We start from the raw sequence: 57671 nt of genomic DNA on the forward strand, positions 1-57671 counted from the left end.
TGGTCAAGATGCCGGGGCTGTTCCTCGTGGGCTTGCGCGTGCTCGCGGATTACGCGCGCGACGGGGTCCAGACCGTGACGGTCAGGTTCACCCGCGCCTTCGGCAACCTGGAGACGATCTTCCTGCCCCGCTACCGCCCCGAGCTGCTGCGCGACGAACGGGAAGAACTCGCCGTCCGCGCCCTTGTCGACCTGGTCAATCCCTGCCTCGAACTGTGCGAGGCCATGGTGAACAGCATCATCACCCAGGAACAGGCCGAGATGGTGGCGGCACGCGCCGGCACCCTCGCCCGCTCGCGCGAGGAGCTGGGGTTTTTCGCCGGGCTGCTCAGCCGTTTCGTGGCACAGGAAGAAACGTCTGCCGGCCATGATTTTCCCGCCATCGGCACCTTCGGCGCGCCGGGCCTGGCCGAAGACCAGACGCCCTATGGTTATTCCCGGATCGGCGGCCCTGTGGCTGCCGGAATGATGGGCGACGAACCCGACCGCTGATACGGTCGGGATCCCCTTCGGAACATTTTCCGGGCACCTGTCCGGCCGCCGCTCGTGCGGTGACCGCAACCGCCGGACCAACGGATGCGCCGGCACTCCACATGATATTGCCGGTTGCGCGCGGGCAACTTCCCTGCAACACATTGATTTGCGGGACTTCCCAAAGGCTGACCCGTGGTAAAGAGTGAAAGTCTGATCGGTATTCCGCTTCCTGTTCCGGGAAAACTGCGACCGGCCGCCTTGTGGCCGGCCCCCGTAACGGGCGGCACAGCCTGCGCCCTGGATATCAGAACAAAACATGGCGCCGCTGCACCGGTCCGGGACTGGGACAGTGTTGTGGGGGTATCTTTATGGCAATGCAAAGAAATATCGGCCTGGTCGGGCTGACCTTCGTCGCCGTCGGCGGCGTTCTGGGGTCCGGCTGGCTGTTCGCGCCGCTGGCGACGGCGCAGCTTGCCGGGCCGGCCGCGATCCTGGCCTGGCTGATCGGAGCGATCGCCATGCTGCTTCTGGCGCTGGCCTTCGCCGAGGTGGCGACACTGTTCCCGGTCGCGGGCGGCATCGCCCGGATCCCGCAGTTCAGTCACGGACGCCTGATGGCGATGCTGATGGGCTGGACCGCCTGGGCCGGCTATTGCACCACCGCCCCGATCGAGGTCGAGGCCGCCCTGCGCTATGCCTCGGACTGGCTGCCCTGGATCCACAGCGGCGAAAAGGGCGGCATGACCCTGCCGGGCCAGATCACGGCGGCCGTGCTGCTGCTGCTGTTCACTGTCATCAACGCCTTCGGCGTGGCCTGGTTCGCCCGGATCAACACGGCGATGACCTGGTTCAAGCTGGCAGTGCCCGCGATCTTCATCGTCATGATCATCGTCGACAAGTTCGATGGTGCCAATTTCACCCAATACGACGGCTTTATGCCCTATGGTATGTCCGGCGTCTTTGCCGCCGTCGCCACCGGCGGTGTGGCCTTTGCCTTCGTTGGCTTCCGCCATGCCATCGACATGGCCGGCGAAACCCGCAACCCCGAACGCAATATCCCGCTGGCGCTGATCCTGGCGGTGCTGATCTGCCTTGTCATCTATGGCGGCATCCAGATCGCCTTCATGGGCGCCATCGGCCCGTCGGACGTCACCGATGGCTGGAAGTCGCTGAAATTCGAATCCGACCTGGGTCCGTTGGGTGCGCTGGCCGCGGCCATCGGCCTTTTGTGGATGGTCAGCCTGCTGAACGTCGCCGCCGTCGTCGCACCGCTGGGTGGTGGCCTCGTCTCGACCGGATCGAACGGCCGTCTGGCGATGGCGATGGCCAATAACGGCGTCTTCCCGGCGATCTTTGCCAAGCTGAACGTCTTCGGCGTGCCGCTCTGGGCGCTGCTTCTGAACTACGTGATCGCCCTGATCATGATGTTCACCATGCCCTTCGGCGAAATCGTGGCCCTGAACGGCGCCGCCATCACGCTGTCCTTCGTGTCGGGCCCCATTGCCGTGCTGGCCCTGCGCAGGCTCGCCAGCCGGTACGAGCGTCCTTTCAACATGCCCTTCGCCAATGTGCTGGCGCCTCTGGGCTTCGTCATTGCCTCGCTGATGGTGTTCTGGTCGGGATGGGAGACCACCTGGCGGCTGCTGGTGCTGCTGGTCCTGGGCGTGATCCTCTTCGCCGTCCGCCTGGCCGTGATGGGCAAGGAAGACCTGGAACCCGCGGGCGTGATCTGGTTCCTGCCCTATATGGGCGGCATATCGGTCGTGTCCTACCTGGGCATCTATGACGGCGGCATCGGCGTCATCACCTCGCCGCTGGATTCGATCCTGGTTGCCGCGATCGCGCTGGGGTCGTTCTATCTGGCGATCCAGAACCGCATCAAGCAGGAGCAGTTCGACATCTTCATCGCCGAAGAGGAACGGAACCAGATCGAGGAATACGGCAGCGCCGACCAGATCGAAGGCTTCGGTCACCACGCCAAGGGCTAAACGTGCCTCTCTGCAATGACCCGCGCGGGCAGCCCCTGATCAGGCTGCCCGTTTCGCGTTCAGGCCGCAGGATCGAACGGCGCATCCTGCCCCGGCACCAGCAGCGCCTGATCGGTGCAGAAGGCCTGCAGCGCCCGCACTTCGGCCGAGCCCGGCAGGATCGCCGACTTGTCGATGCCGATCAGCGTGACCACCGCCTGTGCCTCTTCCTGCCAGTCGAGAACCGGTCCCGCGATGGCAACAAGACCCGGGATGAACCGCCCATCGACGGCCGCGAACCCCTGGGCGCGTACCCCGGTCCGCAATGCCACCAGCCCTTCCGGGGACAGGTCCATGTCCGGAAGAAGCCCCGGATTGGCCACGGCACGATCTACCTCGCGGGCAAGTTCGCCCCGGATCGGGGCCTCGGGCGCCCACGTCAGGAAGGCCCGGCCGGTGGCGGAATTCAACAGGGGCAGCGTTGTGCCCAGGCCCATGGAGGTGACGGTCGGACTTTCCGTCCGCTGCCAGCGCACCACCGTGGCCCCCGCCGTCCCCCAGACGGCGATCAGCCCGGTCATGCCGGTATCGGCGCAGAGGCCCGGAAGCGCCTCGGCCGCGCGCGAGACAAAGTCGTGCCGCGCCAGGGCCGCCAGGCCCAGTTCTGCGGCGCCCGGGCCCAGATCGTACTTGCCGGACTTGCCGGCCTGTTCGGCCAGACCAGCCGCCAGGAACGAAGCGAGGTATCGATGCGCCCGGCTGGGCGGGACGCCCGCGGCACGCGCAATTTCCGACAGGCTGGCCGGACCGCGCAGACCCGCCATCGCCTTCAGCAGGCCCAGCGCCGCATCCAGCGCCCGGACGCCGCCGCTCGCATCGGTGTCCTTCTCGTCAACCATTCCCTCTCCCTTTTTCTTTTTGCTGGTCGGAAGCCGTTGTGCATCACGCAACCCGTTCGGTAAACCGCAAGTTGCACACGGGCGAAGCCGCCGCAGGGTGCGTGCTTTGCACGCACCGCCCCGCACCCCGAGGAGCCGGCATAAGAAACGGGGAAAAGCGGCTTAGAGGCGGCCGAGCCAAGGTCCTTTCAAAGGTCCCTGGCGCGGGAGGCGCCGGTCGTCCTATGCCTGCTGGTGAACGGCACCGACCTCGGCCCGCAGGATCCGCGCGATCAGGGCGCAGTCGTCCAGCGAAAAGGTCAGCGGCACCCGAAGGTCGACGATCCCTGCCAGCACCCGGTCGGATTTCGGCATCTTCTCGGACGGGGCATAACGCCAGTGGTCATAGCGCGAGGTAAAGCCCGCCGGATCCTCGGCCCCGAACCATTTCAGTTCCACGCCCCGGGCGCCCGCCCGCTTCACGACTTCGCGCACCTTGTCGGCCGCCCAGTCCAGCAGAAGCACCTGAAAGGACGAGCCCACGTAAAACTCTTCTTCCGGCCGTTCGATGACCGTCAGCCCGGGCGTGCCGCGCACACCGTCCTCCAGCGTGCGGTAGCGTTCGTTCCAGCGCGCCACCTGGGTATCGAGATCCCGAAGCTGGGGTCGCAGGATCGCCGCCCGCAGGTTGTCCATCCGGCCCGACACATTGGGCGTATCGTATTTCACCCGCTCGAACACCTCGGGGCCCGGCATGGCCGGATGCGCATGGTAGAACATGTAGGACCCCGAGAGCAGGACTGCCCGCGCCGCGATCTCCTCGTCGTCGGTGACCAGAAGCCCGCCTTCGCCCGAGTTCATGTGCTTGTAGGTCTGGGTCGAATAGCACCCCACCGCCCCGTGCCGCCCCGACGGAACGCCGTTCCAGGACGCCCCCATCGTGTGGGCGCAGTCCTCGATCACGATGACATCCGCCGCGTCGCAAATCGCCATCAGCCGGTCCATGTCACAGATATGGCCCCGCATGTGGGACAGCATCAGCGCCTTCGACCCGGTCAGGGCGATCTTCGCCTCTAGGTCTTCCAGGTCGATCACCAGATGTTCGGTTACACCGACAAAGACCGGCACCCCGCCCATCGAGGCGATGGCCCCCGGCACGGGCGCCAGCGTGAAGGCATTGGTCAGCACCGGCTCGCCCGGCTTCACGCCCACGGCCCGCAAGGCCGTGGCCAGCGCATATCCGCCCGAGGCCACGCCCAGGCAGTATCTGGCCCCGGTATAGGCCGCGAATTCCTGTTCCAGCAGGGCGGCTTCCGCCACCTCGCCCGCGACCACGTTGTAACGGTGCAGACGCCCGTTTTTCAGGATGCGCAGCGCGGCCTCGATCCCTTCGTCGGGGATCGGTTCCTGCTGGGTGAAGATGCCGGTGAAACGCTCTGTCATGGGGCAGTGATGCGCCCCGAACCGGCCCGGGTCAATGGGGCACGGGTGTCGCAAGCGGGGCATCGCGCGGCAAATCCGGGCCTGTAACGAACCCGCAGGAACATGTCGCAATCGGAACAGAATCGGCCGGGACCGGAGCGCAGGTTTCGTCCCATGGACCCTATTTCGCTTATCCACCGCCTCCGCTGGGAGGACCTGCCCGCCGATGTGCGGGCCCGCGCGCCGCTGGCGCTTCTGGACCTGATCGGCGTCGCCGCCGGCGGTCTTGGCACAGACATGTCGCGGATCGCCCGCGATCACGCGGCCGCCGTATTTGGCGGAACCCGCCCCATCCTGTTTGACGGCCGCACCGCCAGCGCGCCCGGCGTCGCGCTGGCCGCGGGCATCACCATCGATGCGCTGGATGCCCATGACGGGTACAACCCGTCCAAGGGTCACATCGGCTGCCCGTTGATCTCGGGCATCCTGGCCATCGCGCCGGACGGGCTGTCCGGGGCCGAGGCGCTGGCCACGCTGGTCATGGGCTATGAGTTCGGCGCCCGCGCGGCCGAGGCGCAGCACGGCACGGTTCCCGACTATCACACCACCGGCAGCTGGGGCGCGGTCGTCGCCGCCGCCGCCGGATCGCGGCTGGTCGGGCTGGACGACGCCCACACGCGCGAGGCGCTGGGGATCGCCGAATACCATGGCCCCCGCAGCCAGATGATGCGCTGTGTCGACGAACCGACCATGGTCAAGGACGGTCCCGGCTGGGGGGCGATGGCGGGGATCTCGGCCGTGCTGCTGGCGCAGAACGGCTTTACCGGCGCGCCCGCGATCACGGTGGAACAGGCGCCCGAATACTGGACCGGGATCGGCAGCGACTGGCGGATCTTCCGGCAGTATTTCAAGCCCTACCCGGTCTGCCGCTGGGCCCAGGCCCCGGTCGAAGGCGTGCTGGCGCTGAAACGCGCCCACGGGCTGACCTCGGAACAGGTGGCCCGGATCAGGGTCGAAACCTTCCACGAATCCGTCCGCCTGGCCACCCGCAGACCCGTCACGACGGAACAGGCGCAGTATTCGACTTCCTTCCCCTGCGCCGTGGCGCTGGTTCGCGACGGGATCGGCGCGGCGGACGTGATGGGCGACAGCCTGACGGACCCGGAAATCCTGCGCCTGTCCGACGGCATGATCTTCACCGAGGACGATGCCGCCAATGCCGCCTTCCCCCTGACCCGCCTGGCGCGCGTCACGCTGGAACTGCACGACGGCACGACCCTGACCGGCGACTGGATGCAGCCCCGCTGGGACCATGACGCCCCCCCGACCGACGCGGAGCTGCGGACCAAGTACCATTCATTGGCCGATCCGGTACTCGGGCAGACCCGCGCCTCGGCCATCGAGGCGGCCATCGACGCCCTTCCGTCGACCCCGTTCTCGGCCCTGACCGACCTCCTGAACAACGCCCCGGACAGCAAGTAAGCGGCCCTAGCTCCCACAACATCACCCCGGTCATGACGGGCAAAGGTGCGTGCAAAGCACGCACCCTACGAGGCGCTGCAGCCGTCGGGCTTCCGTCAGTAGTCGCGTGGTTGCCCACGCGCCGTCCCGGTCCTGACTGGCAAAGGTGCGTGGTTGCCCACGCACCATGACCGACGTCACCCGATCAGGCGCACCGCCAGGGCCGGCAGGTCAGCATAGTCGTCCAGAAGCGCCTCTGGCTCCAGCGCGGCCATGTCCGGGCCCGCCGGCCCGAAGGTGACCAGCACCGACGGCACGCCCGCCGCCTTTGCGGTGTTGCGGTCGGTGTCGCTGTCGCCCACCAGGATCGACCGCGCCGGATCGCCCCCGGCCCGGCGGACGGCCTCTCGCAGGGGTTCCGGGTCGGGCTTACGGACCGGCAGTGTATCCGCGCCAACCAGAGATGCGAACGCATCCCGCACGCCCAGCCGCTGAAGCAGCAGGTCGGCCAGGGCCTCGGGCTTGTTGGTGCAGATCCCGACCTTCAGCCCGTCGGTCACCAGTTGCTCCACCGCCTCCATGGCGCCCGGATACAGCACCGTGTGATGGTCGATCGCCTCGGCATAGGCGTCCAGCAGGGTCTGGTAATAGCGGTCGGTCTCGGCCTCGATCCCGCCGGCCTCGTGACCCACGCGCGTCAGCCCGGTGCGCAGCATCATCCGCCCGCCCCGCAGCGCGACCTTGGCATCGGCCACCGGGTCCAGCACGTCGCCCAGCCCCATGTGGCGAAAGCAATGATTGGCCGCGGCGATCAGGTCGCCCGAAGTATCGGCCAGCGTGCCGTCCAGATCGAAGATCACCGTTGCCATACTATTCCCCTTGCCCATAGGCAGATCCCCGCCCGCGCCTGTTACACCCCGCAACTCAGATTGATCGGCGGGTCCCTTGCCATTGATTAACCGGCGGTTAAAACCACCGAAAGCGAAACGCAAAGGGTTTTCAGGTTCATGAACATCGCCCTCGTCCTTCTTGCGGCCGGCAAAGGCACGCGGATGAATTCAGACCTGCCGAAGGTGCTGCACCAGATCGCCGGCGCGCCGATGCTGGCACACGCGCTGCGCACGGGGCAGGTTCTGGAACCCGCGCGCACCGTCGTCGTGGCTGGCCACGAGGCCCGGATGGTCGCCGCAGCCACGGCCGAGATCGACGAGGATGCCACCGTCGTCCTGCAGGAAGAACAGCTCGGCACGGCCCATGCCGTCGACCAGGCCCGCACGGCGCTGGAAGGCTTTGACGGCGACGTCGTGGTCCTGTACGGCGACACGCCCTTTATCCGGGACGAGACGCTGGAGCGGATGATCGCTGCCCGCTGCAGCCATGATCTTGTGATCCTGGGGTTCGAGGCCGCGGACCCAAAGCGTTACGGCCGCCTGATGATGGACGGCGAAAGCCTGGAACGCATCGTCGAGTTCAAGGACGCGACCGAGGAAGAGCGCAAGGTCACCTTCTGCAATTCGGGCCTTGTCGCCTGTGACCGCGCTACGCTCTTCGCGCTGATCGCCGCCGTCGGCAACGACAATGCGGCCGGCGAATTTTACCTGACCGACATCGTCGCAATCGCCCGCGCCCGGGGCCTGAAGGTCACCGCCGTCGCCTGCGACGAGTCGGAAACGCTGGGCATCAATTCCCGCGCCGAACTGGCCCAGGCCGAGGCCGTGTTCCAGGCCAATGCGCGCGCCGAACTGCTTGATCTGGGCGTCACGCTGACCGCCCCCGACACCGTGTTCCTGTCCTATGATACCGTCATAGGTCGCGACGCAGAGATCGAGCCGAACGTCGTCTTCGGCCCCGGCGTGACGGTGGAAAGCGGCGCGCGGATCCGGGCCTTCAGCCACCTCGAAGGCTGCCACGTGTCGCGCGGCGCCATCGTCGGGCCTTACGCGCGGCTCCGCCCCGGCGCGGAACTGGCCGAAAACGTCCATGTCGGCAACTTCGTCGAAATCAAGAACGCCACGCTGGACGAAGGCGCCAAGGCCAATCACCTGACCTATATCGGCGATGCCTCGGTGGGGCCCCGCACCAATATCGGGGCGGGCACCATCACCTGCAATTACGACGGCGTTTTCAAGCACCGGACCGAAATCGGGGCGGACGTCTTCATCGGGTCCGACACGATGCTGGTGGCACCCGTGAAGATCGGCAACCGCGCGATGACGGCAACGGGCGCCGTCATCACCCGCGATGTCGAGGCGGACGCGCTCGCCATTGCGCGGGTGAAACAGGAAAACAAGCCGGGCCGCGCCAGCAAGCTGTTCGACATGCTCCTGGCGCGCAAGGCCCGGGAAAAACAGTAAGAACAACAAGGAGCAGCCCCATGTGCGGGATCATCGGCGTTCTGGGCGATCACGAGGCAGCCCCCGTCCTGGTCGAGGCGCTGAAGCGCCTTGAATATCGCGGCTACGACAGTGCCGGGATCGCGACTGTCAACCATGGCCACCTGGACCGCCGGCGGGCGGTAGGCAAGCTGGTGAACCTGTCGGACAAGCTGGTCCACGAACCGCTGGCCGGCAAGGCCGGGATCGGCCACACCCGCTGGGCCACCCATGGCGCACCGACCGAGGTCAACGCCCACCCGCATCGCGGCCGCACCGTGGCGGTGGTCCATAACGGCATCATCGAAAACTACCGCGAGCTGAAGGAAGAGCTGGCGGCGCTCGGCACGGAATTCGTGACCCAGACCGATACGGAAATCGTGGCTCTCCTGGCCCAGCGCTACGTGGATGAAGGCGCGGAACCGGTCGACGCGGCCTTCCGCACCGTCGACCGGCTGAAAGGCGCCTTTGCGCTGGCCTTCCTCTTCGACGGATACGAGGATCTGATCGTCATCGCCCGCATGGGCCCGCCCCTGGCCATCGGTCACGGCGACGGAGAGATGTATATCGGATCCGACGCCGTGGCGCTGGCGCCCCTGACCGACCGCATCACCTATCTGGAGGACGGCGACCGCGCCGTCATCACCCGCGCGGGTGCCGAGATCCGCGACGCCAAGGGCGCGCTGGCCAACCGCGAGATGCGCCAGGTCCGCCTGGACGCCACACGCGTCGACAAGGCCGGCTATCGCCACTTCATGGCGAAGGAGATCGACGAACAGCCCACCGTCGTGGCCGAGGTGATCAGCCACTATGTCCCCTCGGGCAGCGACGAGATCATCCTGCCCGACGACGGCATCGATTTTACCAAGGTGAACCGCCTGGTCCTGTCGGCCTGTGGCACCGCCTTCAATGCTTGCATGACCGCCAAGTACTGGTTCGAGAAGCTGGCCCGTATCCCGGTCGAAATCGACATCGCGTCGGAATTCCGCTATCGCGAGCCGCCGCTGGTGCCGGGAACGGTGTCGGTCTTCGTGTCGCAATCGGGCGAAACCGCCGACACCTTGGCCGCCCTGCGCTACTGCGCGGACAAGGCCGACCGGATCGTCGCGGTCGTGAACGTCCCCGAAAGCTCCATCGCGCGGGAAAGCGGCCTGGTGCTGCCGATCCATGCCGGGACCGAGATCGGCGTCGCCTCGACCAAGGCCTTCACGGCGCAGCTGACGGTGCTCTACCTCCTCGCGCTGAAGGCCGCTGCCGACCGCAAGGCCCTGAGCGGGGAACAGGTCGCCGACCGCCTCTCCGCGCTTCGCGGCCTGCCGGCGGTGATGAACGCCGCGCTGGATCTGGGCGATGCGGTCCAGCGGATCGCCATTGCGGTATCCGAAGCGCGCGACGTCCTCTTCCTGGGCCGTGGCACGATGTATCCGCTGGCGCTGGAAGGCGCCCTGAAACTGAAGGAAATCAGTTATATACATGCCGAAGGTTACGCGGCCGGCGAACTGAAGCACGGCCCCATCGCCCTGATCGACAGCAACGTGCCTGTGGTGGTCCTGGCCCCCGGCGACGACCTTTTCGACAAGACCATGTCGAACCTGCAGGAGGTGGTGGCCCGCGGCGGCAAGGCGGTTCTGATCTCGGACGAGACGGGGATCGCGCAGGCGGGTTCGGGCGTGTGGATGTCGGTGCCGATGCCGAAAGTGCATGGCGATCTGACCCCGATCCTCTATGCTGTGCCGGCGCAGCAGCTGGCCTATCACACCGCGGTGGCCAAGGGCACCGATGTCGACCAGCCGCGCAACCTCGCGAAATCCGTGACGGTGGAGTGACACCGGGGAGGATCCCATGGCCAAGCAGTTCGCAACGATCGAAGACGCGCACAAGCGTTTCATCGAAGACCAGTCCATCTTCTTCGTGGGCACCGCCGGTCCCGAAGGACGGGTGAACGTCTCGCCCAAGGGGATGGACTCGCTGCGGGTCATGGGGCCGAACCGCATCCTGTGGCTGAACATCACCGGATCGGGGAACGAGACGGCAGGTCATCTCAGGGAAATTCCGCGCATGACGCTGATGTGGTGCTCCTTCAACACCCGGCCGCTGATCCTGCGCACCTACGGCACCGCCCGGACGATCCATCGCGCCGATGCCGAATGGGCGGGCCTCGCCGCCCATTTCCCGGCCCATCGCGGCGCCCGCCAGATCTACGACCTCGACGTCGACCTGGTGCAGACGTCCTGCGGCTATGCGGTGCCCTTCATGGACAATCCCCGCCACCGTGACACTCTGGACCGCTGGACCGACGGTAAATCCGACGACGACCTGCACGCCTACTGGGCAGAGAAGAACACTGAAACCATAGACGGCAAGCCCACCGGCATCCCCGTCGTGACCTGAAACAGAGGTGCGTGCCACAGGTACGCACCGTGCCGCGGCCACCGCCCCGTCCCACCGCAATCGATCCGCTCTCCCGCCCATCCCTTCTTCGGTCTCCAAATACCTCGGGGGAGGCCGCCCAAGGGGCGGACGGGGGCAGAGCCCCCTAAGAACGCTGCCCAGATGCCAGACATCGCCCCCTATCTCGCCCAGCTCGAAGCTCTCGCCGACCAGTCCCAGGCCGACGCGCTGGCCGCCTATCACAAGGCCCCGCGCCGCTATCTCGGCATCCGCGTTCCCGTCGTGACCGAGCTTGCGAAGACCTGGCGGCAGGATCTGACGCTCGACGACCGCGTGGCCCTGGCCGCCGCCCTCTGGGACACGAATATCCACGAGGCGCGCGTGGCCGCCGCCAAGCTTCTGACCCAGGCCCGCATCCGCCCCGACGACGCTGTCTGGAACCTGACGCGGGGCTGGGTCCCGCAATTCGACGGCTGGGCCATCGCCGACCATGCCTGCGAAGCGATCCGCCGCCGGCTCGAGGCCGCGCCGGAGCGGCTGGACATCGTGGAAACCTGGACGACCTCGGACCACATGTGGACCCGCCGCGCGGCGCTGGTCGCCACCCTGCCCTGGGCGCGCTATCCCAATCCGAAGCCCGCCCAGTTGCAAGCCCGCGACCGTATCCTGGGCTGGGCTGCCGCCTATGTCCCCGATCGGGACTGGTTCATCCAGAAGGCCGTCGGCTGGTGGCTGCGCGACCTTTCGAAACACGATCCCGACCGCGTACGCGCCTGGCTCGGCGCCCATGGCGACGGCTTGAAACCCTTCGCCCGGAAGGAGGCCGGCCGGTATCTGCCGGATCCCGAAAGTCCGGCCTGAAGCCGTATCCGCGGCGGTGCTTGGGTAACCACGCACCCGACCGGCGGAGGGGCCGGGATTGGCGATGCAGGACTCTGGGCCATGGATCTGGGCCATGGAAAGGTGTCCCGGTCCTATGCCGGGATTGCGATGAACAACACCATCGGTGCGTGGAAACCATGCACCCTACCGGATGGCAGGGCTGCGATGGGCGTTGCGGAAACCTTGGCCGCGAGCCCGGTCGCGGAATGATACGGGGATCAAGGCCGTAGGGCGCGTGGTCCCCAAGCACCGCAAACCGACCTGCCCCGCGAACCGAAAGGCCCGTGGTCCGCGAGTCAGAGCGGATAGACGTCCAGATCCACCAGTTCGGTCAGAGGCACCTGAAGCACCTGCATGGTCTGAAGCGAGATGCGGCTGCCCGCCGTCGCCGGTCCGTCCAGCGGCTTCAAGGTCACCGTCGCCTCGACCCCGCTGTCCACGGCGATGATCCGGCCCTTGCGTTCGGTCTTGACCAGCGGCGTTTCCAGCCAGAGGCCGGTCACCGACGGATCGCCCAGGCCCGCCACGGTGCGCTGTGCCCCATTTGCGGGCGGCGGCGGGGGCGTGCCGTTGACCGGTGTCACGGCCGGCGTCGTGCCCCGTGTTTCGACCGTCGCGGCCTGCGCCCCGGTCGTGCCGGCGGCCGCGATGCCCGTCGCATCCGCGGGCGCGCCGACGGCGTCCTGCTTCTTGCCCAGGCCGATCCCGGGCAGGCTGATCGGACCGCCGACAGATTCGCAGCCCGCGACCAGCGACACGGCCATCAGGATCGGAAGGATTCGCAATGCCCGCCCCCCTAGTCGAGCGGCGTGCCGGCGGGCGGAACCGCGGTATCGGGCGCCATGTTGAAGGCCTTGTCGGCCTCGTCCATTTCCTGGTCGACGGTCGATTCTTCGGCCCGGGTCACGGGCTTCGGGGCTTTTTGCGACGCGCCATCCTCGGGCGGGGCGCCGATGTCGTCGGGGGATTTGCCCAGGTTCAGCTTGGGCAGGGTGATGGGCCCCAGGCCATCCTCGGCCCAGGCGGGAGCGGTCCAGAACGCCAGCGGCGCAGCCAGGACAAGCAAAACGGGAATAAGGCGCGTTTTCATGGGCGCACCCTAATCCGCCGCCGCAGTGCCGGCAATCGCGAAGGCCGGCAAGTACGCAGGAATGCGCCAGCCCCTTGTCGCTGGACCGTTGCGGCTATACCTCTGTGCCCATGGATCCTATGACGCCGGCCCCTCTTATCGACCCCTTCGCGCGCGCGATCACCTACCTTCGGGTCTCGGTGACCGACCGCTGCGATTTCCGCTGCGTCTACTGCATGTCGGAAAACATGACCTTCCTGCCGAAGAAAGAGCTTTTGACGCTGGAGGAACTGGACCGGCTGTGTTCCACCTTCATCCGCCTGGGCGTAAAGAAGCTGCGCATCACCGGGGGCGAACCGCTGGTGCGCCGCGGGATCATGACCTTCTTCGGTGCGATGGGCCGCCACCTCGACTCGGGTGCCCTGGACGAGCTGACGGTGACCACCAACGGCTCGCAGCTGGAGAAATACGCGGACGACCTCTTCGCCGCCGGCGTGCGGCGGATCAACCTGTCGCTGGACACGCTGGACGACGACAAGTTCGCGGCGATCACCCGCTGGGGCCGCCTGCCCCAGGTCCTGCGCGGCGTCGACGCGGCGCAACGGGCCGGCCTTCGGGTCAAGATCAACGCCGTGGCCCTGAAAGGCTTCAACGAGGAAGAGCTGCCGCGCATCACCCAATGGTGCGCCGAACGCGGCATGGACCTGACCTGGATCGAGGTCATGCCCATGGGCGATATCGGCAACGAGAACCGCCTGGGCCAGTACTGGTCCCTGCGCGATGTCCGCCGCGCCTACGAGGACCACTACACCGTCACCGACCTGGCCGAACGCACCGGCGGGCCCGCGCGTTACGTGCGGCTGGAGGAGACGGGCCAGAAGATCGGTTTCATCACGCCGCTTTCCCATAATTTCTGCGAAAGCTGCAACCGCGTGCGCGTGACCTGCACGGGCGAGATCTTCATGTGCCTGGGCCAGGAAGACCGCGCCGACCTGCGCGCGCCGCTGCGGGCGCATCCGACCGACGACGCGCCCCTGGAACAGGCGATCCGCGCCGCCATCGGCCTGAAACCCAAGGGCCACGATTTCGACTATTCGCGGCAGAGGCTCGACGGGCAGATGACGCGGCACATGAGCCATACGGGCGGCTGATGCCGCGCCCTGCCCGCCCGCACCCGACGGCACTGTTCCGTCTTTACCGGGTGGTCGCGGCCTGCCTTGCCCCCTTCGCCTTTCGCAAGGTGTCCGCGAAACTGGAAGCGCACGGCGTGCCACTGGTCCGGCAACGCGAACGGCTGGGCCTCGCCTCGGTCCACAGGCCCGACGGCCCGATCCTGTGGTTTCACGGCGCGTCCGTTGGCGAAAGCGTGTCGGTCCTCAGCCTGATCGCGGAAATGGGCAGGCGCCTGCCGGACTGGTCCTTCCTGATCACGTCCGGCACCGCAACCTCGGCCGAGATCGTCGGCAAGCGTCTCCCACCCCGAACCCTTCACCAGTTCGCGCCGCTGGACGCGCCGGGACCGGTGAAGTGCTTCCTGGACCAGTGGCATCCCGAAGCGGCGGTCTTCGTCGAAAGCGAACTCTGGCCCGTCACCCTGATGGAAGCCCGCGCGCGCGGGCTTCGGCTTGGTCTGCTGAACGCCCGCCTGTCGGAAAAGTCGCGCGCAGGCTGGCTGAAACGGCCGAAGACGGCACGGATGCTGATGGACGTCTTCGACATCCTGATCGCCCAGAACGCCGAAATGGCGGGGCATCTCCGGGACATGGGCGCCGACCCTGCCCGGATCCGCACCGGGGCCAACCTGAAATCCGTGGCTGCCCCCCTGCCTGTCGACGACGACACGCTGAACGCCCTGCGAACGGCGCTGGACGGCCGGCCGGTCTGGGCCGCCTCCTCGACCCATCCGGGCGAGGAGGAAATCGTGCTGGCCACCCACGCGACCCTGCGCGCCAGATGGCCCGACCTGTGCCTGGTCCTGATCCCCCGCCACCCGGAACGCGGCGACGCGGTCGAGGCGCTGGTGCGTGGGGCGGGCCTGTCGGTCGCACGGCGGTCGAAGGGCGAAGTTCCGGGTCCGGAGACGGCCGTCTACCTGGCCGACACCCTGGGCGAGACCGGCACCTGGTACGCGCTTTGCCCGATCGTCTATATGGGCGGCGGGCTGGTGCCGGTCGGCGGTCATAACCCGTTCGAACCGGCCCGCGCCGGCGCGGCAGTGCTGACCGGCCCGCAGGTCTTCAATTTCACGGAAACCTTCGCGCCCCTCCTGGCCTGTGACGGTGCCCTCGAAGTGGCCGATGGCGCGGCCTTGACGGCGGCGCTGGCCCGCTGGCTCGACGATCCGGCCGCATTGGCCAAGTCGCGCGAGGCCGCCCGGGGATTTGCCGCGGCAACCGAAGGGGCGCTCGATGCGGTGATCGATCCGCTGGTCGAGGCATTGGCTCTGGATTCCCGACAGGGCCAGGGCCGCCTGGGTGCTCTGCCCCCGCCCGCCCTTAGCGCGGCCTCCCCCGAGGATATTTGAAGACCGAAGAAGTCTGGGGCGTCGCAACATCAATAGACAGCGGCGCTGCGCGTCAGCGCGCGCGAATGGCCCGCTCGATACCCGCGTCAACGCCGGAAGACCCAGAGCGTCCGGGCCTTCTTCTTTTCACAAATACTCCCGCCGGAGGCATCCGACGGCAACACCTGGTGCGCGGCCGGCAAGGTCATCCGACCGGCCGCGGCAGCCTTAGGGTGCGTGCTCTGCACGCACAACGCCCTGTCACGCGGCAGGCATCCGCGCCTCGACGATGCCCGCGTACCAGCTGCAGCCCGCCGGAATGGCCTCGTCGTTGAAGTTGTAGTCGGGCGTGTGGACCATGGCCGTGTCGCCGTTGCCGACAAGGATATAGGCGCCGGGGCGTTCTTCCAGCATGAAGGCGAAATCCTCGCCGCCCATGACCTGGGGGGCTTCGTCGCAGGATCCGGCCACGGCGCGGGCCACATCGGCGGCGAATTCGGTCTGGTCCTCGGAATTCACCATAACCGGGTAGTTGCGCTTGTAGGTCAGGTTGATCGTGCCCCCGAAGGTGGCGGCGATACCGGCGCAGATCTCGGTCATGCGGCGCTCGGTCAGGTCACGCATGCCGGGCGACATGGTGCGGACCGTTCCCTTCAGCTCGACCGATTGCGGGATCACGTTGAAGGCCTTGGTCCCCGTCTCGAAGGAGGTGACCGAGACGACGACCTGGTCCACCGGGTCGGCATTGCGGCTGGCGATGGTCTGGATCGCGGTCACCAGATGCGCGGCCATCACGGTCGTGTCGACCGATTCATGCGGCTCGGCCGCATGGCTGCCCTTGCCCACAAGGTCGATGGTGAAGATGTCGGTGGCGGCAAAGAAGGCACCCGGGCGGATGGCGAAGCTGCCCGTTGGCATGCCCGGCCAGTTGTGCATGCCATAGACCTCCTGGATGCCCCAGCGGTCCATCATGCCGTCCCTGCACATCTCGCGGCCGCCGCCGCCGCCTTCTTCCGCCGGCTGGAAGATCACCACCGCCGTGCCGTCGAAATTGCGCGTCTCGGCCAGGTATTGCGCGGCGCCCAGCAGCATCGCCGTGTGGCCATCATGGCCGCAGGCATGCATCGCCCCCGGCGTCTTCGAAGCATAGTCGAGCCCCGTGGCCTCCAGGATCGGCAGCGCGTCCATGTCGGCCCGCAGGCCAATGACCTTGCCCGCGCTGTCTGTCTTGCCGCGGATCACGCCCACGACACCGGTCTGGCCGATGCCCTCGACCACCTCGTCGCAGCCGAAGGCGCGCAGCTTTTCCGCGACCAGGGCAGATGTCCGGTGGGTTTCGAACAGGATTTCGGGGTTTTCGTGGATGTCACGGCGCCAGGCGGTGATGTCGCCGTGCAGCTCGGCAAAGCGGTTCTTGATCGGCATCTGTCAGTCCTCAGGCAGCCGGCATCCGGCGTTCCACCAGTTCGGAGAACCAGGAACAGCCGGCCGGGATGGCTTCGTCATTGAAATCGTAGGCGGGGTGGTGCAGGCCGGCGGTATCGCCGTTACCCAGGAAGATGAAGGCGCCGGGGCGTTCCATCAGCATGTAGGAAAAGTCCTCTCCCCCCATGATCAGGGGCGCCTCGCCACAGCCGCCAGAGACGGAGGTCGCGATTTCGGCCGCGAATTCGGTCTGGTCCGGGGCGTTGATCGTGACCGGCACGTAACGGTGATAGGTCAGTTCGGCCTTGCCGCCGAAGGCCTCGGCCGTCTTGGTGATCACCTCGCCCATCCGCGCCTCGATCAGGTCCTGGAGTTCCGGCGAATGGGTGCGGACGGTGCCACGCAGTTTCACAGTCTGCGGGATCACGTTGAAGGCATGGGTCGCCGTGTCTACGGACGTCACCGACAGCACGCCCTGCAGGATCGGATTCGCATTGCGCGAGATGATGGTCTGCAGCGCCAGGATGATGTGGGATGCGATGATCGTCGAATCCACCGTTTCGTGCGGTTTGGCGGCATGGCCGCCGCGGCCCGTCACATCGATGAAGAATTCGTCGGTCGCGGCCAGCATCGGGCCCGAACGGATCGCGAACTGGCCGACCGGCAGGCCGGGCGTGTTGTGCAGGCCATAGACCTCGTCGACGCCGAAGCGGTCCATCACGCCTTCGTCCATCATCGCCTTGGCGCCTGTGCCCAGTTCCTCGGCCGGCTGGAACAGCAGCACCACGGTGCCGTCGAAATTCCGTGTATCGGCCAGGTAGGCCGCGGCCCCCAGAAGGATCGAGGTATGGCCGTCATGGCCGCAGGCATGCATGGCTCCGTCGGTCCCGGACGTGTGTGCCACGCCCGAGGCTTCGAGGATCGGCAGCGCGTCCATGTCGGCGCGCAGCGCGATCACCTTGCCCGACGTATCGGTCCTGCCCTTGATCACACCGATGACACCGGTCTGGCCCACACCTTCGATCACCTCGTCACAGCCGAACCCCCGCAGTTTTTCGGCCACGATCCCGGCAGTGCGGTGAGTTTCGAACCCGATTTCGGGGTGGGTATGGATGTCGCGCCGCCAGGCCGTGATTTCGGGCAGGAGGGCGGCGAACTGGTTCTTGACCGGCATGGGTCGTCCTTTCAGATGGGCCGTCAGGCAGCGGGCATGCGTCGTTCGACCATTTCGGCGAACCACGAACAGCCCAGCGGGATGATTTCGTCAGAGAAGGTATAGGCGGGATGGTGACACATCGGTGTGTCGCCGTTCCCGATGAACATGTAGGCGCCGGGCCGTGCTTCCAGCATATAGGAAAAATCCTCGGCCGGCATCATCGGCGGGGTGTTGTCCTCGACGGCCGCGTCACCGACCACGGCGCGCGCCGCCTCGATCGCATATCCGGTCTGGTCCTCGTGGTTCACGGTCACAGGGTAGCCGCGGTCATAGAGAACTTCGGCCGTAGCGCCAAAGCTGGTGGCGGTGGCTTCGGCAATCGCGCGCACCCGTTCCTCGACCAGGTCGCGGACGGAATTGTCCAGCGTCCGGACCGTACCCTTCAGCGTCACCGTGTGGGGAATGATATTGTAGCTGTCGGTGTCGGACATCATCGTCGTGATGGTGACGACAACGGATTTCAAAGGGTCCACGTTCCGCGCCGCAATCGATTGCAGCGAGACGACAATCTGCGCAGCCACGAGGTTCGTGTCGATCGCCTCGTGCGGCATGGCACCATGGCCACCCTTCCCCGTCACCACGATGTCGAAACTGTCGACCGACGCCATCAGCGACCCCGACCGGATCGCGAACTGGCCCACAGGGACGCCCGGCATGTTGTGCATGCCATAGACTTCCTGCACACCCCAGCGGTCCATCAGCCCGTCCTTGACCATTTCCAGGCCACCGCCACCGCCTTCTTCGGCCGGCTGGAAGATCAGGACCACGGTGCCGTCGAAATTCCGTGTCTCTGCCAGGTACTTGGCGGCGCCCAGCAGCATCGCGGTGTGGCCGTCATGGCCGCAGGCATGCATCTTGCCCGGGATCTGGGACGCGAAGGGCACGCCCGACGCCTCGTCCATCGGCAGCGCGTCCATGTCTGCGCGCAGGCCGATCACGCGGCCCTTTGTATCGGTCTTGCCCTTGATGGTCGCCACGACACCGGACTGGCCGATGCCGGTGGTGATATCCTCGATCCCGAACGACTTCAGCCGTTCGACCACGAAGGCCGTGGTTTCCGGCAGGTCGAACATCAGTTCCGGGGTTTCGTGCAGCGTATGGCGCCAGCCTGCGATCTCGTCGGCCATTTCGGCCAGCCGGTTGCGGATCGGCATGTCAGTGTCCTTTCAGTCTGGAAAGCAGCTTCTCCATGAAGGCCTTTCCGGCATCGAACTGTTCGATGGTTATGAATTCATTGGGCTGGTGGGCCTGGGCGATGTCGCCCGGTCCGCAGACCACGGCCGAATAGCCGTGATTCTGGAAATGCCCGGCCTCGGTCCCGTAGCTGACCGCGTGGGTCGCATTGTCGCCGGTGATCGAGCGCACCAGTTGCTCGGCCGGGCCGTCTTCCTCGGGGCGCAGGCCCGGGACCCGGAAGAACGGGTCCAGCTGGATGGATGTCGTCGGCTGTTTTTCCTGCATCGTCTTTTCGATCTCGGCCACTTCGGCCTCGAACCTGGCCTTCCAGTCGTCGATGCTTTCCGTCGGCAGGACCCGCATCTCCATCGCGAATTCGCAATCCTTGGCAGTGATGTTGCGTGCGGTCCCACCTTCGATCAGGCCCACATGGAAGGTGGTGAAGGGCGGTTTGAAAAGCTGCGCTGCCGGACCCGGCTCCTGCGCCTGGATCTCCTCGTTCGTGGTGTTGACCCAGTTCAGCAGGCGGCCCGCTTCCAGGATCGCGCTGACGCCGTAAGGCAGCAGCGAGGAATGAACCTCGAACCCGTGGACATGGACCTTGTAGCCGGTGCCACCCTTGTGGGCCGTCACCGCCTCCATCATCGACGGCTCGCCCACGATCACGGCTTCGGCCTTGGGCAGGACGGGCGCCATCGCCTTGATCAGGGGTTCAGCGCCGATGCAGCCGACCTCCTCGTCATAGCTGAGCGCGATCTGCAGGGGCCGTTTCAGGTCGGCATGGGCGGCTTCGACCAGCGCCCAGATCGACAGGGCGTCGAACCCTTTCATGTCGGTGGTGCCGCGGCCGTAAAGCTTGCCGTCCTTCTCGACCACCGTGAAGGGATCGGTGTCCCATTGCTGCCCGTCCACCGGCACAACGTCGGTATGGCCCGACAGGACGACCGCCCCTTCCTCCCACGGGCCGACATGGGCAAACAGCGCAGCCTTCTGCCCGTCCTCGTGATAGTGGCGGTGCGCCGTGATGCCATGCGAGGCGAGGTACTCCTCGACCCAGACGATCAGGGGCAGATTGGTATCGCGGCTGACCGTCGGGAACGAGACGAGGGCATCCAGGATCTGGCGGGGGCTTAGGCGGGCGGATGCAGTATTCATTGGACGTCTCTGGATCAGTAGCCGCTGTCCGTGGTCAGGATCATGTGACCGGGCGCGACCTCGTTGTAGAGTGATCGTTCCGGCCGGTAATCGGTGCCATGGATCGGCGACGGAATCGGTTTGAAGTTCAGGTCCTTTTCCGTCTTGCGCACGCTGGGATCGGCCACCGGAACCGCCTTCATCAGCGCCTTGGTATAGGGGTGCTGCGGGTTCTCGAAGACCTGTGCCCGCGACCCGATCTCGACGATGCGGCCCAGATACATCACGCCGACAGTATGGCTGACCCGTTCAACGACCGCCATGTCGTGGCTGATGAACAGGAAGGACAGGCCAAGATCCGCCTGAAGCTCCATCATCAGGTTCAGGACCTGCGCCTGCACCGACACGTCCAGCGCCGATACGCTTTCGTCCGCCACGATCAGCTTGGGGTTCAGGGCAAGCGCCCGGGCGATGGCGATCCGCTGGCGCTGGCCGCCCGACATCTCGTGCGGGTAACGGCGCATGAAGCTGCGCGGCAGCTGCACCCGGTCGAACAGCATCGCGACGCGGTCCTCGATTTCGGATCCGGAGGCGATATTGTAGTTCCGCATCGGCTCGGCCACCTGGTCGATCAGCTGCATCTGCGGATTAAGCGACGCGAAGGGATCCTGGAAGATCATCTGCATGTCCAGCCGCGCCTTGCGCAGGCCTTCGGCATCCAGCGCCATGATGTCGATGCCGTCCAGGTCGATCTGCCCGGATTGGGGTTCGATCAGCCGAAGGATCGACCGGCCGGCCGACGATTTGCCGCAGCCGGATTCGCCCACCAGCGACAGCGTCTGTCCTCTGTTGATCGAGAACGAGACATCTTCGACCGCGTGGACATTCGCAACCGTCCGCCGCATCAGCCCGCCCCGCACGGGGAAACGGGTGACCAGGTTCTTGACCGTCAGCAGCACATCTTCCGTGCCGGGGATCGGCGCGATGTTCTGGTTTTCCACGCCCAGCAGCTTCATCGGCTCGGGCGCGGGCTTGCCCGTCATCTCGCCCAGCTTCGGAACGGCCGCCAAAAGCGCCTTGGTGTAATCGTGCTGCGGGTTGTTGAAGATATCCGCGACCGGGCCCTCTTCCACCTTGCGGCCCCGGTACATGACGACGACGCGGTCGGCCATCTGGGCCACCACCGCCATGTCGTGGGTGATGAACATCACCGCCGTACCGGTTTCCCGCTTCAGCCGATCCATCAGCGCCAGGATCTCCGCCTGGATCGTCACGTCCAGCGCGGTGGTCGGTTCGTCCGCGATCAGAAGCCGCGGCCGGCAGGCCATCGCCATGGCGATCACCACCCGCTGGCGCATGCCGCCCGACAATTCGTGCGGATATTGCTTCATCCGCCGTTCCGGTTCGGGGATCCGGACCTCGCGCAGCAACTCGATCGCGCGGGTCTCGGCCTGGGACCTGTTCATTCCCTTGTGGACGCGCAGCCCCTCGGTCAGCTGACGCCCCACGGTGAAGACCGGATTCAGGGCCGTCATCGGCTCCTGGAAGATCATTCCGATCTCGTTTCCGCGAATCTCGCGCATGACATCTTGATCAGCCTTAGATAGATCAAGTTCCTTGCCATTTCCGCGATCGAAAAGAATGCGGCCGCTTTCAATTTCACCGCCGCCGTATTCGATCAATCGCATCAGGGACAGCGACGAAACCGATTTGCCCGAACCGCTTTCGCCAACAATGCAGACGGTTTCGCCGGGGTTCACATCGAAAGAAACATCCTCGACGCCGACGACCTGTCCGTCGCGGGTTCCGAAGACGACACGCAACGCCTCGATCTGGGCAATCGGGGCGACGGGCTGATCGAGCATTTCGGAACCTCCGTTCGGGAATAAGGCCAAATCCGCGAAAACCGGTCGTCGAAACGACCCGGTACGGGGACCCGTTCGCGGACGCTACGCGCGGTTTCGGGGCGGTGTCAAACCCTGCCCCTGCGGCCGCTGCAGCTGCAGCATGCTTTCGCTACGGTAGGGCTTGCTTTTTCGACAGCATCTGTTTCGATGCTTCAAGACCGGGCAAACAGGGGCGAAATTGGCATGCGGTTGCCGGGAAATTCCGCAATTCTCATTGATACGGCCCGAATCCGCCTCTCCGGTACGCAAAGACGCCCGCCAACGAGCGGGGGGATGCAATCCATCAAAACAACCACAGGGAGTCTCTTCATGAAACTTAAGGCCCTCCTGCTCGGCGCTGCAGCCGGCGTGGCACTGGCCAGTGCCGCCGCGGCCGAGCGCGGATCGGACGGCACTGTCAACATCATCTATTGGCAGGCCCCGTCGATCCTGAACCCGTTCCTTTCGGGCGGCACCAAGGACGTCGAAAGCTCCAGCCTGATTCTGGAGCCGCTGGCGCGGTATGACGAAAAGGGCAACATGGTGCCCTGGCTGGTCGACGAAGTGCCGACCGTCGAAAACGGCGGTGTGTCCGAAGACCTGACCACCATCACCTGGAAGATCACCCCGGGCCTGAAATGGTCGGACGGCACGCCCTTCACCTCTGCCGACGTGAAGTTCACCGCCGACTACTGCATGGATCCCGATGGCGGCTGCGCCCAGGTGTCGAAATTCGAAGGCGTGACCAGCGTCGAAGCCCTGGACGACCTGACCGTCAAGGTGACTTTCGCCGGCCCGACCCCCTTCCCCTATGGCCCGTTCGTCGGTGGCGAAAGCCCGATCCTGCAGATGGCCCAGTTCAAGGACTGCACCGGCGCACGCGCACCGGAATGTACCCAGCAGAACTTCAACCCGGTCGGCACCGGCCCCTTCGTGGTGACGGAATTCCGTCCGAACGACGTGATCCAGCTGAAGGCGAACGAGCACTATCGTGACCCGGCCAAGCCCGCCTTCGCGACGGTCAACTTCAAGGGCGGCGGCGACGCCACCGCGGCGGCACGTGCCGTCATGGAAACCGGCGAGTTCGACTATGCCTGGAACCTCCAGCTGGCGCCCGACGTGATCGCCAAGATGGAAGCCGGCGGCAAGGGTGTGCCCGTGGCAGGCTTCGGCCCGCTGACCGAACGGATCATGGTCAACAACACCAACCCTGACCCGGCGCTTGGACCGGACGAACGTGCCGTCCAGCGTCCGCACCCGATCTTCAAGGATCCGGCCGTCGCCAAGGCCCTGTCGCTGGCCATCGACCGGCCGCTGCTGGTGGAAATCGGCTATGGCCAGGCCGGCAAGGTCACCTGCAACCTGGTGCCCGCGCCCGACGTCTACAACTCGACCACCTTCGACTGCTCGACGCAGGATATCGCCGGCGCCAACAAGCTTCTGGACGATGCCGGCTGGGTCAAGGGCAGCGACGGCATCCGCATGAAGGATGGCGTGAAGCTGAGCCTGCTCTACCAGACCTCGACCAACGCCGTCCGTCAGGACTTCCAGGCGCTGATCAAGCAGTGGTGGGAAGAGATCGGCGTGCAGACCGAACTGCGCAACATCAACTCGTCGGTCTTCTTCGGTGGCGATCCCGGCTCGCCGGACACGTTCCAGAAGTTCTATGCCGACGTCGAGATGTACGCCAACACCTTCAACGGCACCGACCCGCAAAGCTATCTGGGCAACTGGCTGTGCGACAACGCACCGACCCCGGCCAGCCAGTGGCAGGGTGAGAACGTCGCCCGCTTCTGCAGCGAGGATTACGACGCGCTGCACAAGAAGCTGACGGAAACCGCGGGCCTGGAAGACCGGGCCAAGATCGCCAAGCAGCTGAACGACATGCTGGTCGAAGCCGGCACGATCATTCCGCTGGTGCACCGCGGCCGTCTGTCGGCGCATTCCAACACGCTGGGCGGCGTCGTCCTGAACGTCTGGGACACCGAACTGTGGAACGCGGCCGACTGGTTCCGCAAGCAAGGCTCGTAAGAGCGGTGACCGGGCTGTCTGCCTGACATGACGCGTGCTCCGGGCTTCGGTCCGGGGCACGTTTCGTCTGGGGCCCTGCCCGATCCTGCACGGCGGGATGCGTTCTGATCCCGGCTTGGGCAGCATTGGCGGGAACTGCCTGTGAATGCGTCAACGGCGGCAGACTTTGCCGTCGGCCCGACGAAAGCGGCCGCGGATCCGGCGACCTTTGCGAGTTTTCTGGGCACATTGCCCCATGGGCATGACCTTGCGGCCATGTCACGGGACGTCGGGACAGACGCCCGGACCTCCAACAATGCGACCGCCTCAGGCGGCACAACGGGGTAGTATGAAGAGAGAAACGAGGACCCAAGCGACGGAGGCCGGCCCCGTGCCGCACCGTGCGCTGCCAGGGGCATCCGCAGGCCGAACCGGTCATGACGGAGCGCGCCGATGCTGAACTTCACCATCCGACGGCTGCTTCTGGCTATTCCGACGCTGCTGTTCATCAGTCTGGTGATCTTCCTGCTGCTGGAACTGGCGCCGGGGGACCCGATGGCGCAGGTGCCGCTGACGGTGCCGCCCGAGGTCAAGCAGAAGATGCGCGAGGCGCTCGGCCTAGGCGAACCCATGCCCGTCCGCTACTGGAAATGGCTTGTCCAGTTCTTCTGGATCGAACCGCAGATCCTGATCGACAACCTGTTCGGAACCCATTTCGCCGATGGCAAGCTGCGGGTGATCTCGTGGCAGACCCGTTCGCCCGTCATGGACATCGTGGCCCAGCGGATCCCGCAGACGTTGTGGGTCGTGGGCACGGCCTATGTCGTCGGCATCATCATCGCGATCCCGATCGGCATCTATTCCGCCTATCGCCAGTATTCCTGGTTCGACCAGGCCGGGACCTTCGTGTCGATGGTGGGCTTTTCCGTCCCGCCGTTCTTTTCCGGCGTGCTGGTGATCGTGGTCTTTTCGGTCAACCTGGGCTGGTTCCCGTCGATCTACGACACCACGCTGAAGGTCGACAGCTGGGACAGCTTCATGCTCCAGCTACGCCAGATGGTCATGCCGGTCATGGTGCTGGCGCTGCAGATCACGGCACAGATCAGCCGGTTCATGCGCGCGTCGATGCTCGATAACCTGAACCAGGACTATGTCCGCACCGCCCGCGCCAAGGGCCTGGGCGAACGGACCGTCGTTCTGATCCACGTGCTGCGGAACTCGATGATCCCGGTGGTGACCGTGATCGCGCTGGGCGTGCCGTCGATCTTCGGGGGCGCGATCATCACCGAACAAGTCTTCAAGGTGAACGGGATCGGCCAGTTGCTGATCACCGCGATCGAGGCCAACGATCTGCCGATGGTGCAGACGCTGACCTTCATCTTCGCGGTGCTGATCGTGATGTTCAACCTGATTGCCGACGTTCTCTACGGCATACTCGACCCGAGGATCCGCTATGACTGAGCTGACGCAGCCTATGCCGACAAAGCCGCCCCGCAGCCAGTGGGCGAATGTCTGGGACCAGTTCCGCAGCCACCGCGGGGCCGTGATGGGCGCCGTGATGTTCCTGCTGATCGTTCTGGCGGTGACGGTGGGCCCGCTGGTCTACTGGAACAATGCGCAATATGTGCCGACGGGCCGGGACTTCCTGAAACTGCGGGACATGCGGCCGATCTACATCCTGCTTTGGGACCCGTCCGCCAAGGTCGACTGGCTTTATCCGCTGGGCACCGACAATCTGGGCCGGGACACGCTGGCGCGCCTATTGATGGGGGGCCGGGTCTCGATCTCGGTCGGGTTGACGGCGATGATCCTGGCCCTGTTCCTGGGCACGCTGATCGGCATGCTGGCCGGCTTCTTCCGCCGGCTGGACGGGCCTCTGATGCGACTGTGCGACCTGTTCCTGGCCCTGCCGCTGCTGCCGATGATCCTCGTCGCCTCGGTCCTCTTCCGCGAGGCGCTGTCGGCCGTGCTCGGGCCGGAAGGCGGGATCTTCGTGCTGATCGTCTGCCTGATCGGGGTGACAAGCTGGATGCCCACGGCACGGATCGTGCGGGGCGACGTGCTGGCCCTGAAGGAACGCGAGTTCGTTCTGGCCGCGCGGTCGCTGGGCACGAAGAACCGGTTCCTGATCACCCGGCATATCCTGCCCAACGTGCTGTCGCCGATCATGGTTTCGGCCACGCTGGGGATCGCCACGGCGATCATCACCGAAAGCGCGCTGTCCTTCCTGGGGTTCGGCTTCCCGCCGGACTTTCCCACCTGGGGCAAGCTGTTGAACGACGCGGTCGACCGGATGGTGCTCTACCCCGAACGGGTGATCTGGCCCGGGCTGATGATCTCTATCTCGGTCCTTGCCGTGAACTACCTGGGCGACGGCCTGCGCGACGCGCTGGATCCGCGGATCCGGGGCCGGTAACAGCCCCGACCGTCTGCCGGGGATCTGGCCCGGCGGACGGCACCCGGACCGCAAAGCGCATTTCCAATGTGCATCCCAAGGCCCCTTGAAAGGGCCTTGGCGCCAGTCGCCACCGGCTCGAAGGATCAGTGCCCGAAGCGCCGGCGGATCCGCCGGACCGAGGCCCAGACCAACCCGATCACCGGAAGCGCTATGGCCGCTGTCAGCATTTCCTTGCTGACCCCCGCATGTTTTCCCAGCGGGTAAAGCACATAGGCCGCAAGCGTCACCGCGTAATAGCTGATCGCCACGACCGACAGACCCTCGACCGTGTGCTGCAACTGCAATTGCAGATCCGCCCGCCGGTCCATGTTTTCCAAAAGCTTCTGGTTCTGCGCGCTGCGGTCCACGTCCACCCGGGTCCGCAACAGCTCCCCTGCCCGCATCGCCCGGTCCGCCAGTGCCGCGATCCGCCGTTCGGTCGAGGCTACGGTCCGCATCGCGGGGTCATAGCGCCGCTGCATGAACTCACCAAAACTCTGCCGTCCCGTGAACCGCGCCTCGCGCAGCGCCGCGATCCGCTGCTGCACGATGGCCTCGTAGGCCCGGCTCGCCCCGAAACGGAAAGCGGCACTGGCCCCGATGCGCTCCAGTTCCGCCGAAATGGCCAGAAGCGGCGGCAGCGTCTCCTCTGGCGGGGTCCTGCCATCTGTCATCTCGGCCATCAGGCCGGTCAGGCCGGCGTCCAGCGTCCCCACTGGTCCCGACAGGTCCTGCGCGCGGGCGAAACCCAGCATGGACATGGCCTTGTAGGTCTCGATCTCGCACAGCCCCTGCAGCACACGGCCCAGCTGCCGCGGCCCCGTTTCCGGCCCCGCAAAGACGGCAAAGCGCATGTGCCCGGCCGGATCGATCCGGAAATCCCCCGCGATCACGGCGGCATCGTCCAGCACGCGGGACGCCGCCAGGCTCTCCGGCACGAACCAGTCGTCCAGCTGCACCACGATATCGGCGTCGTCCCCCCGCACCCGGATCTCGACCAGGGCCGAGGCCACACGCACCCCCGGCGCCGCCGCCAGCCAGTCGGCGGGAAAGACCGCCATGGCCTGCGGATCGAAGGCCGCAGCGCCGGGATGGTCGCTCAGCGCCGTGTAGGTCACGAATTCCGTATGGCTTTCCCACTTGATCCGGTGCCGCCCGATCTGGCCGGTGTAATGCGTGGCACCCGGCTGCGGATGGGATGCCCCGTGCCGGTCCAGCAGCGCCAGCAGATGGGCCCGGTCGGCCTCCCTGTCCCGCGCCGCCGCGTCCTCGTCGTGCTTGATCGCAAGGTACACCGCCCGCGACGGGGTCTGAACGGTCGGATACGGCCGCGCATGCAGCTCGTTCGCCAGACGATAGCGCAGCTTGTGATCCCTGATCGCGGACATGGCACATCCCTTCGGTTTCGAAGGACCATATCACCCCCGCGATCATTTTCAAATAACGCATTGATTCTAATAGATTATACGAATACCATCGTATACCGTTCGGCAGCGGGGCCCGGTCAGTCCCGGTCCAGCGGCACCGCCACGATGGTGCCCTGCGCCACCGCGCACATCTTTTCCACCCCGTCGTTCACGGCAAAGATCCTGCACTGCACCACGGCCTGGGTCCGGCCGCGCGACAGGACCTCGGCCCGGGCGATCAGGCGCTGGCCGATGCCGGGGCGGGTATAGTTGATCTTGAACTCGCTGGTCAGGACCGGCCCCATCTGGGCGCCCGCGGCATAGGTCAGCGTCGTGTCCGCCATCGCGGCCATCACCCCGCCATGGACGAAGCCGCGCTCCTGCTTGTGGTGATCCCCGATCTCCAGCTCCATCACCGAGCCGTCTGCGCCCAGGGCCGTGATCTGGAACCCCACGTGGTTGTTGAACGGCTGCCGGTCCTGGATCTTGCGGCCGAAATCGAGTTGGTCTGTCATCGCGTGTCTCCCTTTCCTGCCTGATGTCAGGCCCGCGCCGCCGATGTCAAACCGTCCCGCGCGACGCCGTGCAAAAAAGTTGCGCGCCCGTCCGCAGGGGCCGCATGCCACCTCCGTCCTCCATCGTGAAGGCAACGAACGGGGCAACGGATGACCCGACAGATCCTCCTTTCCCCGACGTGCCTGCTGGCGCCCGTGCTGGCCGGGCCCGCCGCGCAATATTCATTCCAGGCCTCAGCGGCCTGGCCTTGCGACCGCGTGGCAATCGAAGCGGGGCGATGCGCGCGGTCCGGGATGGCACCACGGCGCCGCGGGCCGGCGGCCAGGAGGTGTTGCCGGAGCAGTTCGATGCACTGGTAAGGAAGGACGGGGCGTCCGGCCTGGAATGACAAGCGGTGGGTGCGGAGCACGCGCCCTACCGGTTCGTTCATATGTCGATCGCGCAGACGGGGGCTCTGCCCCCGTCCTCCCGTTCCGGGAGGACTCCCCCGGAGGTATTTGGAGAAAAGAGAAGAAGGAAGGCGCGCGCGGGGGGGTCTTTGGTCTTCAAGTATCTCGAGGGAGGGCCGCTCCGGAAACGGAGCGGGCCGGGGGAAGCGCCCCCGGCCCGGTCTGAATCCATCGCAAGGTGGATGTCGGGCGGCGGTCACGCCGCCCGTGTGCGCTCAGTCGATCATCGGCAGGAGCTTGTCGAGCGAGGCCTTTGCATCGCCGTAGAACATCCGTGTGTTGTCCTTGAAGAACAGGGGGTTCTCGATCCCCGAATAGCCCGTGCCTTGGCCGCGCTTGGACACGAAGACCTGCTTCGCCTTCCACACTTCCAGCACCGGCATACCGGCGATCGGCGAGTTCGGATCGTCCTGCGCCGCCGGGTTCACGATGTCGTTCGAGCCGATCACGATCACCACGTCGGTTTCGGGGAAATCGTCGTTGATCTCCTCCATTTCCAGAACGATGTCATAGGGCACCTTCGCTTCGGCCAGCAGCACGTTCATGTGCCCAGGCAAACGGCCCGCCACCGGGTGGATGGCGAAGCGCACTTCCTTGCCGGCCGCGCGCAGCTTCTTGACCAGTTCGCTGACCGCGTTCTGCGCCTGAGCAACCGCCATGCCGTAGCCCGGGACGATGACGACGCTGTCGGCATCGTTCAGGGCGGCAGCCACGCCGTCGGCCTCGATGGCGATCTGCTCACCCTCGACTTCCATCTGGGGACCCGCGGCTCCGCCGAAGCCGCCGAGGATGACCGAGACGAAGGACCGGTTCATGGCCTTGCACATGATGTAGCTGAGGATCGCACCGGACGAGCCCACCAGCGCGCCCACCACGATCAGGAGGTCATTGCCCAGCGAGAAGCCGATCGCCGCTGCCGCCCAGCCCGAGTAGCTGTTCAGCATCGACACCACGACCGGCATGTCGGCGCCGCCGATGCCCATGATCAGGTGGTAGCCGATGAAGAGCGCCAGCACCGTCATCAGGAACAGCGGGAAGAGCGCGCCCGACCCAAGGTACCAGAACAGGCAGATCAGCGAGATGCCCGCCGCACCCGCGTTCAGCACGTGGCCGCCCGGCAGTTTCTTGGCGGTCGAGGTGACCTTGCCCGCCAGCTTGCCGAAGGCGATGACAGACCCGGTGAAGGTGATCGCACCGATGAAAATGCCCAGGAAGACCTCGACCTTCAGGATGCCGATCTCGACCGGGGTCTTGTGGGCCACGGTCGCGGCAAAGCCCTTCAGCGTGTGCAGCGCTTCGGGATCGCCGGCGGCCTGCAGCTCCGCCACCGCGTTCATCACGAACTCGGCGTTGAAGCCCACGAAGACAGCGGCCAGGCCCACCAGCGAGTGCATGGCGGCGACCAGCTGCGGCATCTCGGTCATCTGGACGCGCTTGGCGACAAAATAGCCGATGATGCCGCCCGCGGCGATCAGGATCAGGGACAGGAGCCACAGGCCCGAGCCCGGGCCGATCAGCGTGGCGAAGACCGCCAGCGCCATGCCGACGATGCCGTACCAGACGGCCCGCTTGGCGCTTTCCTGGCCGGAGAGGCCCCCGAGCGACAGGATGAACAGGACCGCAGCAGCAACATAGGCGGCCGTAGTGAAACCGAATTCCATGTTATCGACCCCCTCAGGACTTCTGGAACATGGCGAGCATGCGCCGGGTGACGAGGAAGCCGCCAAAGATGTTGATGCCGGCCATGAAGATCGACAGCGCCGCCAGGATGATCACGAGCGCGGAGCCCGATCCGACCTGCATCAGTGCGCCCAGGATGATGATGGACGAAATCGCGTTCGTGACCGCCATCAGCGGCGTGTGCAGCGAATGCGCAACGTTCCAGATCACCTGGAAGCCGATGAAGACCGACAGCACGAAGACGATGAAGTGCTGCATGAAGCTGGCGGGCGCGATGAGGCCCAGCAGCAGCAGCAGCACGGTGCCGACGGCAAGCATCGTCACCTGGCTTTTCGTCTGCGCCTTGAAGGCCGCGGCCTCGGCCGCCTTCCTCTCTGCCGGCGTCAGTTCCTTGGGCTTTTCCTTCGGCTTCTGCGCCGCAATCGCCTGGATCTTCGGCGGCGGCGGCGGGAAGGTCACTTCCTTGTCGAAGGTGACCGTCGCGCCACGGATGACGTCGTCGTCCATGTTGTGGTTGATCACGCCGTCCTTGTCGGGCGTGAGGTCCGTCATCATGTGACGGATGTTCGTCGCGTAAAGCGTCGAGGACTGCGTGGCCATCCGGCTGGGGAAGTCGGTGTAGCCGACGATGGTGACATCGTTGTCGGTCACGATCTTCTCGTCCGGGACGGTCAGGTCGCAGTTGCCGCCGCGTTCCGCCGCCAGGTCGATGATGACCGAGCCGGGCTTCATCATCTCGACCATGTCCTTGGTCCAGAGCTTGGGCGCCGGACGGTTCGGGATCAGGGCGGTGGTGATGACGATGTCGATGTCGGGCGCCAGTTCGCGGAACTTCTCAAGCTGCTTGGCCTGGAATTCCGGGCTGGAGGGGGCCGCATAGCCCCCCGTCGCCGCGCCGTCCTGTGCCGTTTCCTCGAAGTCGAGGAAGACGAATTCTGCCCCCATCGATTCGATCTGCTCGGCCACTTCTGGGCGCACGTCGAAGGCCAGCGTGATGGCCCCCAGCGAGGTCGCGGTGCCGATGGCGGCAAGACCTGCCACACCGGCGCCCACGACCAGCACCTTGGCCGGCGGCACCTTGCCCGCGGCGGTCACCTGGCCGGTGAAGAAGCGGCCGAAATTGGCGCCCGCCTCGATCACCGCGCGATAGCCCGCGATATTCGCCATGGACGACAGCGCGTCCATCTTCTGGGCCCGCGAAATCCGCGGAACCATGTCCATCGCCACGACGGTCGCGCCCTTCGACGCGGCCAGCTGCATCAGTTCCTCGTTCGCCGCAGGGTAGAAGAACGAGATCAGGGTCTGACCGCTGGTCAGGCGCTTGACCTCGGTTTCCGTGGGCGGACGGACCTTGGCGATGACGTCGGCGGCCTTGTACAGCTGGGCGCCGGTCTTGACGATCTCGACACCGGCCTCTTCATAGGCGGCATCCGTGAAACCGGCGGCCAGGCCGGCCCCCGTCTCGATCAGGCACTCGTGGCCCAGTTTCTGAAGCTGCCGTGCGCTGTCGGGCGTCATGGCGACGCGCGCCTCGCCTTCGAACAGCTCCTTAGGCGTTCCGATCTTCACCTTGGCGTTCCCCTTCCTGTGAACGGACAACGGGCTTTACAGGCCCCTTCCTTGGGAATGTCCCCTAACTTTCGCCCCGGTTCAACGCAATAAAGGGTCGCTGTCATGTCGGGATTTGTCGCAATTCGGGCATCTGTGCCGCAGGTTTGGGCAGGATTGTTGCCCGAAGTCCCCTCTGGGACTGACAATTGTCAGCAGCATCGTTGCGTCACGGCCGTCCCGCGGGCCCTTGCCACGGCAGGTTGCGCGACTAGGGTTGCGGCCAATCGACGGAACGGGAGGTTATCGATGCATCTTTCAGGCAAGCACGCCCTGGTCACGGGCGGCGGAACGGGAATCGGTCTAGCCATAGCGCAGGCCCTGGCGGCCCAAGGCGCGCATGTCACGATCACCGGCCGCAGGCAGGAAGTGCTGGACGAGGTGGCGGGCGAGCGCATGACCGGCATGGCCATGGATGTGCGGGACGAGGCCGACGTGGACGCCAAGATCGCCCAGGCGGTAGAAGCCCGCGGTCCGGTCCAGATCTGTGTCGCCAATGCCGGCGTTGCCGAAGGCCGCGCCCTGCACAAGACATCGCTGGAATTCTGGCGCAACATGATGGCCACGAACCTGGATGGCGCCTTCCTGACGATCCGCGCCTGCCTGCCGGGCATGCGGGCCGAAGGCTGGGGCCGGGTGATCACCGTGGCCTCGATCGCCGGGATCCGGGGGCTGAAGGGCGCGCCGGCCTATTCCGCGTCGAAGCACGGGCTGATCGGCCTGACCCGGGCGCTGAGCGAGGATTACCTGGGCACGGAAATGACCTTCAACGCGATCTGCCCGGGCTATGTCGCGACGCCCATCGTCGACCGCAACATCGAATCGATTGCCCAGCGGGCCGGTGTTTCGGCGGACGAGGCCCTGCGTCTGATGGTGGACGAAAACCGCCACAAGCGCCTGATCGCCCCCGAGGAAATCGCGACCGCCGCGATGTGGCTGGTGGGCCCCGGCTCGCAAAGCATCAACGGCCAGGTGATCGAGATCGCGGGCGGCCAGATGTGACGCCGCCCGGCCCTGGCGCGCCGGCGAAAAGCGGGGCGCCAGGGCTGCACGGCCGGCCGGTCCCCAGGGGGCGGCCGGACAGGAAGGCCCCGCGCGCCGCAAGACCGCCAGACAGGACATAGCCATGACCACCGATTTCACCGCGACCCGCAACGCCTTTCACCTGCCGAATGGCACGATCTATCTCGACGGGAACTCGCTGGGCCCCCTGCCCCGTGCCGTGCCCGACCGGGTCGCCACCACGATCCGCGACGAATGGGGCGAAATGCTGATCACCGGCTGGAACCGCGCCGGCTGGATGGCGAAACCGGGCGACCTGGGCGACCGCATCGGCCGCCTGATCGGCGCCGAAGCAGGCCATGTCACTCTGGGCGATACCTTGTCGATCAAGGTCTACCAGGCGCTGGCCGCGGCCCTGGCCCTGCGGCCCGACCGCCATGTCGTCCTGTCGGACAACGGCAACTTCCCGTCCGACCTCTACATGGCCGGCGGTCTGCTGAAGACGCTGGGCGACAAGTACGAACTCCGCGTCGTGGCGCCGGAAGAGGTCGAGGACGCCATCACCGACGAGATCGCGGTCCTGATGCTGACCGAGGTCGACTATCGCACCGGCCGCAAGCACGACATGAAAGCGCTGACACGCAAGGCGCATGACATGGGCGCGCTTGCCGTCTGGGATCTGGCCCATTCCGCCGGCGCCCTGCCGGTGGACCTGTCGGGATGCAGCGCCGACTTTGCGGCGGGCTGCACCTACAAGTACCTGAATTCCGGCCCCGGCGGGCCGGCCTTCATCTATGTCGCCCCCCGCCATGCCGATGCGGCCCTGCCCGCACTGTCAGGCTGGCTGGGGCACGAGGCACCCTTTGATTTCGACCTGGCCTATCGCCCGGGGCGCAAGGTCGAACGGATGCGGGTGGGCACGCCCCCGGTCCTGCAGATGGCTGCGCTGGAGGCCGCGATGGACGTCTGGGACATGGCCGACATCCACGATGTCCGCACCCGCTCCATCGCGCTGTCGGAACTGTTCATTCGGGAAGTGGAAAGCAGCTGCCCGGGGCTGGAACTGGTCTCGCCCCGCGACCCGCAGGTCCGTGGCAGCCAGGTTTCGTTCCGGTTCGAAAACGGCTATGCCGCGATGCAGGCGCTGATCGACCGCGGGGTCATCGGGGACTTCCGCGCCCCCGACATCATGCGCTTCGGCATCACGCCGCTGTACCTGGGCGAGGACGACATCCGGCAGGCCGCGGCGATCCTGTCCCAGATCCTGGCCGGCCGGCACTGGGACCGGCCCGAATACAGCGTGCGCCAGGCCGTGACCTGACGCGCGTCCCTGTCGGATCAGAACTCGGGCTTAAGGATCATGAGCCACATGATCAGCAGCGTAAAGAAAAAGGCCGGCACGCCGAACAACCACCACAGCCGGTAGAACTTCAGGAAGCCGGCCGAGATCGGCTTGCGCGCGTCCCGCGTGTCTTCGGCCAGTTCGCGCATCCGCAGCAAAAACAGTGTCAGCGGGATCCAGAATGCCACCACCACCGCGAACAACACCGACGACAGCATAAGCCATCCGTCCGTCATCGCGAAGCCGGCCACGCGGCTGAGCAGGACCCCCGTCACCGGTAGCACGACCAGCGCCGGAAAGGTCAGGTAAATGTCCACCGACAGCACCGACCCGGCAATATGCGCCACGCGTGTAGAACTACGGGTTGCCGTGGCCCGTATCATGAAGAATGCGACGCCGAGGATCGTGCCCAGCAGGATTGCAGCACTCAGCATGTGGAGGAACAGTAGGAGATGGTACATTTTACGACTTCCAGTAGTGCCAGTTTGGTATCGCCAGCTTAAAGCGGCGTTTTTTTTGCAAATAGTGCCGGCGACGGATCAGTCCACGACGTCGGCAGGGTTAGTCATCCGGAACCGGACCGATGACGGAACGTCACCGGACCCTGCCATAGGCCCGCGCCCCCGGGCCGGCCCATGCCGATCGGCCACCTTCGATGAAGTGTCCCGTTTCGCATGGTCCGCCGGGGCCATCTCGCTCTGGTCGAAAGTCCATCCCACCGGACCCGAATGCCCGGACTCTCGCCCGAAGCCGGGCATCCGGAAAGTCTGGAATATCCCCATTCCGGGGGCTTTTCCGGCCCTGTGGGAAGGGACACCGAACGGCGCGGGACCGCAGGGCAAGATCCAGGGCGGCACCGGCCCCGGGGCGATGCGTGACCGTCAAGATTCGAAGCGCGTCATGACGAATCCCCACACGAATGCCCGCCGGCATAGGCCGTCCGGCAGCGAGACCATGGCCTCGAACTGGTTCGATTCGGGAATTCGAAATCCGAGTCCGAACCTTTTCCGCGGCCGAAACAGGCCCGGCCGACGACCAAAGCCCCATCCGTCCCGGGGCACACCCTTGGACAGACACAGCATCGATATTTTCCAAAGCAAGGAAATTAAAAGGTATTCTGCCCACGCGCCCCCCCGGATCGGATGTCCGATCTGTGAAGTTTCGCGCGACTTATTAGAATAAGTCTATTTTAAGCAACAAGCATCAGTCGCGTCGGCAAGGAATCGCCACACACTCCGATTAATATCGACTTATTGTGCAGGCAGAGCGCGCCGCTCTTTCACACCGGGTTTGTCGTAATCGGTTCCCGGCGCTCCAGGCCCGGACCGATCAGGGCGGCAAGCGCCTCCAGCAGCGCGACATAGCTGTCATAGTCGTCGGCCGCGAATTTCAGCCCCTTCAGGGCTGCGGTCATGGCGCGGGCCGCGGCCTCTGGCGCCTCTGGCGGGGCGATGCGTCCTGCCCTGGCCAATGCGTGCAGCCAGTCGGCATAGATCCCGGTCAGGGTCCGCTCTCCCGCCTGGGCAATGTCCAGCGCGACCAGCGATCCCGCGTCGAACAGCTCCATTCCGTGGGGCGATTGCATCAGCAGGGCCAGCAGGTCCCCGCCCTGGGCACGGAAGGCCCGGGACAGCACGGCGGCGATCGGCCGGTCATCCCCTGTGGCCAGGGCCTCGCGCAGGTTCATGGCCGCCTCGGCATAGAACCAGTCGACCATGGTCCGGAAGATTTCTTCCTTGTTGCGATAGTGCAGGTACAGCGCAGGGCGCGACATGCCTGCGGCGCGCGCGATATCGTCCATCGACGTCTTCCGATAGCCGTAAGACGCGAAAGCCGTGGTGGCCGCCTGCAGGATCGCCTTCCGCCGTGGGTCGGAACTGTCTTTGCTCATGAATGCCCTCGCGGCCCGGGCTTTGACACTTTCGCCCCAGATTGTCAAATTACAGATTGACGTTTTTTGAAAATATTGTCAGGATCGACGAAACCAGAGGGAGAGGTCCCATGTCGACGACACTGACGGTCAACGGAACCCCACACGACATCGACCTGCCCGGCGAGGTCCCGCTGCTTTGGGTGCTGCGGGACGCGCTGGGAATGACCGGCACGAAATACGGCTGCGGCGTGGCGGCCTGCGGTGCCTGCACCGTCCACGTCAACGGGACGGCGGTCCGCAGTTGCCAGATGGCGTTGGCGGATGTCGACGGGCCGGTCACGACGATCGAGGGGCTGGGCACGCCCGACGCCATGGCCGCGATCCAGGCGGCCTGGGTCGACCACCAGGTGGCGCAATGCGGCTATTGCCAGTCGGGGCAGATCATGCAGGCGGCGGCCCTCTTGGCGGACAACCCCGCCCCAAGCGACGACGACATCGACATGGCCATGCAGGGCAACCTGTGCCGCTGCGGGACCTATCCCCGGATCCGCGCCGCGATCCATACTGCCGCCGCCAAGATGAAGGAGGCCTAGGATGTCCCGCATCGGCAAGATCGCCCGCCGCACCTTCCTGATCGGGTCCGCCGCCGTCGTGGGCGGCGTGGCCTTCGGCGCGTACTATATCGGCCGCCCTGCCCCGAACCCCCTGAAACCCGAACCGGGGCAAGCGGTGCCCAACCCCTTCGTCGTGATCGATCAGGACGGCGTGACTCTGGTCGCCCCCCGGGCCGAGATGGGTCAGGGCGTCCAGACCACCTGGGCCGCCATGATCGCCGAGGAACTTGATGTCGACCTGGGACAGGTCCGCGTGATCCATGGACCGGCCGCCGCCGCCTATTACAACACGGCGATGATGGGCGGCCTGCTGCCCGGCAAGGAATACGAAATGACGGCCTTTCAGCACGGCATCGCCGACGTGCTGGGCAAGGTCGGCAAGGTTCTGGGCGCACAGATCACCGGCGGCTCGACCTCGATGGCCGACGGGTTCCCGCGGATGTGCGCCGCCGGCGCCTCGGCCCGGGAAACGTTGAAGGAGGCCGCGGCCCAACGGCTGGGGATCGACCGCAGCCGGCTGACGACGCGGGACGGCAAGGTCATCGCCCCGGGCAATGTCGAGCTGCGATACGAGGATCTGGCGGCGGACGCGGCAAAGCTTTCCCCGGTCACGGACGTCGCTCTGCGGGATCCGTCGCAGTGGCGCTATCTGGGCAAATCGGTGCCCCGCGTCGACATGGCGGCCAAGGCGACCGGCACCGCGGAATTCGGCATCGACGTCCGCCTGCCGGGCATGAAATTCGCGGCCCTGAAGGCAAACCCGGCCCGCGCGGGCATGGCGGGCTTTGACGCCTCGGACGCGTTGCGGATGCCGGGGGTCGAACAGGTCGTGGACCTGGGCGATGCCTTCGCGGTCGTGGCCACGAATACCTGGCTGGCGTTGCAGGCGGCCGAGGCGGTAAAACCCGATTGGGACGCCGCCGCTTATCCCGCCGATACCGACGCGATCCTGGCCCGGATGGCGCGCGCCTTCGACGGCAGCCCGGATTCGACCATGCGCGACGATGGCGATGTCGCCACCCTGCCCGCAGGCGCGACCGAGGTCACGGCAGACTATACCGTCCCCTACCTGGCCCACGCGACGATGGAGCCGATGAACGCCACCGCTCTTCTGAAGGACGGCAAGCTGGACATCTGGTGCGGCAACCAGGCCCCGATCCTGGTCCAGGACCACTGTGCCGCGGCCGCCGGCGTGGCCAAGGAAGATGTCGAGGTTCACACGACCTTCCTGGGCGGCGGCTTCGGCAGGCGGGGCGATTTCGATTACGCGGTCTATGCCGCGAAGCTGGCCAGGGCGATGGACGGCACCCCTGTCCAGCTGACCTGGTCGCGGGAAGAGGACATGACCCACGACTTCTACCGCCCCGCGGCGCTGGCCCGGATGAAGGGTGCGGTGAAGGACGGCAAAGTCGTGATGCTGGACGGCCGGATCGCGTCGCAATCCGCGATCAGGCAGTACATGACGCGGATGGGCCTGTCACCGGTGGGACCGGACAAGGTGATGGTCGAAGGCGCCTTCAACCAACCCTACGGGATCCCGAACTATCGCATCCGCGGCTACGTCTCGGACCTGGCCCTGCCGGTGGGGTCCTGGCGGTCGGTCGGCAATTCCCACAACGGGTTCTTCCACGAATGTTTCGTGGACGAACTGGCCCATGCCGCCGGCGCCGACCCGCTGCAGATGCGCTACGACCTGATCCGGGACATCCACGCGCCCTCGGCCGGGACGCTCGCCGCGGTCCGAGAGATGTCCGGCTGGACCGGCAAGACCCCCGACGGCATCGGCCGCGGCGTTGCCTTCTGCTACAGTTTCGGCACGCCGGTCGCGACAGTGATCGAGGTCCGGAACGAAGACGGCGCCATCCGCATCGCGAAGGCCTGGATCGCCTGCGACGCGGGCCTGGCGCTGGACCCGTCGATCATCGAGGCGCAGATGACCGGCGCCCTGGTCTATGGTCTGTCGGCCGCCTGCTTCGGAGAGATCACGTTCAGCGACGGCGCGGCGGAACAGCAGAACTTCTACGACTACGACGCTCTCAGGATCCACAACTGCCCGGAGATGGAAGTCCGGGTGCTGGAGACGAACCCCTATCTCGGCGGCGCCGGCGAGCCCGGCACGCCCGGATCGATGCCGGCCCTAGCCAACGCGATCTTCGACCTGACCGGAACTAGGCCGCGCAAGTTGCCGTTGATGCACGACTTCGACCTGCTGGTCTGATGTTCATCCGTTACAGGACCGAGAGCCGCCCCATGGGGCGGCTCATTCCCTTTAAGGATCCAATGTCAACGTTCTGACGCCCACCCACAGGGTAAATGGTCCCCGTGCACCCTGACGCGTTCGCCTCACCCTGCGCATTGCAACGCCGCCGGACGCCGATGCTCCGCCCAGGCGCGCACGGCATCGCCAAAGGCCTCGAACAGGGGCCGCGAGACCGGATCGTTCGCGGCATTGTATTCCGGGTGCCACTGCACCGACAGCGTGAACCCCGGCGCACCGTCGACATAAATCGCCTCGGGCGTGCCGTCGGGGGCAAAGCCGTCCATGACCACCCGCTCGCCCGGTTCCTTGATACCCTGCCCGTGCAGCGAATTGGTCATCACCTCGCGCGCCCCGAACAGTTTCGCAAAGGGCCCGTTCGGCCGCAGGCTGACGACATGGCGCAGGGCGAACTTCTCCTCGATCGTGCCGTCCGGCGGCATCCGGTGGTTCATCCGCCCCGGCAGGTCCCGGATTTCAGGATAAAGCGACGACCCCATGGCCACCGCCACCTCCTGGAAACCGCGACAGACGCCGATGAAGGGCTGGCCGCTTTCGACGCAGGCCCGGATCAGCGGCAACGTGATCCCGTCGCGGGCCCGGTCGAAGGTGCCGTGCGCCTCTGTCTCGTCCTCGCTGTATTCCTCGGGATGGACATTGGCCCGCCCCCCGGTCAGCAGGAACCCGTCGCAGCACTCCATCAGGTCCTCGACACAGACGAAGGACGGATCGCTCGGGATCACCAGCGGCAGGCAACCCGAGACATGGGCAATGGCCTCGGCATTCATGCGTCCGCCGGCAAAGGTCTGGTAACTGTCGCCGATCACCGTCGCATTGCCGATCACGCCCACAACCGGCCGCCGCCCGGCCCCGCCGACCTCGCGCTTTACCGTTGGCGCCGTCAGCGGCACGGCGGCAGAGGAACCCTGGACGGAGATGGAGGGGCTGCGGGACATGGTCGACCTTTCGGAAACTGACCCGCAAAAGCTAACGTCCGCCCCCCGCCGCCACAAGGCGGCGGCCCTTGCACTCCGGCACAGTCCAATCTGCCGGTCTGCACATCTGGCAGGCTGTTGCCCGGATTCCGGGCATCCTGCCCGTTTCGCACGCTCAACGTTCGCCGGTCAGACCCGCCGCCGCGATCCCGGCCAGCGCCGCATCCGCATCGTTTTCCGAGGTATCGCCGCTGACGCCGACGGCGCCGATGACCAGCCCGTCCTCGTTCCGGATCAGCACGCCCCCCGGGACCGGCGCGAAATGGCCGTCGAAGACGCCCGTCAGGGCCGCGGAAAAGAACGGACGCGCCTCGGCCAGCCCGGTCAGGGCCGTCCCCGCCATGCCCATCATTACCGCGCCATAGGCCTTGCCATGCGCCACGGCATAGCGGCCGGGCGAGGCACCGTCCTCGCGCTCGAAGGCCACGGTATGCCCGCCTTCGTCCAGGACGATCACCGCCAGCGGATTGAACCCCTTCCTGCGGCCTTCGTCCTGCGCGGCACGCACGATGACCCGCGCGGTCTCGATCGAAAACATGGCTCTCTCCCTCAAAGGCCGGGGCGCGTCCCGCCCCTTCTTCTCTTCAAAAATACTCGCGGGGGAGCGCGAGGGGGCCAAGGGTCCCCTCGCTCCGCCCCTGCCGCTTCAGACGGCCGCCTTCTTCTCCAGGCGCCGCGCATGCAGCACCGGCTCGGTATAACCGGACGGCTGCACCCTGCCCTTGAAGATCAGATCGCAGGCCGCCTGAAAGGCGATCCCGTCGAAGGCCGGCGCCATCGGTTCGTAAAGGGGGTCGCCCGCATTCTGTTCGTCCACCTTCGCCGCCATCTTGTGCAGCGCCTTCATCACATCCTGCGCCGACACCACGTCGTGGTGCAGCCAGTTGGCGATGTGCTGGGCGGAAATCCGGCAGGTCGCGCGGTCCTCCATCAGACCCACATCGTTGATGTCGGGCACCTTGGAACAGCCCACGCCCTGGTCGATCCAGCGCACGACATAGCCCAGGATGCCCTGGGCGTTGTTCTCGACCTCGCGGGCGATCTGCTCGGGGCTCCACTGCTGGTAGGCCGCCAGCGGGATGTCCAGCACCGTGTCCACGAAGGCGCGGCGCCCGCCCTTCTTCAGCGCGTCCTGCACGGCAAAGACGTTCACCTTGTGATAGTGCAGTGCATGCAGCGTCGCGGCCGTGGGGCTGGGCACCCAGGCACAGTTGGCGCCCGCCTGCGGATGCTCGATCTTGGCCTGCAGCATCGCCGCCATCTTGTCGGGCATGGCCCACATGCCCTTGCCGATCTGCGCCTTGCCCTGCAGCCCGCATTCCAGGCCGATATCGACGTTCTGGTTCTCGTAGCCCGAAATCCAGGCCTTGCGCTTGATGAAGTCCTTGCGGCTGAACGGCCCCGCCTCCATCGAAGTGTGGATCTCGTCCCCCGTCCGGTCCAGGAAGCCGGTGTTGATGAAGGCCACCCGGTGCTTTGCCGCCCGGATACACTCCTTCAGGTTGACCGACGTCCGGCGCTCCTCGTCCATGATGCCCAGCTTCACGGTGTATTGGGGCAGCGCCAGGATCTCTTCCACCATGGTGAAGATCCGGTCGGCAAAGGCGACCTCGTCCGGCCCGTGCATCTTGGGCTTCACGACATAAACCGATCCGCAAGTCGAATTGCCGCCATCCCGGCCCAGGTCGTGCATCGCGATCACCGTGGTGATCAGCGCGTCCATCAGGCCTTCGTAGATCTCGTTCCCGTCTCGATCCAGGATCGCCGGATTGGTCATCAGGTGGCCGACATTCCGGACCAGCATCAGCGCCCGGCCCTTGAGCACCTTCCGTGATCCGTCCGGCGCCGTGAAGACGCGATCCGCGGCCAGGGTCCGGGTCATGGACTTGCCGCCCTTTTCAAAGGTGTCCTCCAGGTCGCCTTTCATCAGGCCCAGCCAGTTGCGATAGGCCAGCACCTTGTCCTCGGCATCGACGCAGGCAACCGAGTCTTCGCAGTCCATGATCGCCGACACCGCGCTTTCGATCACTACATCCGCGATTCCCGCCCGGTCGGTCATGCCGATCGGGTGATCCCGGTCGAAGACCAGTTCGACATGCAGCCCGTTATTGACCAGCAGGACCGAGGTCGGCCGGGACGGATCGCCGGCGAAGCCCGCAAATTTCCCGGGCTCCATCAACGGATAGCCGTCGGCAAGAAGCGCCCCGTCCTCGACCTTGTAAGCGGTCACGTCGGCATGAGAGGCGCCTTCCAGCGGAAAGGTCTCGTCCAGGAAGACGCTCACGCGGGCGACGACGCGGGCGCCACGGCCGGCCTCGAACGGCCCCGCGGGCGGCAGCGATCCCATGGCGTCGGTGCCGTAATAGGCATCGTAGAGCGAGCCCCACCGCGCATTCGCGGCGTTCAGCGCATAGCGGGCATTGGTGATCGGCACCACCAGCTGCGGTCCGGCGACGGATGCGAATTCCGGGTCGGTGTTCCGGGTCTCGATCCCGAAATCCCCGCCCTCGGGGACGAGGTATCCGATCTCCCTCAGGAAGGCCTTGTAGGCCTGATGATCGTGGGGCTGGCCGCGATGGGTGACGTGCCAGGCATCGATCTGTTCCTGCAGGTCTTCGCGCCGGGCCAGGAAGGCGCGGTTTTCCGGGCCCAGCTCATGCGCCATGCGCGACAGGCCGGCCCAGAACACGGCAGGCTCCACTCCGGTGCCCGGCAGCGCCTCTGAGTCTATGAACGCCTTCAGCTCGGGCGCCACCTGCATCTCTTCCACGGTCACAAGGGTTGTCATTCGGGCGCTCTCCTCGTCAGGCCCCGCCCGGAGTAGAGGATCGGTCCGGTTCGGGCAATGTCGTTAAACATGATGGATACCATCAGAATAATCCATCATCCGCGCGCAGGCAGCACTTTCAAGATTTCCGAGAGTCAGGGGTTACGGCGATCATACTGTACGTGGTCCGCACGCCTCATCACCATGACCAGACCCAGGCGTGGAGACTACGTCCCAGAAGGTGCGGGAAATCGGCGTATTCAGGTACGATGGGAGCCGGGTCGCAAGGTTGATCAGGCACGCGCCAGTCACAGCAAGACAATGCAGATGCCACTGTCATGCCACAGGACCATCGCCTCGGGGCCAAAGCATTCATCTTCGGCCAGACCGATGATCAGCACTCTGTCCCCGTCGAACCGGATCCTGAAATTCCGATCCCCCGTCGATGTTCCCAAGACGGTTGCACCGGCAAAGCCCTCGGCTTTACCACCTTGGAAAGCAAGGGTGTTGTTGACCGTCATGCGCAGTCCACCCGCAGAATACAATCCGCAGATTGTCGTTGATGAATTCTACGAGGGCAATCTTCCGGGACGTCAGGAATCTATCGAACAGGGTCATCTTCCACCGCTTCAGGATACAGAACGCACGTCTCCTTCATTCGAGTGAGCTTGCGCCATCCGTAGGGTGCGTGGTCTCCACGCACCGTTCCGCAAACCAATGGCCCGTGGAAAGCCCCCCTACCGCCCGAACGGCACGTGTCGGCCTTCGGTTTCCTCGACCTTGGCATAGAAGTCGCGCAAGGTCCGGCCCTTCAGCGGGCGGAACGTCTCGCCCGTGTCGTCCATCGCCGCAATCCTATCGACGCGGAACATCCGGAAATCGTCGCGCAGTTCGCACCAGCCGACCAGGGTCCAGACCTTACCCCAGAACCACAATCCCAAGGGCTGCACGACCCGTTCCGTTATCCGTCCGTCCGCGTCGGCATAGGACAGCCGCAGCCGCCGGCGCAGGTCGACCCCCTGTTCCAGCAGGTCCAGCCGCTGGCGCACCGCTTCGGTCATCTGCGGTGCGAAGGACCGTATCTCGACGCCCCGCGCCTGAACGCGGGCGTCGGGGGGCAATACTTCCTCGATCTTGATCAGCGCCTCTTCCGCCGCCCGCGCCATGGACGCCCCGCCCCAGGCGCGCAGCAGCCGGGCCCCTGCAACCAGCGCCGTGATCTCGTCCCGCGTGAACATCATCGGCGGGATGTCGTAGCCGTCGTCCAGCACATAGCCGAACCCCGCCTCGCCCGAGATCGGCACACCAGAGGCCATCAGGTCCGCGATATCGCGATAGACCGTGCGCTTGCTGACCTCCAGCGCCCCGGCCAGCTTTTCGGCCGTGGTGCGCCGACCGCCCCTCAGATGCTGAATGATCTCGAACAGGCGGTCGGCGCGACGCATCAGGCGAACTCGATGAAGCCCACCGAGTTGCCGTCCAGGTCCTCGGCATAGAAGAAGCGCCCCCGCGGGAACGGGATCGGCGGAGATATCACGGTGCCGCCGGCGTCCTTCACGCGTTCCATCGTCGCTTCCAGCTTGTCGGGCGCGGCCAGATGGATGGTCGAACCCATGCCGCGGGGCGCGGGCTTGCCCGGATAAAGATGCCCGGCCACGCCACCGGGGGATGCGGCCTTGAACATCGCCATCGGGTTCGGGCCTTCGGTGACGTAGTCGAATTCCATGTCCGTCACGGCGGTATAGAACGCCATCGCTTTGTCCATGTCAGTGACCGGGATTTCCATCCAGACGGTCGGGTTTTCAGGTGCATAGGTCATCGGTCGGGCTCCTTCTGTCTTCCGATGAGCCTTCTGTCGCACACACATGCTGACAGCATCCTGTCAGCATGTGTCACCAGTGCCGACGGCACAACAGAAAAGCCCGCCGCCGGCTGTCCGGGGCGGGCCTTTTCCACATTTGGTCGCGGCGCTGTCAGCCACCGGCGGTCGACGTTCCAGGGGCCACAGCCGGCGTCGCGTCGTTGTCGCCTACATCGCTTGAACTTGCGAACAGGCCGACAGCCAGGATCAGGGCCACGATGGCGCCCAGCGCGGCGAAGATGCCGACCAGGGCCGGCTTGTGCCGCCGGGCTTCGCGGTCGACGTTGGTGTCAGGTGCAGACATAAGGGGTCCTTTCCATCCTTCTTCCGTGTTCCGTCATGGTGCCAACGCCCGGACGCCAGACTTGTTTCATGGCAATTCCGCGCAGGCCGGGGAAAACCGGGCCCCGCCCGCATGCAGGGCACCTGGGGAAAACACGCTTCCGAAGGGGAAAACGCGCTTCCGAAGCGGCGCAAGACCAGGCGAAGCCGGGGCCAGACCCGGTTTTTTCGATGCAGGACAGGCCCTTGCCCCTGACATCGCGGGCGGACGGAATCCGCGCGACGCGAAGAAAATGCGGCAGTGCAGAAACGCCCCTTGTAGCCCGCCTGCGGAAATTTTAACCTGTTCCTAACGTTGCCAGTCCGTAGCCAAAGCGAGGCCCCAATGCGCGACGCAGCCCCCGGCAAGATTTTCCTGAAAGATTACAAACCTTTCGGTTATCTGGTGGACTTCGTTCACTTGACGTTCGACCTGTCGCCCCATGCCACGCGGGTGACCACGAAGATCGGGTTCCGCCCCAATCCCGAGGCCGAAGACAAGACCTTCTTCCTTCATGGCGAGCATCTGAAATTCATCTCGGCCACCATCGACGGGATGCCGGTCACGCCGTTGATCACGGCCGAAGGCCTGACCTGCCACGTACCGCCCCACGACTTCGTGTGGGAAACGGTGGTGGAGATCGATCCGGCGAACAACACCGCGCTGGAAGGGCTTTACATGTCCAAGGGCATGTATTCGACCCAGTGCGAGGCGGAAGGCTTCCGCAAGATCACCTTCTATCCCGACCGGCCGGACGTGATGAGCGTCTTCACCGTGCGCATCAACGGCGACCTGCCGGTGCTGCTGTCGAACGGCAATAAGGTGGCCACCGGCCCCGGCTTTGCCGAATGGCACGACCCCTGGCCTAAGCCGGCCTACCTGTTCGCGCTGGTCGCGGGCGAGCTGATCAACCACCCCGGGCGTTTCACCACAAAATCGGGCCGCGACGTGGAACTGAACATCTGGGTCCGTCCGGGCGACGAGGACAAGTGCGCCTTCGCCATGGAAGCACTTCGGAAGTCGATGAAATGGGACGAGGATGTCTATGGCCGGGAATACGACCTCGACATCTTCAACATCGTGGCCGTGGACGACTTCAACATGGGCGCGATGGAAAACAAGGGGCTGAACATCTTCAACTCCTCCGCCGTGCTGGCCAGCCCGGAAACCGCCACCGACCTGAACTTCGAGCGGATCGAGGCGATCATCGCGCACGAGTATTTCCACAACTGGACCGGCAACCGGATCACCTGCCGCGACTGGTTCCAGCTGTGCCTGAAGGAAGGTCTGACCGTCTTCCGCGACAGCCAGTTCACGTCGGACATGCGGTCGGCCCCGGTGAAGCGGATCGCCGACGTGATCGACCTGCGCGGCCGGCAGTTCCCGGAAGATGCGGGGCCCTTGGCGCACCCGGTCCGGCCGGAAAGCTATGAAGAGATCAACAACTTCTACACTGCGACAGTCTATGAAAAGGGCGCCGAGGTCATCGGCATGCTGAAGCGGCTGGTCGGCGACGACGGCTATGCCAGGGCACTGGACCTCTATTTCGACCGCCATGACGGGCAGGCCTGCACGATCGAGGACTGGCTGACCGTGTTCCAGGACGCCACCGGCCGTGACCTGAGCCAGTTCAAGCGCTGGTACAGCCAGGCCGGGACGCCGCGCCTGACGGTAGAGGAATCCTGGGAGGGCGACCGGTACACGCTGACCTTCACGCAGGAAACGCGCCCCACGCCCCATTCGCCGGACCCGAAGCCGCAGGTGATCCCGATTGCCGTAGGCCTTCTGGGCCCGAACGGGGACGAGATCCAGCCGACCACCCTGCTTGAAATGACCGACGCCACCCAAAGCTTCACCTTCGACGGGATCCCGTCGAAGCCGGTGCCGTCGATCCTGCGGGGCTTTTCGGCACCTGTCGCGCTGGACCGAAAGGTCAGCCGAGAGGAACGGGCCTTCCTGCTGGCCCATGACACCGACCCCTTCAACCGCTGGGAAGCCGGCCGCGCCCTGGCGCGCGAGATCCTGACGGAGGGCGCCCGGACCGGCGCGCCGCTGGACGGCGACTTTGCCGAAGGCCTGCGCAACGTGCTGCGGGACGACAGCCTCGACCCGGCCTACCGCGCCTTGATGCTGGCCCTGCCCGGCCAGTCCGAGATCGCGGCGGCACTGCACGCCGCCGGCACCGTGCCGGACCCGATGGCGATCTGGACCGCGTCCGAGACGCTGAAGGACCAGATCGCGCGCCTGGCCGAGGCAGAGCTTGCCACGCTCTACGAAGAGATGCAGGTCCGCGAACCCTATGCCCCGAATGCGGACCAGGCAGGCCGCCGGGCGCTGCGGAATGCGGCGCTGGCCTTCCTGAACCGCCGCGACGGCGCGATGCGGGCACGGGCGCAGTATTCGGCGGCCGACAACATGACCATGCAACTGGCGGCGCTGGGATGCCTTCTGGCCGCCGGGAACGGCGTCAGCGAACTGGAAGACTTCTATGACCAGTGGCAGGGCGAACGGCTGGTGCTGGACAAGTGGTTCGCGATCCAGGTGATGCAGGCCGACCCCTGGGGCGCGGTGCCGACGACGGCGCGGCTGACGCAGCATTCCGACTTCATGTGGCAGAACCCCAACCGGTTCCGGGCGGTCTTCGGGTCGCTGGCCGGAAACCATGCCGGTTTCCACGCGGCGGACGGCGCCGGCTATCGCCTGCTGGCGGACTGGCTGATCAGGCTCGATGCGGTGAACCCGCAGACCGCGGCGCGCATGTGCGCGGCCTTCCAGACCTGGCGCCACTACGACGCCGGCCGGCAACTTAATGCAAGGGCCGAGCTGGAGCGCATCGCCGCCACTCCGGACCTGTCCCGCGACATGACCGAGATGGTGGGACGGATGCTGTCCTGACAAGGACGGGTTCAGACCCGCGGCAACGCCGGGTGCGGGGCAAGGCCGTTCAAACGGCCTTCCCTGCCGCAATCGGGCGGTCGCAGGCTGCGCCCCACTCGTCTCCGCCCGTGCTTTGACAAGCGCTGCTGCCTCGCGCTTACTGGTCCCGACCGATCCCAGCCGGAGCCACCCCCATGTCCCGCAAGACCCTTCTGATCACCGGAGCCTCGACCGGCATCGGCGCCGCCACCGCGCGCCTGGCCGCCGCCCGCGGCTATGACCTGGCACTGAATTATGCCACCAGCCGCGACGCGGCCGAGGCGGTGGCAAAGGAGTGCGAGGCCGCGGGGGCTGCCTGCCTCCTGTGTCCCGGCGACGTTGCCACGCCCGAAGGCATCGCCGCGATCTACGGGGCCCTGGACAAGGGGTTCGGCCGGATCGATGCGCTGGCCAACAATGCCGGCGTCGTGGCGCCCATCGCCAAGGTGACGGACTATACCCACGACCGCCTGCGCCAGATCTTCGACATCAACGTGATCGGCGCCATGCTTGTCGCGAAGGAGGCCGTCCTGAGAATGCAGGCGCAGGGCACCGGCGGGGCCATCGTCAACACCTCGTCCGTGGCGGCCCGCCTGGGTTCGCCCAACGAATTCGTCGACTATGCCGCGACCAAGGCCGCCGTCGACACCTTCACCCAAGGCCTGGCAAGGGAAGTCGCGGACCAGGGCATCCGCGTGAACGCGGTCCGGCCCGGCCTGATCGCCTCGCCCATCCACGGGAAGTCCGGCGCGCCGGACCGGGCGGAGCGGCTGAAGGGCGGGATCCCGATGGGGCGCGTCGGATCGGTCGAAGAGGTCGCAACCGCGATCCTGTACCTGCTGTCGGACGAGGCGAGCTATATCACCGGCACGACGCTCGACATATCCGGGGGCCGATGACCGGGAACTTCACCTTTCACCGCAGCGGGCGCGACACGGTCGCGATGCTGATCGTGGCGGCGGCGCTGTTCGGGCTGATGGCGCTGAGGGTGCTGTTCGAGGCGCACTGGATCCTGTTGCTGGTCCTGGCGATCCCGGTATTGCCTGCCCTGCGCGACATCGTCGTCGACAGCCCGGCGGGGCTGGAAATGGACCCGAACCGACTGATCTGGACCACGGGCAGCCGGACGGGCACCGTCGCGCTGGAGGAGATCGACCATGTCCGCTTTGACCGGCGGTGGGATTTCAGCGTTCGGGTGACGCTGGTCCTGAAGCTGCACGACAAGCGGATCCGGCTGCCGGACGAATGCCTGCCGCGCCGGAAGGAGTTGGCGACGGCCTTCGAGGCGCGGGGGCTGGCGGTGCGGTGGACCCATTTCACGGTGTTCTGACGGCCGCGTCGAATGGGGGCTCTGCCCCCGCCGCGCGCTTCGCACGCGACTCCCCCGAGGGTATTTGAAGACCGAAGAAGCGGGGGGCGGGGACCCGGACCTGCACGGGGCCTTGTCCCGGGGCGGGCTTCGTCCTAGAACCCAGCCGTTCCCTTAAAACAAGGCTGTCGCCATGCTGGACCTGACCTACGAGACCCCCAAGCCCAAGATCATCGCCGGTGCCAAGCACGACTGGGAACTGGTCATCGGCATGGAAGTCCATGCGCAGGTGTCGTCCAATGCGAAGCTGTTTTCCGGCGCATCGACCACCTTTGGCGCGGAACCCAATTCCAACGTGGCCTTCGTGGACGCGGCCATGCCCGGCATGCTGCCCGTGATCAACGAGTTCTGCGTGGCGCAGGCAGTGAAGACTGGACTGGGCCTGAAGGCCGCGATCAACCTGCGGTCGGCCTTCGATCGCAAGAATTATTTCTATCCTGACCAGCCGGCCGGCTATCAGATCAGCCAGCTTTATCACCCCATCGTGGGCGAGGGCGAGGTGATCGTGGACATGGGCCCCGGCATCGCGCGCTGCGTGCGGATCGAGCGCATTCATCTGGAACAGGACGCGGGCAAGTCGATCCACGACATGGATCCGGCGCTGTCCTTCGTCGACCTGAACCGCTCGGGCGTCGCGCTGATGGAGATCGTGAGCCGCCCCGACATCCGCGGCCCCGAAGAGGCCGCGGCCTATATCCTGAAGCTGCGCCAGATCCTGCGCTATCTGGGGACCTGCGACGGGGACATGCAGAACGGGAACCTCCGGGCGGACGTCAACGTCTCGGTCTGTCGGCCGGGCGATTACGAAAGGTACCGCGAAACAGGCGACTTCTCGCATCTCGGCACGCGGTGCGAGATCAAGAACATGAACTCCACCCGGTTCATCCAGCAGGCCATCGATGTCGAGGCGCGGCGCCAGATCGCCATTCTGGAAGCGGGCGGACAGGTCGACCAGGAAACCCGCGGCTTCGACCCCGACAAGGGTGAAACCCGCAGCCAGCGGTCCAAGGAAGAGGCGCACGATTACCGCTATTTCCCCGATCCCGACCTGCTGCCGCTGGAGATCGAGCAGGCTTGGGTCGACGACATCGCGTCCACCATGCCGGAGCTGCCGGATGCCAAGAAGGCGCGCTTCATGGGCGATTTCGGGCTGTCGGACTATGACGCCTCGGTCCTGACGGCCGAAGTGGAGGCCGCCGCCTATTTCGAGGCCGTGGCGGCGCATGCCGACGGCAAACTGGCCGCGAACTGGGTCATCAACGAGCTTTTCGGCCGCCTGAAACGGGACGAGAAGGACATCGCGGACAGCCCGATGTCGCCGGAGCAGCTTGCCGGGGTGATCGCGCTGATTTCCAAGGGCGACATTTCCGGCAAGATCGCCAAGGACCTGTTCGAGATCGTCTATGTCGAAGGCGGCGACCCGGCGAAGATCGTCGAGGAACGCGGAATGAAGCAGGTCACCGATACCGGCGCCATCGAGGCGGCGGTCGACGAGGTGATTGCCGCAAACCCGGCGCAGGTGGAAAAGGCCAAGGCCAATCCCAAGCTGGCGGGCTGGTTCGTGGGCCAGGTCATGAAGACCACCGGCGGCAAGGCCAATCCCAAGGCCGTGAACGAGATCGTGGCGGCCAAGCTGGGCCTGTGATCGCGAATGCCTGCGCAGGCCGGGACATGCTGAAAAGGAAACGGGGGGCTTCGGCCCCCCGTTTTCGTTCCGGCCGCCGGCAGCCTGCCGCCCCCGTCGGGAAGGATAAAATGCAGACCAGGTGTGCACCGGACCACTTTCCTGCCCGTTTTTGGCCCCTTCCCGACAGTGGCAATGCGAAACCGGCCCGATCACGGCATGTTTCCGGCGATCAAAAAAATGAGACGCGCAATTGCGCGATTCCAAAACAATGCTTAATGATTGAGTCGAACCAGGGACAAAAGGGAAAGCGAACGGTGCTGCACGGGCCGCACGTCAGGGGCATCCGGGTCGGCATTCGCGGCAGATCCGGGCATGGCCGGCAATGCCGTTTCGCAGTGGGTATAAAATGGTAGTACTTGTCGGCGCCAATATTAATGGCGACACCTTCGTCATTCACGGACAAAGCGGTTCGGTTTCGGGCGGACCGAACGTATCGAACGTGAGCGGGATCCAGGCCCTGGACGGCGACGACGTCGCAACGGTGAACAACAACAACAACCTCTACAACGGGATCAACCTGGCCGGTGGGAACGACACGCTGTCGATGACGAAGTCCAATTCGGCCGCGATCGACCTGGGCGAAGGCGACAACGTTGCCGACATCAGCGGCGGTATGATCTATGGTCAGATCTCCTCCGGGTCGGGCGAGGACGACATCACCCTGAACGACACCGCGGCCCATGGCGGGGTCAGCACCGGCGGCGGCAACGACAACCTGACCGCGACAGGCGACGGCCACACCTATATCGGCGCCCTGGACACGGGCGATGGCGATGACAATGTCACGCTCGACGGGGTCGAGGTGCACACCGGATTTGACACCGGCGACGGCGACGACACGGTCAGCATAACCGATACCGAGGTCGACCCGGTGCTGAGGACCGGCGAGGGCGAAGACACCATCATCGTCTCGGGCGGGTCGGTGATCAATAACGGCATCGAAACCGGAACCGGCAAGGATACCGTGTCGGTCTCCGACAGCAGGGTAAACGGCGATATCAGGACCGGCGACGGCGACGACCTGATCCAGATCACCAATTCGCTGCTGAACAACGGCGTCCGCAGCGGCGCCGGCAGTGACATCGTGTCAGTCTCGGATGGCAGCACCGTATGGGGGATGCTGGATGGCGGGTCGGGCATGGATTACCTTGTCCTGCCGGTCGGGACCGTTGTCACCGACAGCGTGAACGGAACCTTCACCATCGAGTCAGGCATGACCTATGTCGTATCCTCGGGGAGGTTCGTACTGCCCAGCGGTCGGACCATACACTACACAAATTTCGAAAGCTCCGGATCCACCATTCCCTGTTTCACGACCGGCACGATGATCGACACGCCGCTGGGTCCGGTCGCGGTCGAGGACCTGCAGGTCGGCGACGAGGTCATGACGATGGACCGCGGTGCCGTTCCCGTGGAGTGGATCGGTACCCGGTCGCTGAGCGCCGTGGCGCTTCGGGCCTATCCGAATCGCCGGCCGGTGCGCATCCCAGCGGGCGCCCTGGCGCAGGGCGTTCCGGCGCAGGATCTGATCGTTTCGCCCCAGCACCGGGTGCTGATCGATTCCGACATCTCGATGCGGATGACCGGCAGCGCACAGTTGCTGCTGCCGGCGGTGAAGCTGGTGGGCTACAACGGGATCGAGCGGATCTCCCCGGCCGATGGCGTGGTCTATGTCCACTTCACGTGCCGCCAGCACGAGGTCGTCTTTTCCAACGGCTGCCCGACAGAAAGTCTCTATCTGGGCCCGCAGACCCTGGCATCGCTGAGCGACGACGCGCGGGCAGAGCTGCTGGACCTCTTCCCGGAGTTCAACCCGTCCCAGGGAATCGTGCCGGCCCATGCCCGTCCCGTTCTGCAGAAGGGGACGCGGATCGGCACCCTGCTGAAGCGTCACGAAAAGAACGGCAAGGCGCTGCAGCGGCACCTTCACTGACATGAACGCCTGCCCATAAAGGGCAGGCTTTCCCCGACGCGGGCCGGCGCGACTTCGTCTGGCCAATCCGGGCCTGCCTTGCCATAGTCCCCGCGACCGCATGGAAAGGACCCCAAATGACGACCGTACTTGCCGCTCCGTTCACCTCCGACCCGATGACCGTGAAGCCGGAATGGATCGACTATAACGGCCACCTGAACATGGCCTATTACAACGTCATCTTCGATACCGGGGTCGACAAGTGCTATGAGGCGATGGGTTTCGGCCCCGACTATGCCGCGACCCGCAAGCTGACGACCTACACCGCCGAATTCCACGTCCGCTATGTGCGCGAGATCCACGAGGGCGACATCGTTACCGTGACCACGCAGCTGATCGATTTCGACGACAAGCGGATCCACACATATCAGGAAATCATCCATTCCGACGGCTGGGTCGCCGCCACGGCCGAAGGGCTGGGCCTTCATATCGACATGACGGGGCCGAAGGTCGCACCGATGCCCGAAGACGTCTATGCCAAGGTCAAGGCGATGCACGAGGCCCATGCCGCCCTGCCCCGCCCGGCTTCCATCGGCAAGCCGATCGGCATCCGCCGCAAGTGATCCTGACCCCGGCACGGATCGGATACGACACCGGGTGTGGCGCAGGGCGGGCACGGGACACGACACCGGGCGCGGCAGGGTCCCTCCACGCAGAGGCCCCTGCGCGGGGATGAACCGGTCGATCATGCGGCCTCTGGCCTTCGGGCGCGGGGATCGCTAGACCTCCCCCCGTTCAGGGGTCACGAGAAAGGAAGCGGCGATGGTCCGGTACGAATACAAGGTGTTGCCGGCGCCCGCGAAGGCGCAGAAGGCAAAGGGCGTGAAGACGTCCGAAGGTCGTTTTGCGCGCACGGTCGAGGATGTTCTGAACAGCATGGGCGCCGAAGGCTGGGAATTCCAGCGGGCCGAGACCCTGCCGAACGAGGAACGCTCGGGCCTGACCAGCACCGCGACCAGCTGGCGGACCATGCTGGTTTTCCGCCGTGTGGTGGGAACAGTGGCTGTGGCCGCACCGTCCGCGGCGCCCTCAGACGCCGAACCCTTTTCCGAAAGCCCGGCCGAAACGGCACAGGCGCCCTCTGGCGAACCGGCAGCCCCGGCCCCGCGTCCGGCCGCGGACGATCCTTCGGTCAAGCCGCTGTCGCCGGCCAGCTGGCCCGACGGCACGCCGATGGCCGGCAAAGCGGAACCGACCCTTTCGGGCCCCGGCACCGCACCGGACCGGAAGGACTGATCGCAAGCACTGGCTGCACGGACCGGCTGCAAGAACAGGCCGATCCGGTCTGCCGGGTCAGTGTCCGCCGATCAGCAGCGCCCCCAGGGTCAGCATCCCGTAGACCGGGATCGACAACGCCAGGGCCAGAAGCAACGCGGCCGCGCGGGTGACCCGCGGCGCCGGAGCCGCCCGCGCCAGTCTGGCAGAGGGCGGAACCTTGGCGCGGCGGGACTGAAGATGCATGTGCGGTTTCATGACTCCATGAACACCGGCACCGGTTAACGAACCTATAACAGATGTGGCAAAATTCGGACCGGGCCCGTTAACCCTGTATTAGGGACGGTCGCGCTGAACTGGGTTCATGAACCATGGATCAGTGCACCCGCTTCTGCCGCTGCAGCAGCACCCCTCCTTTGCCGCGGCGCTGGCCCTGATCGGCCGCGCCCCGGCGGTCGAAGCCGGCACGCTGATCCTGCGCCGCCGCCTCCTGGGCCTGCCGGTGACCATGGCGGCACGGTTCGACCCGGACCGCTTGCCGGACCTGCAACAGGCCTTCGCCCGCCGCGCGGCACCGCTGGTCCTGTCCCCCGACGGGCCCTGCCCCGGTCTGGCCCGGATGGGCGCCGTGCCCCTCGTCTCGCCCGCGACGGTGGCGGAAATCGACCTGACCCGCCCCGAGGCCGAACGCCGCGCCGCCCAGCACCAGAAATGGCGGAACCGGCTGGTCGCGGCCGAACGAGCCGGGCTGAAGGTCAGCGAACGCCCCATGCCTATGGATGCAGGGCACTGGCTGTTCGCGGCCGACCGGCAGATGTCGCGCCGGCGCGGCTATCGCAGCTGGCCCCCGGCGCTGACGCTGGCCTTCATCGCCGCAAACACGGGCAAGGCGCGACTATATACCGCCCACGCCGGGAAATCGGAAATCGCGGCGATGCTGGTCCTGCGCCATGGGCCGGTCGCGACCTATCACATGGGCCATACCACACCCGAAGGCCGGGCGCTGTCGGCGCATACGCTGCTTTTGTGGAAGGTCTCCCGGTCCATGGCCCGCGCCGGCTGCCGCCGCCTGGACCTTGGCCTGATCAACGGAGAGGACGCGCCGGGTCTGGCCGGCTTCAAGCTCGGCTCCGGGGCGACCGCCCGTCCGCTGGGCGGCACCTGGGCCTGGTGGCCGCCCCTGGGCCGCGGGCTTGCCCCGCTGGCCCGGCTGGATCGCCGCCTGATGGCGCCGGGCCCCGGACCGTCGCCGGCACCCCGGTCCCCGGACTGGATCGCAGCCGCAGGCCGGCCGTGACCGATCGGCGCAGGCCGGCCCGGTCGATGGCCCGAAATGCCTCCGGACGGCGCGTCCCTCAGGCCCCGATATCCAGCGCCAGGGCATGGATCCTGCCCACCAGATCCTTCCCCAACGCGTCATGCACGGCCCTGTGCCGCGCAATCCGGGTCTGCCCGTCGAAGGCGGCCGACCGGATCAGCACCCGGAAATGGCTTTCGCCGCCTTCCTGATAGCCGGCATGCCCCCTGTGTTTCTCGCTCTCGTCCACGATGTTCAGCTCTCGCGGATCGAACGCCGCTTCCAGCCTGGTCCGCATTGCATCTGCAACCGGTTCTGTGCCATTCATTTGCGCCTCCTGCAAAAAATGCCCGCCAACCCCTTCATTCTTCCGGCCCAGAGCGTAAACTCCGGCGTCCGAGTCGAAAAGACCACCCAAATCGTTCTGCCGATGAAAGACGTCGTTCTGCCGTGACCAAGTCATCCAAACCAGATCCCTTTGGCTTCGACATGTCGGTGTCGTCCGCCAAGAAGAAGAACCCCCGGGGCCGGCGCGGCATGTCCGGCGCGTCCGAGACGTCGACCCGCGTCTGCGACCATCCCGGCTGCGAGGAGCCCGGCAAGTTCCGCGCGCCCAAGGCCCCCGACGTGCTGGACGAATATTTCTGGTTCTGCCAGCAGCATGTCCGCGAATACAACCTTCAATGGAACTTCTTCGACGGCACGACCGAGGCCGAGCTGAACGCCCAGCAATCGAAGGACCGCGTCTGGGAACGCGCCACCCGTCCCGTGGGCGACCCCGAAACCCGGGCCTGGGCGCGTCTGGGGATCGAGGATCCGCACCAGGTGCTGGGCGCAAACGGCACCCAGAACCCGGGCCGCAAGTCGACGGGCCGCCGCCTGCCCCCCACCGAACGCCGCGCCATCGAAATCCTCGAGGTGCGCGACAGCGCCACCAAGACCGAGGTCCGCAAGGCCTACAAGTCGCTGATCAAGGTGCTGCACCCCGACATGAACGGTGGCGACCGCAGTCAGGAAGAACAGCTGCAACTGGTCGTCTGGGCCTGGGAGCAGTTGAAGGACAGCCGCAACTTCAAGGACTGACCGGGGGAACGGTGCGTGCAAACCACGCACCCTGCCGCACCCGCAACCGCCCGATTCAAGACAAAAGCGCGCGCCCGGTTCCCCAGGCGCGCGCTTCCGACTTCTTCGATCTTCAAATATCTCGGGGGAGCTGCCCGAAGGGCGGCGGGGGCAGAGCCCCCATGCCCGCGGTAGAGCGTCCCGAACGCCCGCGCATTACGACGCCGGCAGCAGCACCGCGTCGATCACGTGGATCACCCCGTTCGACTGGTCGACATCGGCGATGGTCACGGTCGCCGTGCGCCCGCGCTCGTCTTCCAGGATGATGTTGTCGCCGTCCATCTTGGCCTGCAGCGTGCAGCCGCCCACGGTCGGGACCGGATGCGTGCCGCCATCGTCCGCGATCATGCCCTTGATCGCCGTCGACATCGCGTCCGCCGCGACCACGTGACAGGTCAGGATCTTGGTCAGCATTTCCTTGTTTTCCGGCTTCAGCAGCATCTCGACCGTGCCGTCCTGCAGCAGCCCGAAGGCCTCGTCGGTCGGCGCGAACACCGTGAACGGGCCCGGGCCCGACAGCGTGTCAACCAGACCGGCGGCCTGCACCGCCGCCACCAGCGTCTCGTGATCCTTGGAGGCCGCCGCGTTCTCGACGATGGTCTTGGTGTTGTACATCGGGGCGCCGCCGACCTGCGGGTTCTCGCCCGCGATGGCGGATCCGGCGACGATCAGACCGGGAACGACAAGGCCGGCAAGGCT

Annotated in this window: 51 protein-coding genes (2 of these 51 only partly in view); 25 read left to right on the top strand and 26 right to left on the bottom strand. The window is 65.9% G+C overall.

Annotated elements, in window-relative coordinates:
• On the top strand, positions 1–491 hold the 3' portion of the coding sequence (locus FQK05_RS02160) for a hypothetical protein (protein ID WP_158964128.1). The gene continues 241 nt to the left of window position 1, outside the view; 491 of the gene's 732 nt are visible here — the last part of the coding sequence; its start codon lies off the left edge, out of view; its stop codon occupies positions 489–491.
• A gap of 350 nt (positions 492–841) precedes the next feature.
• On the top strand, positions 842–2461 hold the full coding sequence (locus FQK05_RS02165) for an APC family permease (RefSeq protein ID WP_158964130.1): 1620 nt from the start codon (positions 842–844) through the stop codon (positions 2459–2461).
• Between the two features lie 59 nt (positions 2462–2520).
• Here FQK05_RS02165 and FQK05_RS02170 read toward each other — a convergent pair whose 3' ends face one another.
• Positions 2521–3339 (bottom strand): IclR family transcriptional regulator, encoded by an 819-nt coding sequence (locus FQK05_RS02170; protein ID WP_158964132.1) that lies wholly within the window; start codon positions 3337–3339, stop codon positions 2521–2523.
• Positions 3340–3561: 222 nt separating this feature from the next.
• Positions 3562–4761, bottom strand: a complete 1200-nt coding sequence (locus FQK05_RS02175; RefSeq protein ID WP_158964134.1) for a DegT/DnrJ/EryC1/StrS family aminotransferase — start codon at positions 4759–4761, stop codon at positions 3562–3564.
• Between the two features lie 153 nt (positions 4762–4914).
• Here FQK05_RS02175 and FQK05_RS02180 point away from each other — a divergent pair, with 153 nt between their 5' ends.
• Positions 4915–6222 (top strand): MmgE/PrpD family protein, encoded by a 1308-nt coding sequence (locus FQK05_RS02180; protein ID WP_158964136.1) that lies wholly within the window; start codon positions 4915–4917, stop codon positions 6220–6222.
• 176 nt (positions 6223–6398) lie between these two features.
• Here the strand turns inward: FQK05_RS02180 and FQK05_RS02185 are convergent, their stop codons facing one another.
• Positions 6399–7070 carry an HAD-IA family hydrolase gene (locus FQK05_RS02185; protein ID WP_158964138.1) on the bottom strand — a complete coding sequence of 224 codons (672 nt, stop codon included), beginning with the start codon at positions 7068–7070 and terminating at the stop codon, positions 6399–6401.
• 138 nt (positions 7071–7208) lie between these two features.
• On the opposite strand from FQK05_RS02185, the gene glmU reads away from it, so the two are divergent.
• From glmU to FQK05_RS02205, 4 genes are all read left to right on the top strand, one after another.
• Complete coding sequence (gene glmU, locus FQK05_RS02190; RefSeq protein ID WP_158964140.1) at positions 7209–8555, top strand: bifunctional UDP-N-acetylglucosamine diphosphorylase/glucosamine-1-phosphate N-acetyltransferase GlmU; 1347 nt, start codon at positions 7209–7211, stop codon at positions 8553–8555.
• Between the two features lie 20 nt (positions 8556–8575).
• On the top strand, positions 8576–10399 hold the full coding sequence (gene glmS, locus FQK05_RS02195) for a glutamine--fructose-6-phosphate transaminase (isomerizing) (RefSeq protein ID WP_158964143.1): 1824 nt from the start codon (positions 8576–8578) through the stop codon (positions 10397–10399).
• Between the two features lie 16 nt (positions 10400–10415).
• Complete coding sequence (locus FQK05_RS02200; RefSeq protein WP_158964145.1) at positions 10416–10964, top strand: pyridoxamine 5'-phosphate oxidase family protein; 549 nt, start codon at positions 10416–10418, stop codon at positions 10962–10964.
• Positions 10965–11126: 162 nt separating this feature from the next.
• The gene (locus FQK05_RS02205) at positions 11127–11825 is read left to right on the top strand and encodes a DNA alkylation repair protein (RefSeq protein WP_158964147.1); all 699 of its coding nucleotides are present in this window, start codon (positions 11127–11129) and stop codon (positions 11823–11825) included.
• Between the two features lie 317 nt (positions 11826–12142).
• Here the strand turns inward: FQK05_RS02205 and FQK05_RS02210 are convergent, their stop codons facing one another.
• Together FQK05_RS02210 and FQK05_RS02215 are read right to left on the bottom strand one after the other, a co-directional pair.
• Positions 12143–12631 (bottom strand): hypothetical protein, encoded by a 489-nt coding sequence (locus tag FQK05_RS02210; RefSeq protein ID WP_158964149.1) that lies wholly within the window; start codon positions 12629–12631, stop codon positions 12143–12145.
• 11 nt (positions 12632–12642) lie between these two features.
• Positions 12643–12936 carry a hypothetical protein gene (locus FQK05_RS02215; RefSeq protein ID WP_158964151.1) on the bottom strand — a complete coding sequence of 98 codons (294 nt, stop codon included), beginning with the start codon at positions 12934–12936 and terminating at the stop codon, positions 12643–12645.
• Between the two features lie 119 nt (positions 12937–13055).
• Here FQK05_RS02215 and moaA point away from each other — a divergent pair, with 119 nt between their 5' ends.
• Together moaA and FQK05_RS02225 are read left to right on the top strand one after the other, a co-directional pair.
• The gene (moaA, locus tag FQK05_RS02220; protein WP_158964153.1) at positions 13056–14066 is read left to right on the top strand and encodes a GTP 3',8-cyclase MoaA; all 1011 of its coding nucleotides are present in this window, start codon (positions 13056–13058) and stop codon (positions 14064–14066) included.
• Positions 14066–15439 (top strand): 3-deoxy-D-manno-octulosonic acid transferase, encoded by a 1374-nt coding sequence (locus FQK05_RS02225; RefSeq protein WP_158964155.1) that lies wholly within the window; start codon positions 14066–14068, stop codon positions 15437–15439. The genes moaA and FQK05_RS02225 overlap by 1 nt, the downstream gene beginning before the upstream one ends.
• Before the next feature lie 240 nt (positions 15440–15679).
• On the opposite strand, the gene FQK05_RS02230 is transcribed toward FQK05_RS02225, so the two are convergent.
• From FQK05_RS02230 to FQK05_RS02250, 5 genes are read right to left on the bottom strand one after another with little or no spacing between them, the layout of a single operon-like run.
• Positions 15680–16843, bottom strand: coding sequence for a M20 aminoacylase family protein (locus FQK05_RS02230; RefSeq protein WP_158964157.1), 1164 nt, complete (start codon positions 16841–16843; stop codon positions 15680–15682).
• A 10-nt stretch (positions 16844–16853) separates the two neighbouring features.
• Positions 16854–18017: a M20 aminoacylase family protein gene (locus FQK05_RS02235; RefSeq protein ID WP_158964159.1), complete on the bottom strand. Its 1164-nt coding sequence runs from the start codon at positions 18015–18017 to the stop codon at positions 16854–16856.
• A gap of 23 nt (positions 18018–18040) precedes the next feature.
• Positions 18041–19213 carry a M20 aminoacylase family protein gene (locus tag FQK05_RS02240; RefSeq protein WP_158964161.1) on the bottom strand — a complete coding sequence of 391 codons (1173 nt, stop codon included), beginning with the start codon at positions 19211–19213 and terminating at the stop codon, positions 18041–18043.
• Position 19214: 1 nt separating this feature from the next.
• Positions 19215–20390: an acetylornithine deacetylase gene (gene argE / locus FQK05_RS02245; RefSeq protein WP_158964163.1), complete on the bottom strand. Its 1176-nt coding sequence runs from the start codon at positions 20388–20390 to the stop codon at positions 19215–19217.
• 14 nt (positions 20391–20404) lie between these two features.
• Positions 20405–22234: an ABC transporter ATP-binding protein gene (locus tag FQK05_RS02250; protein WP_158964164.1), complete on the bottom strand. Its 1830-nt coding sequence runs from the start codon at positions 22232–22234 to the stop codon at positions 20405–20407.
• Between the two features lie 351 nt (positions 22235–22585).
• Here FQK05_RS02250 and FQK05_RS02255 point away from each other — a divergent pair, with 351 nt between their 5' ends.
• The 3 genes from FQK05_RS02255 (at position 22586) to FQK05_RS02265 (ending at position 26681) form a co-directional block, all read left to right on the top strand.
• Positions 22586–24286, top strand: coding sequence for a peptide ABC transporter substrate-binding protein (locus FQK05_RS02255; RefSeq protein ID WP_158964166.1), 1701 nt, complete (start codon positions 22586–22588; stop codon positions 24284–24286).
• A 432-nt stretch (positions 24287–24718) separates the two neighbouring features.
• Complete coding sequence (locus FQK05_RS02260; protein WP_158964168.1) at positions 24719–25726, top strand: ABC transporter permease; 1008 nt, start codon at positions 24719–24721, stop codon at positions 25724–25726.
• Positions 25719–26681: an ABC transporter permease gene (locus tag FQK05_RS02265; RefSeq protein ID WP_158964170.1), complete on the top strand. Its 963-nt coding sequence runs from the start codon at positions 25719–25721 to the stop codon at positions 26679–26681. Before FQK05_RS02260 ends, FQK05_RS02265 begins: the two co-directional genes overlap by 8 nt.
• A 125-nt stretch (positions 26682–26806) precedes the next feature.
• Here FQK05_RS02265 and FQK05_RS02270 read toward each other — a convergent pair whose 3' ends face one another.
• The 4 genes from FQK05_RS02270 to FQK05_RS02285 form a co-directional block, all read right to left on the bottom strand.
• The gene (locus FQK05_RS02270; RefSeq protein WP_158964172.1) at positions 26807–28090 is read right to left on the bottom strand and encodes a DUF3422 family protein; all 1284 of its coding nucleotides are present in this window, start codon (positions 28088–28090) and stop codon (positions 26807–26809) included.
• A 116-nt stretch (positions 28091–28206) separates the two neighbouring features.
• Entirely contained in the window at positions 28207–28623 is a 417-nt protein-coding gene (locus tag FQK05_RS02275; RefSeq protein WP_158964174.1) for a PaaI family thioesterase, read from the bottom strand.
• A gap of 665 nt (positions 28624–29288) precedes the next feature.
• On the bottom strand, positions 29289–30734 hold the full coding sequence (locus FQK05_RS02280; RefSeq protein WP_158964176.1) for an NAD(P)(+) transhydrogenase (Re/Si-specific) subunit beta: 1446 nt from the start codon (positions 30732–30734) through the stop codon (positions 29289–29291).
• Between the two features lie 13 nt (positions 30735–30747).
• On the bottom strand, positions 30748–32322 hold the full coding sequence (locus FQK05_RS02285) for a Re/Si-specific NAD(P)(+) transhydrogenase subunit alpha (RefSeq protein ID WP_158964178.1): 1575 nt from the start codon (positions 32320–32322) through the stop codon (positions 30748–30750).
• A gap of 288 nt (positions 32323–32610) precedes the next feature.
• Here FQK05_RS02285 and FQK05_RS02290 point away from each other — a divergent pair, with 288 nt between their 5' ends.
• Entirely contained in the window at positions 32611–33363 is a 753-nt protein-coding gene (locus FQK05_RS02290) for an SDR family NAD(P)-dependent oxidoreductase (protein ID WP_158964180.1), read from the top strand.
• A gap of 124 nt (positions 33364–33487) precedes the next feature.
• The gene (kynU, locus tag FQK05_RS02295; RefSeq protein ID WP_158964182.1) at positions 33488–34684 is read left to right on the top strand and encodes a kynureninase; all 1197 of its coding nucleotides are present in this window, start codon (positions 33488–33490) and stop codon (positions 34682–34684) included.
• Between the two features lie 17 nt (positions 34685–34701).
• Here the strand turns inward: kynU and FQK05_RS02300 are convergent, their stop codons facing one another.
• Entirely contained in the window at positions 34702–35166 is a 465-nt protein-coding gene (locus tag FQK05_RS02300) for a DUF2269 family protein (RefSeq protein ID WP_158964184.1), read from the bottom strand.
• Positions 35167–35984: 818 nt separating this feature from the next.
• Complete coding sequence (locus FQK05_RS02305) at positions 35985–36596, bottom strand: TetR/AcrR family transcriptional regulator (protein ID WP_158964186.1); 612 nt, start codon at positions 36594–36596, stop codon at positions 35985–35987.
• A gap of 110 nt (positions 36597–36706) precedes the next feature.
• On the opposite strand from FQK05_RS02305, the gene FQK05_RS02310 reads away from it, so the two are divergent.
• Positions 36707–37171, top strand: coding sequence for a (2Fe-2S)-binding protein (locus tag FQK05_RS02310; RefSeq protein ID WP_158964188.1), 465 nt, complete (start codon positions 36707–36709; stop codon positions 37169–37171).
• 1 nt (position 37172) lies between these two features.
• A complete protein-coding gene (locus FQK05_RS02315; RefSeq protein ID WP_158964190.1) occupies positions 37173–39410 on the top strand; it encodes a xanthine dehydrogenase family protein molybdopterin-binding subunit in 2238 nt (745 codons plus the stop codon).
• Between the two features lie 125 nt (positions 39411–39535).
• On the opposite strand, the gene FQK05_RS02320 is transcribed toward FQK05_RS02315, so the two are convergent.
• From FQK05_RS02320 to FQK05_RS02350, 7 genes are all read right to left on the bottom strand, one after another.
• Positions 39536–40405 (bottom strand): gamma-glutamyl-gamma-aminobutyrate hydrolase family protein, encoded by an 870-nt coding sequence (locus FQK05_RS02320; RefSeq protein WP_158964192.1) that lies wholly within the window; start codon positions 40403–40405, stop codon positions 39536–39538.
• A 154-nt stretch (positions 40406–40559) separates the two neighbouring features.
• Positions 40560–40982, bottom strand: a complete 423-nt coding sequence (locus FQK05_RS02325) for a GlcG/HbpS family heme-binding protein (RefSeq protein ID WP_158964194.1) — start codon at positions 40980–40982, stop codon at positions 40560–40562.
• Positions 40983–41090: 108 nt separating this feature from the next.
• Positions 41091–43232, bottom strand: coding sequence for a malate synthase G (locus tag FQK05_RS02330; protein ID WP_158964196.1), 2142 nt, complete (start codon positions 43230–43232; stop codon positions 41091–41093).
• Positions 43233–43519: 287 nt separating this feature from the next.
• Positions 43520–43732 (bottom strand): hypothetical protein, encoded by a 213-nt coding sequence (locus FQK05_RS02335; RefSeq protein ID WP_158964198.1) that lies wholly within the window; start codon positions 43730–43732, stop codon positions 43520–43522.
• 216 nt (positions 43733–43948) lie between these two features.
• Entirely contained in the window at positions 43949–44656 is a 708-nt protein-coding gene (locus FQK05_RS02340) for a helix-turn-helix transcriptional regulator (protein WP_158964200.1), read from the bottom strand.
• Positions 44656–45030 (bottom strand): VOC family protein, encoded by a 375-nt coding sequence (locus tag FQK05_RS02345; protein WP_158964202.1) that lies wholly within the window; start codon positions 45028–45030, stop codon positions 44656–44658. Before FQK05_RS02345 ends, FQK05_RS02340 begins: the two co-directional genes overlap by 1 nt.
• Positions 45031–45184: 154 nt before the next feature.
• On the bottom strand, positions 45185–45376 hold the full coding sequence (locus tag FQK05_RS02350) for a hypothetical protein (protein WP_158964204.1): 192 nt from the start codon (positions 45374–45376) through the stop codon (positions 45185–45187).
• A 363-nt stretch (positions 45377–45739) separates the two neighbouring features.
• On the opposite strand from FQK05_RS02350, the gene pepN reads away from it, so the two are divergent.
• From pepN to FQK05_RS02385, 7 genes are all read left to right on the top strand, one after another.
• The gene (gene pepN, locus FQK05_RS02355) at positions 45740–48289 is read left to right on the top strand and encodes an aminopeptidase N (RefSeq protein ID WP_158964206.1); all 2550 of its coding nucleotides are present in this window, start codon (positions 45740–45742) and stop codon (positions 48287–48289) included.
• Between the two features lie 176 nt (positions 48290–48465).
• Positions 48466–49209 (top strand): SDR family oxidoreductase, encoded by a 744-nt coding sequence (locus FQK05_RS02360; RefSeq protein ID WP_158964208.1) that lies wholly within the window; start codon positions 48466–48468, stop codon positions 49207–49209.
• Entirely contained in the window at positions 49206–49640 is a 435-nt protein-coding gene (locus FQK05_RS02365) for a hypothetical protein (protein ID WP_158964210.1), read from the top strand. Before FQK05_RS02360 ends, FQK05_RS02365 begins: the two co-directional genes overlap by 4 nt.
• A 172-nt stretch (positions 49641–49812) precedes the next feature.
• A complete protein-coding gene (gene gatB / locus FQK05_RS02370) occupies positions 49813–51324 on the top strand; it encodes an Asp-tRNA(Asn)/Glu-tRNA(Gln) amidotransferase subunit GatB (RefSeq protein ID WP_158964212.1) in 1512 nt (503 codons plus the stop codon).
• Between the two features lie 388 nt (positions 51325–51712).
• Positions 51713–53299, top strand: coding sequence for a Hint domain-containing protein (locus FQK05_RS02375; RefSeq protein ID WP_158964214.1), 1587 nt, complete (start codon positions 51713–51715; stop codon positions 53297–53299).
• Positions 53300–53415: 116 nt separating this feature from the next.
• Positions 53416–53901 carry a thioesterase family protein gene (locus FQK05_RS02380; protein WP_158964216.1) on the top strand — a complete coding sequence of 162 codons (486 nt, stop codon included), beginning with the start codon at positions 53416–53418 and terminating at the stop codon, positions 53899–53901.
• A gap of 199 nt (positions 53902–54100) precedes the next feature.
• Entirely contained in the window at positions 54101–54574 is a 474-nt protein-coding gene (locus FQK05_RS02385) for a DUF4177 domain-containing protein (RefSeq protein WP_158964218.1), read from the top strand.
• A 57-nt stretch (positions 54575–54631) separates the two neighbouring features.
• Here the strand turns inward: FQK05_RS02385 and FQK05_RS25810 are convergent, their stop codons facing one another.
• The gene (locus FQK05_RS25810) at positions 54632–54799 is read right to left on the bottom strand and encodes a hypothetical protein (protein WP_199252578.1); all 168 of its coding nucleotides are present in this window, start codon (positions 54797–54799) and stop codon (positions 54632–54634) included.
• Positions 54800–54917: 118 nt separating this feature from the next.
• Between FQK05_RS25810 and FQK05_RS02390 the strand changes: the two genes are divergently transcribed.
• Positions 54918–55850, top strand: coding sequence for a GNAT family N-acetyltransferase (locus FQK05_RS02390; RefSeq protein WP_158964220.1), 933 nt, complete (start codon positions 54918–54920; stop codon positions 55848–55850).
• A gap of 58 nt (positions 55851–55908) precedes the next feature.
• On the opposite strand, the gene FQK05_RS02395 is transcribed toward FQK05_RS02390, so the two are convergent.
• Positions 55909–56178 (bottom strand): BolA family protein, encoded by a 270-nt coding sequence (locus FQK05_RS02395; protein ID WP_158964221.1) that lies wholly within the window; start codon positions 56176–56178, stop codon positions 55909–55911.
• A gap of 161 nt (positions 56179–56339) precedes the next feature.
• Between FQK05_RS02395 and FQK05_RS02400 the strand changes: the two genes are divergently transcribed.
• Positions 56340–56933 (top strand): J domain-containing protein, encoded by a 594-nt coding sequence (locus tag FQK05_RS02400; RefSeq protein WP_158964778.1) that lies wholly within the window; start codon positions 56340–56342, stop codon positions 56931–56933.
• A 195-nt stretch (positions 56934–57128) separates the two neighbouring features.
• Here FQK05_RS02400 and FQK05_RS02405 read toward each other — a convergent pair whose 3' ends face one another.
• Positions 57129–57671, bottom strand: partial view of a fasciclin domain-containing protein gene (locus tag FQK05_RS02405; protein ID WP_158964223.1) — the 3' portion only. It continues 15 nt past the right edge of the window; only the last 543 of its 558 coding nucleotides appear in the window; its start codon lies off the right edge, out of view — the gene reads right to left on this strand; the stop codon is at positions 57129–57131.

Origin of the sequence: Chachezhania sediminis, from assembly GCF_009765275.1 — a bacterium.
GTDB lineage: Bacteria > Pseudomonadota > Alphaproteobacteria > Rhodobacterales > Rhodobacteraceae > Chachezhania > Chachezhania sediminis.

Coding starts and splice junctions, on each gene's coding strand:
- FQK05_RS02165 (WP_158964130.1), top strand. CDS start 842: ATGGCAATGCAAAGAAATATCGGCCTGGTCGGGCTGACCTTCGTCGCC.
- FQK05_RS02170 (WP_158964132.1), bottom strand. CDS start 3,339: ATGGTTGACGAGAAGGACACCGATGCGAGCGGCGGCGTCCGGGCGCTG.
- FQK05_RS02175 (WP_158964134.1), bottom strand. CDS start 4,761: ATGACAGAGCGTTTCACCGGCATCTTCACCCAGCAGGAACCGATCCCC.
- FQK05_RS02180 (WP_158964136.1), top strand. CDS start 4,915: ATGGACCCTATTTCGCTTATCCACCGCCTCCGCTGGGAGGACCTGCCC.
- FQK05_RS02185 (WP_158964138.1), bottom strand. CDS start 7,070: ATGGCAACGGTGATCTTCGATCTGGACGGCACGCTGGCCGATACTTCG.
- glmU (WP_158964140.1), top strand. CDS start 7,209: ATGAACATCGCCCTCGTCCTTCTTGCGGCCGGCAAAGGCACGCGGATG.
- glmS (WP_158964143.1), top strand. CDS start 8,576: ATGTGCGGGATCATCGGCGTTCTGGGCGATCACGAGGCAGCCCCCGTC.
- FQK05_RS02200 (WP_158964145.1), top strand. CDS start 10,416: ATGGCCAAGCAGTTCGCAACGATCGAAGACGCGCACAAGCGTTTCATC.
- FQK05_RS02205 (WP_158964147.1), top strand. CDS start 11,127: ATGCCAGACATCGCCCCCTATCTCGCCCAGCTCGAAGCTCTCGCCGAC.
- FQK05_RS02215 (WP_158964151.1), bottom strand. CDS start 12,936: ATGAAAACGCGCCTTATTCCCGTTTTGCTTGTCCTGGCTGCGCCGCTG.
- moaA (WP_158964153.1), top strand. CDS start 13,056: ATGACGCCGGCCCCTCTTATCGACCCCTTCGCGCGCGCGATCACCTAC.
- FQK05_RS02225 (WP_158964155.1), top strand. CDS start 14,066: ATGCCGCGCCCTGCCCGCCCGCACCCGACGGCACTGTTCCGTCTTTAC.
- FQK05_RS02230 (WP_158964157.1), bottom strand. CDS start 16,843: ATGCCGATCAAGAACCGCTTTGCCGAGCTGCACGGCGACATCACCGCC.
- FQK05_RS02235 (WP_158964159.1), bottom strand. CDS start 18,017: ATGCCGGTCAAGAACCAGTTCGCCGCCCTCCTGCCCGAAATCACGGCC.
- FQK05_RS02240 (WP_158964161.1), bottom strand. CDS start 19,213: ATGCCGATCCGCAACCGGCTGGCCGAAATGGCCGACGAGATCGCAGGC.
- argE (WP_158964163.1), bottom strand. CDS start 20,390: ATGAATACTGCATCCGCCCGCCTAAGCCCCCGCCAGATCCTGGATGCC.
- FQK05_RS02250 (WP_158964164.1), bottom strand. CDS start 22,234: ATGCTCGATCAGCCCGTCGCCCCGATTGCCCAGATCGAGGCGTTGCGT.
- FQK05_RS02255 (WP_158964166.1), top strand. CDS start 22,586: ATGAAACTTAAGGCCCTCCTGCTCGGCGCTGCAGCCGGCGTGGCACTG.
- FQK05_RS02260 (WP_158964168.1), top strand. CDS start 24,719: ATGCTGAACTTCACCATCCGACGGCTGCTTCTGGCTATTCCGACGCTG.
- FQK05_RS02265 (WP_158964170.1), top strand. CDS start 25,719: ATGACTGAGCTGACGCAGCCTATGCCGACAAAGCCGCCCCGCAGCCAG.
- FQK05_RS02270 (WP_158964172.1), bottom strand. CDS start 28,090: ATGTCCGCGATCAGGGATCACAAGCTGCGCTATCGTCTGGCGAACGAG.
- FQK05_RS02275 (WP_158964174.1), bottom strand. CDS start 28,623: ATGACAGACCAACTCGATTTCGGCCGCAAGATCCAGGACCGGCAGCCG.
- FQK05_RS02280 (WP_158964176.1), bottom strand. CDS start 30,734: ATGGAATTCGGTTTCACTACGGCCGCCTATGTTGCTGCTGCGGTCCTG.
- FQK05_RS02290 (WP_158964180.1), top strand. CDS start 32,611: ATGCATCTTTCAGGCAAGCACGCCCTGGTCACGGGCGGCGGAACGGGA.
- kynU (WP_158964182.1), top strand. CDS start 33,488: ATGACCACCGATTTCACCGCGACCCGCAACGCCTTTCACCTGCCGAAT.
- FQK05_RS02300 (WP_158964184.1), bottom strand. CDS start 35,166: ATGTACCATCTCCTACTGTTCCTCCACATGCTGAGTGCTGCAATCCTG.
- FQK05_RS02305 (WP_158964186.1), bottom strand. CDS start 36,596: ATGAGCAAAGACAGTTCCGACCCACGGCGGAAGGCGATCCTGCAGGCG.
- FQK05_RS02310 (WP_158964188.1), top strand. CDS start 36,707: ATGTCGACGACACTGACGGTCAACGGAACCCCACACGACATCGACCTG.
- FQK05_RS02315 (WP_158964190.1), top strand. CDS start 37,173: ATGTCCCGCATCGGCAAGATCGCCCGCCGCACCTTCCTGATCGGGTCC.
- FQK05_RS02320 (WP_158964192.1), bottom strand. CDS start 40,405: ATGTCCCGCAGCCCCTCCATCTCCGTCCAGGGTTCCTCTGCCGCCGTG.
- FQK05_RS02325 (WP_158964194.1), bottom strand. CDS start 40,982: ATGTTTTCGATCGAGACCGCGCGGGTCATCGTGCGTGCCGCGCAGGAC.
- FQK05_RS02330 (WP_158964196.1), bottom strand. CDS start 43,232: ATGACAACCCTTGTGACCGTGGAAGAGATGCAGGTGGCGCCCGAGCTG.
- FQK05_RS02335 (WP_158964198.1), bottom strand. CDS start 43,732: ATGACGGTCAACAACACCCTTGCTTTCCAAGGTGGTAAAGCCGAGGGC.
- FQK05_RS02340 (WP_158964200.1), bottom strand. CDS start 44,656: ATGCGTCGCGCCGACCGCCTGTTCGAGATCATTCAGCATCTGAGGGGC.
- FQK05_RS02345 (WP_158964202.1), bottom strand. CDS start 45,030: ATGACCTATGCACCTGAAAACCCGACCGTCTGGATGGAAATCCCGGTC.
- FQK05_RS02350 (WP_158964204.1), bottom strand. CDS start 45,376: ATGTCTGCACCTGACACCAACGTCGACCGCGAAGCCCGGCGGCACAAG.
- pepN (WP_158964206.1), top strand. CDS start 45,740: ATGCGCGACGCAGCCCCCGGCAAGATTTTCCTGAAAGATTACAAACCT.
- FQK05_RS02360 (WP_158964208.1), top strand. CDS start 48,466: ATGTCCCGCAAGACCCTTCTGATCACCGGAGCCTCGACCGGCATCGGC.
- FQK05_RS02365 (WP_158964210.1), top strand. CDS start 49,206: ATGACCGGGAACTTCACCTTTCACCGCAGCGGGCGCGACACGGTCGCG.
- gatB (WP_158964212.1), top strand. CDS start 49,813: ATGCTGGACCTGACCTACGAGACCCCCAAGCCCAAGATCATCGCCGGT.
- FQK05_RS02375 (WP_158964214.1), top strand. CDS start 51,713: ATGGTAGTACTTGTCGGCGCCAATATTAATGGCGACACCTTCGTCATT.
- FQK05_RS02380 (WP_158964216.1), top strand. CDS start 53,416: ATGACGACCGTACTTGCCGCTCCGTTCACCTCCGACCCGATGACCGTG.
- FQK05_RS02385 (WP_158964218.1), top strand. CDS start 54,101: ATGGTCCGGTACGAATACAAGGTGTTGCCGGCGCCCGCGAAGGCGCAG.
- FQK05_RS25810 (WP_199252578.1), bottom strand. CDS start 54,799: ATGCATCTTCAGTCCCGCCGCGCCAAGGTTCCGCCCTCTGCCAGACTG.
- FQK05_RS02390 (WP_158964220.1), top strand. CDS start 54,918: ATGAACCATGGATCAGTGCACCCGCTTCTGCCGCTGCAGCAGCACCCC.
- FQK05_RS02395 (WP_158964221.1), bottom strand. CDS start 56,178: ATGAATGGCACAGAACCGGTTGCAGATGCAATGCGGACCAGGCTGGAA.
- FQK05_RS02400 (WP_158964778.1), top strand. CDS start 56,340: ATGTCGGTGTCGTCCGCCAAGAAGAAGAACCCCCGGGGCCGGCGCGGC.